Here is a 57671-nt window from a genome sequence, read left to right on the forward strand (position 1 = left end):
TACGGGGGCTTTTTCCTTTGTCTGGATTTTCCCTTTGATTATAAAGCTTTAACTTCAAATCAAATATTGGGCTTATTTCATTATTGTATTGAAATAAGCTACTATGGTAGTCATAAACCTATATAAAACCCATTAAAGGATTAATTTATGACCACATCAACTGTTGAATATCAAGGTAACCTGCGCACTCAAGCATTGCACCTACAATCTAATAATCAGATTATTACCGATGCGCCGACAGACAATCATGGTAAGGGTGAGGCCTTCTCACCCACAGATTTATTAGCCACCAGTCTAGCCAGTTGTATGCTGACTATTATTGGTATTAAAGCTGCTGATATGAAAGTGGATGTGGTGGGTACTAAGGCGGAGGTCACTAAGATCATGGCTGCAGATCCACGCCGTGTGAGTGAGATTCAAGTCCGTATTGAATTTAAAAGAGACTTGGATGAGCGTACTAAAAAGATTTTAGAGGCGGCTGCTTTTACTTGCCCAGTAGCCAAAAGTATTCATCCTGATATTAAACAAGATGTGACGTTTATCTATGGTCACGGTGAGTGATATGACCGCCAACACCAAAACCTTGCTTATTGTTGCTCATGCCCCATCACCCAATACTAAGAAGCTGGCCGAAGCGGCTTATAAGGGAGCCGACCACCCTGACTTAGAGGTTAAGGTCATCTTAAAGTCACCACAAGATACTCAGCCAGAAGACGTTCTCGCTGCTGATGCTTTATTATTAGGAACGACTGAAAACTTGGCTTATATGGCAGGATTAACCAAAGACTTTTTTGATCGTTGTTATTATCCAGTTTTAGAAAAAAAACAAGGATTACCTTTTGCGGTTTATATTCGCGCAGGGCATGATGGTACCGGTACTAAGCTTGCTTTGAAGACTATTACTACCGGTTTGCGATGGGAGTGGATTCAAGAAGCCTTGATACTTAGAGGAGATTGGCAACAGGACTTTACTACACAAGTTGAAGAGCTTGCCATGACAATGGCGGCTGGAGTAGAAGCTGGTATTTATTAGATAAACGCAACAATTTTAAATACAAAAAAACCGTCTATTGACGGTTTTTTTATGGCAGGTTATTCAGTAAGTTATCAGGCTATTTACTTAGCTTGATAGTGTTTAAGACCAATGGTACGAAGAGTACCTCTGTTATCTACCTCTTTAATAATAAGTGCCCATTCTTCATCAATTTGCACCATATCGCCAGGAACCGGAGGAGCATTGAGGTTGGCTTTGATATATTCTGCAACCGTTTGCTGCCACATATTGATAGGGGAGCCATCTTTATTGTACCGAGCTTTGGTGTTGGGCGGAGTAGAAGGGGCATTCTCATCAAAGAAAGGAAGATCACCTAATTTCACATTAGGAGATATCATCCAGTCGCCATAGAAGTCCTCAACCTCTCTTCTATCTATTTTAATATCATTGTAAATGCGAGCAATTTTGGCCGCATGATTGCCTCTAAGGCCGTACCAAACTCTATCCCCATATTGTAAAGTGGTTTCTCTATCTACTACGACTATCTTTTCATTTCGGATTAAAGCGAAAACAGCAATTTCATCATTACTTATAGTGGGTGAAATGTCTAAAGGATGACGACCCATAGCGAAAGCACCGGGTTTTACTTCAAATTCGTATAGAGTAATACTGGCTTGGTCAGAAACCCAAATTTCCATCTGTTCATCAGGTTCGGGAGTATGAGGGACGCGTACCTTGAATAGAGTAGACATAAAGGGAATGGTGCTACCTTGAAGTATCAGAGATAAAATAACCACCCCAAAGGCGATATCAAACAACAAGAAGGCATCCTCTAGACCTGCTATCACTGGCAAAATGGCTAGGGTGATCGGTACCGCACCGCGCAGGCCGACCCAAGAAATGAAGCCAATTTCTCTGTCTTTAAAACCGAAGGGTTTGATACTTGAATAAACTGCAATAGGGCGGGCAATCAGTATCATAAAGGCGGTAATCGCTACCGAGTAATACCAAACATTCAATACGTTAGAAGGCGTTACCAGCAGGCCCAAGACAACGAATAGAACCGCTTGTGATAACCAAGCAAAGCTGTCCATTACCCGTAAAACATGCTCTGTAGCACGTACTCTATTATTGCCAATTAAAATACCAGCTAAGTAAACCGCTAAAAATCCACTTCCACCTATTAAGTTGGTGGCTGCAAATACCGCTAGGCCAGCGGACATAATCAAAATAGCGTACATCCCAACTGCTAAATATAGTTTGGGAATTAGTTTGGACAATAGATAGCCTGAGATTAGGCCCATCATCATCCCAAAGCCAAGCTGTTGGGCCAGTAATCCAAAGAACCCTAGGACGCTTTGGCTTTCAGGATCAACATTTAAGGCAATTAATCCCGTGACTAATAAGATAGCAAAGGGATCGTTCGCTCCTGACTCAAGCTCAAGCGTGGCTTGAACGCGGTCGTTTAGCTTAACGCCACCATTACGCAGTAAAGAGAATACCGCAGCCGCATCGGTTGAGCCTACGATAGCTGCCATTAACAGCCCAATGCGCCAGTCAACATCTAGCAGCCAAGTGACGAAGATACCCAGGATAAGAACAGTGGCAAAAACCCCCCATGTGGCCAATACTACTGCGGGCTTTAAGCCGACTCGGAAAGACTTAAAAGAAGTGCGCAGCCCCCCATCTAGTAGAATACAAGCTAAGGCGGCTTGGCCGACAAAGTTTGCAATACCATATTGGGAAAATTCAATGCCTAAAATCCCCTCATCACCGGCCAACATGCCAACGCCCAAAAATAGCAATAATAAGGGTAGGCCCAGTCGGGCTGATAGGGTGCTGGCCATGATGCTAGAAAAAATAAGAATCGCACCTACCAAATATACAATATTTAGGGTTTCCATTTTTATTTGTGCCTAAAGTCAATAATAGTTGGAGAGGGGAAGATAAGTCTTCAAAATAAGAAGGCTGGCTTAAAAAGCCAGCTTTGAGCAAGGTGGTGATTAAAACACTTTAGTTTCAGTTTTATTTATCTTTCGATGCTGTACGCCAATTAATAGTATAAAAGCAATCACCCAATAAATAGCCAAATGGTAGAAGTGTTCGCTAACTTGAGCTATCGACGCACCCATCTGGTTCAGCTGTACCGAACCATGCATGCCTGAGGTGGTAGGGAACAGCCAACCAACATATTGTAAAAGCTCAGGCAATTGGGTAGTGGGCCAAGGAAATCCACTTAAGAAAAATATAGGCATGGAGCTGAAAATTAAAATTTGCATACTTCGTTCACGTTCTTTGAACCACATGCCTAGTAGACAGCCTAAAGTCGCAACGGTAACGGCAAATAGGGCATAAAATAGCAAGGTGCCCGACATATTATGACCTCGAGGGTAATTCTGATTAGAAAATACCCAGCCATAATAAAAACAACCCATCAAAAAAGAGACCACAGACAGTGCCATAATACGTCCCAACCAGCCTGTGGCAGTCGCATTTTGTTTCTTATTTTCGTACCAAGTACCAATAAGCAAAGCGGTACCCATTAATAGCGTCTGTTGCAAAATTAGAATAGACACTGCGGGCACCACATAAGCCCCATAGCCTTCTGAACGATTGTACATGGGGTCTATACGTAGCGGAACAGCCTGGGTACTATTTTTGGCAGTATCCATATAAGCGCCTTTGGCCACGCTCCTTTTTACTTTCACCCCTGCGGAGACAGTACCTATGGCTTTTGTAAAGCCCATTTGTACCTGCTTATTGAGCAAAAAGTAGCCGTTATTGGCCAGTACAGAGACATAAGCTGATTTATTGGAAAAGACATTTCGCTCAAGGTCTCTTGGGATGATGAGATAGCCGGCAATATCGCCTCGATACATGGCTTCTATCGCCGCATCTTCATCTACATATTTGTAAACAATCAAGTTAGGGCTGGCATCACTATAGCGGGTTATAGTACTTGATAACTCACTACGGTCATAATCAACCACGCCGACCGGAACCTCTTGGACAACTTCGGCTTTATAAGGCCAAGGGTAGAAAAAACCATAAATAATAGGGGCGATGACCAACATCAATAATACGCCTTTATCTTTAAAGATAGAGGCTAAAGTTTGCAAAAACCCTTGCAAAAAAGAGGTATGAACATAGCTGCCTCTGCGCTTAGGTTTTGGCTTCTTAATTAAGTTAGCATCAGGTTTGTAATCATTATCAGACATTATCGAGCCCCCCAACGCGCTGGATTTTTAAAAGCTCTTAAACACAGCAGCGCGGTGATAACCAAAGTTACCACTACTGCCGCTATTAATCCTAGGACTGAAGGCATAGCGATAGCAGGGGGTGCTGCCATTTGGAGTTGGGTTAAGTGTACTTTTAAATAATGAGTCAGTGGCAACATATTGGCCCATCTTTGAGCGCCTTCACTCATTGCCATGAGCGGAAAAGTAACGCCTGCAAAAGCAAAAGAGGGAGCAGAGACAAACCCAGTACTCGATAAACCCATACGTAAAGAGTAGCTTGTTAAGCTGAAAATGGCGCCTACCCAAAGTGAGATCATAACTAATGCCACATAAGCGATAAACACAAGCGTGAGACCAATCCAGCTGGCAGGATGTATCGACACAATTAAGGCCAACATCAATATACCCCATATCATATAGGACAATAAAGCCCAAATCAGCTTGCCGTTGAGGCCAACGACCAGTGCCATAATAGATACCTTAGTGGGCATTCTGGGTTTTGCACTTTTATTAAAGTTCAAGCGATAACGAAGGTTAGGATTAGACAAGATAAAATGCGATTCGCTTACCGGCTCATAGGTCCTAGAATTCATCAAACTATAATCAATAGGCTGTTGCCAGCTTTCATGCAAACTCGAATGCAAGTAAGCCAATCTTTGCTCTGGCGGAATATGTTTTAACGTTTTAAAGTCAGGGTAGGGCATGTCTGGGAACACCATATTGTGATACCACAGAGAAAAAGTTTTGTCCCTAATCTCGCGCCCAATAGTGGTAGCGCCAATAATCATGGCTAAAATGTGTAACAAAGAAGGAATAACAGTCGATGCCAGAAACTTTTGATAGTTGGTGCCAATATTATACAAACCGATACGTTCTACCGAGATAGGCGTATGCGATATCATCGCTTGTTCGCCATAAGCCCCTTGTTTAATACTGCGTTTGATTTCTACCCCTGCAGACAGGGTACCCGTTACCGTTTGTACCCCTTTTTGAATAATGCCAGAGTGAGTACCATATTGAGCATTTACTTTTAGGATAACCGGAGAGGGTAGACCTCTATTGATTTGCTCGTCAAAGTCTTCAGGTATATACACCACTGCATAAATGTCTCTGCTTAAAATCGCATTTCGAGCACTGTTTGTGTCGTGGTAGAGGTGTTTGACTTGCAAATCGGGACTGGCATCTAAATAACGGATTAATGTGCGAGAATAGCCGCTACGGCTTTCATCCATCACCCCAATCGGAACATCAACAATATAGGGTTTAGAAAATATCCACCAGACACTTAAAATGGTCAATAGAGGCAACCATAAAAGCATGACATAGTCCCAGCGGTGCTCCTTGAGGAATTTAGCCTCATAGGTTGCACTGCGTACAAAAACAGACCATAACGACGCTTCGCGATTGCCCTTATCACCAAAGACTATCCTCGGCTTTTCATTATTATCAGATTGTGACTGGGACATATTCTAGCCTATCAATTCCATAGAGATTAGTAAGCAATATTGGATTTTTTATTTACTGCTTTGGGATCAATCTCTACCACAACGCTCATTCCTGAACGAATTTTGGGATCCGCTTTGGTGGGACGTGCTTTGACTTCAAAAGTACGAACATCTAAATTGTCTTCAGTATTGGTAGCACGCCAAGTGGCAAAATCAGACATGGCTGCAGTGTTAAATACTTTAAACGTCATTTGATAAGAGTGCTCTGGTGAAGATAAAGCTGGGACTTTACCAACAAATTCTTTACCAATGCTAAATTGGTTTAATAAATTTTCAGTGACATTAATAACTACCCATTGATCGTTCGGATCCACCAAGGTCATGATAGGCACCCCTTGACCAATAACTTCACCAGGATTGACGATAACATCATCAACGATACCGGAGATAGGGCTTTTTAGATTGGCTTCGTCTTGAGCCGCTTGAGCCTCTTCAATTTTGCCATCTACTTGGGCAACTTGAGCCTTGGCTGCGTCTTTATCTTCCTCACGAGCTCCCTCTAATGCCAAGTCATATTGCAAACGGGCGGCGTCTGCTTTGTCTTGGTTTGCGACATATTGAGTATAAGCTTCATCGCGCTTTTGACGGGCCATTAAGCCTTCTTGATAAAGACGATCAACACGCTCAAAAGTACTTTTCGCCAAGTCAGCAGCCGCTTGGTTGGCTTGCCAGGCAGCTTTGGCCTGCCCAATTTCTTGCGGTCTAGCGCCGTTCTCAGCTTTATTTAGTTGGCTTTGAGCCATATCTCGAGCAGCTAGTGCTTGATTCATCTTAGCGGTAATCTCAGGAGAGTCCATTTCAATGAGCTGCTGACCGGCGGTTACCGTATCTCCTTCAGTCACCATTATGTTTGAAATTCTTCCAGGAACTTTTGCGGCGATGGCCGTAGACTGCATCTCCATCTGACCTTGAACGACGATGGGCTTTTCGGTGCTTTGTTTACTTTTATTAAGCCCATAAATAATAAGTGCGATAACGCCAACAGCAAACAGAGTGATAATAATGTTTCTGAGCATTATTGGGCTAGGCTTTTTTACGGCATTCATGCATTTATCCTAGAAGATAAAAAAAAATAATAAAGGGTCAGTGTAGTTTAAAGAGCAGCCATTGATTTTATCAACCCTAAGCTTTTATAGGCTAAAGATAATGGATTACAGGGTCTTAATAAAATACAGGCAATTAATAAACAGTGGGCAGCTTAATATCAGCCACAGCCATATACTCATTAAATGCCTCTGGCGTGCCGATACTTTCCATCAAAGCAGCCAGTGCTTGGACATAATCATTCGCGGCAGCGGCTTGCTCGGTCCGAGCTTGTAAGTATTTGGTCTGAGCAGTGGTGACGTCTAGGGCGGTATTTACCCCTTCTTTCATACCCAGCTGTTTGTAACGCAGTAGCTCTTGGGCAAGTAACACATTGCTGTTTAGAGATTGGAAGCGTACTCGAGCATTTTCGACAGACTGCCAATTTTTTTCTACCAACAATAAGATGTTATCACTCACATCAATCTTAGCCAGCTGTGCTTGACGCATTTTTGCTTGACCAGAGGCATGCTGTGCGCCTTTATCTAGGCCGCCCCAAAGTTTCCAACTCGCTGAAACACCAGCAATCCAGCTAGGGTCTTTGTCTATTTCATGATAACCAAAGACAGAAACTGTCGGCTTAAACTCAGTATCTGACAAATTACTTAGTGACTGCGCTTGTGCGTATTTGGCATCCACTTTTTTTAATCCAGGGTGGTTTTTTAGGGCCAAATCTTGGAAATACTGCAGTGAAGGCAGAGGCTTTGATGACACAAATAGCGGCGTGGTCGGCTTAATAGGCTTAGGTGCACGTAATAATCTTTGTAGAGCAGTCATGGCAAGCTGTGCATCATGGCGCGCTTTGATCGCCTCACTCTCAGCCTCTGCTAGAGCAGTCTTAGCCTCTAGTCTCTCCACTCCTGAAATAAAGCCTTCTTCCAAGTAGCGCTGTGCCATGTGATCGGTTTCTCTGACCGTATTGAGTGCATCGTCCCGCAAGTAAGCCGCTAGCATCGCCAATTGAGCGGTAAAATAACGCTCAACCAATGTGGTTTGTAGCTCATCTTTATCCAGTAAAGCATCGGCCTGACTCTCTACCGTTCTTGCGTCTGCTAAGTCCGTAACGGCTTGAGTACGTCCCGCAGTATATACCGGCCATAGCATGGCCACCCCAGCACTGGTCGATGAACCATCGCGTTTTAAATTATATTCATCAGGCAAGCGACCGGTAATGGCATTAGAAATATCCTCGCCAATTGTCGGAGGAAGCGGGGGGAGGGTATTATTTTGTAAAGCCTGCTGCACACTATCATTAATTCCAGTTTTTAAACCCGTTAGATCTATATCTGCGTCAACATTATATCGAGTGGCACCGGCGCGTAAGAAGACCAAAGGTTGCTTTAGGCCTTTAGTGGCGTCAGAGGTTAGTTGGTTTGAGATAATGCCGGCATTGTTGCTGGCAAGCTTGGGCGATACTTGAAGTAAGACATTTTGAGCCTGTAGTAGGCTTAATTGTTCAGGCACATCAATACGATAAACATCATCGATAGGCACCCCAGTAGTTGGATCAATGATACTTTGTAAGGGGATGGGTTGGTAGCTGCCTTTTTCTAGATTTTGGCTTATTTTATCGATATCAACAGTCTTCTGAGCGGACAAATCCGACTGAGGGATTGCTGTTTCAGAGTAAATGTATTCATCGTTGCCATTGCTATTGGTTTGTATTTGGTCTGCAGCATGAGCTGTTACCATTAATAGGTTGCCGCACAGAGTGAGCGCTAATGAAGCCTGCAAAGCAAATGGGGCTAAAGAAATCTGACTTAGCTTGAAGCGATGACCGCTTAACACTGTAGGATTAGAGCGTAAAATACAGGAAGGCCTTGCCAAATTAACCTGGCTATCGAGGGTCTTAGTTCGATTTAACTTAAGTAATGACATATCGGCAACTGGCTATTAAAGAGATAAATGAATAGAAATCAGTCAAGCAGTGACCAATAGTAATAACGTGTCTCCTACTATAAACTTTTAGCTATAAATTATGCAGTTACTTAGCTTAATTTTATAAATAGAGAAGTAGTGCTATTTGCACATAACTGCAATAGTGTGAACCACTCTTGTAATAGTTATCCTAGAGACATTTTACCGCTTGATAGAGGCATTTATCATACAATGATTGCCTCTATATTTGAAGTTATAATTGCGACTGATTGATAACTTTTTTGACGATATACGGGTATTTCTCTAATTTATAGATAACTAGAGGTTATAAACTTGTCATAAAGCACAGATGTTACAGCATAGCGCCAGACACTACTATCAAACCCAGAGGATTAAAGTCTGGCAGGGCTAATTACCTTAAGCATTTTCAAGTTTAGGTCGTGCTTTTTCCACTGCTTTTAATAAAGCTGCTTTAAACTCACCGGCTTCAAATTGTACTAAATCTGAGTGAGCTGCACAGAAGTTGCGGGTATCTTGCCATTTCTCGGCAATAGATTCTGCCCAATCACAGTAGTCTTGACCTGCAGTAGGATGGTCGGTTAAGGCTTTCTTGGTGGTAGGATGTAGCCCTAACTCTGGTAAAACTGCTTTTAGAATCTTAGCAGGCGGGGTCACAAAGGTGTCATCAACATGTAGGCTGCGGCTGGCAGGATGATACGCAAGTAGTGAGCTGGCATGTATCATTTCGTTGGGTGAGATATAGTGAATACCTTTAGGCAGTGAAAACTCTAACTCAGGATAGCGTTCTGCTACGGCTTTACTCTCTACCAAATCTTCAGCCCAAGTCACTTCTGGAACCTGCTGTTTATGACGTTTACTGCCATAATTAATGGCTTTTGGAAAGTCTTTAGCCATTTGAGCGCAGTGAACGGTATGGAAAGGATGTAAGTTTAAAATAGCTTCTACGTCTTCCCCATTATTGGTCAAGCTCATTACTTGATCGCGTACGTCATCGGTTAAAGTATAGCTGTCTAAAAATATAAATTTCCCAGACACAAGTTTGACCAAAGAGCACTGGGTGCCAATATCTATAAGACCACCAATTTTAAAAGAGCCACGTATATTCCAGAATCCTGAACCTAAATCTATAATTTTATGAGACATTTTTTAGTTCCTAGTTATAAGTATGTGTAAAACTATAAGACGATAAAAAGTGTTTAACACAATTTATGGGGATGAAACAAAATTAGAAAGGTAACAATATTATGCCGACTAAAGGGCTCTGGGTCTGTTATAAAAAGATATGAAATGTTAATAGATAGAGATAAAGGGCAGTGGTGAGCAATAGCACAAATCTACTCAAATAGAGGTAGGCGAGGTCTGTCATCCGCTAAGCGGTCAATAATAAACAGGATTTACAGCGCCAAGGGGTTTCAATGGTTTGCTTTAGCTCAAGGGGAGAGTTGACTCTTCTTAGCTGTCGACAGACTTGACACTGATAGCGGTTATCATAGACATAACAGTAATCTAGTATGGCAAACACTTCGGATGGGTCTGGTAGCTCAAAACACTCTTGTAAATAGTTTATTTGCTTTACGATATCGTCAAATTGTTCAATTTTGCATTTTTTCCAAAACATGCGACACAGTAGGCGCTGTCTAGAAGTAAGCATGGGTTCAAAATATAATTCAAGCGATGCCATATGAGCCTTTTTAGTAAAATCAATATTGTTGAACTAAGCTATTAACACTCAGGGTCCAAAGTAACGCTTAGTGTCTAAAGTTTTATTGTTTAAAATAACTATTATACGTTACTCAATTTCTAACGTCAGCTGTTGTTATTTTTAATCAATCAGTGACCTTTACTGTTAAGTCGCTATCAAGACGCTTGCTTTAAATAAGCAAGGCACCCTAAGTTGAACCTAGGGTGCCTTGTAGAGTTAGCTTCTAAAATTAATAGAAATCTATTTATCCTAAAGCTGTATTGTTGACAGTCTTACAGTAAGCTGTCTAAATGACGCGCAGGATCTGTTTCGCGAGCGGCTAGTGCGTCCTCGACAGTTAAGCCAATGGCTTTGGCTACGCCTTCACCGTAGGCTGGGTCACACCAGTAGCAGTTACGAATATGACGATACTTGATAAAGTCTGGAGTTGGCTCAATATCACGGGCGGTATTATCAAATAAGGTCTGCTTTTGCTCATCACTCATTAAGTTAAATAAAGCGCGAGGCTGGCTGAAGTAGTCATCATCGTCTTTACGGAAATCCCAATGAGCTGCGTCACCGTTGATTTTTAGAGGCGGCTCTGCGTACTCAGGCTGCTCTTGCCACTGATGAAAGCTGTTTGGCTCATAATGTGGACGACCTCCATAGTTGCCATCAGCACGTCCTAAACCATCACGTTGGTTACTTGAGTACGGACAACGTGGCTGATTAACTGGGATTTGATGACTGTTAACGCCTACACGGTAGCGCTGTGCATCAGCATAGTTAATTAGGCGGTTTTGCAGCATTCTATCTGGAGATACACCAATACCTGGGACAAGGTTACTTGGTGCAAAAGCTGCTTGTTCTACATCCAAGAAGTAGTTGTCTGAGTTTTTATTAAGCTCGAACTCACCCACTTCAATTAACGGATAATCGCCTTTTGGCCAAACTTTGGTTAAATCAAACGGATGATAAGGGACTTTTTCAGCTTCTTCTTCAGGCATAATTTGAACGTACATCTTCCATTTTGGGAAGTCGCCTTTTTCGATGGACTCGAATAAGTCTCTTTGATTGCTTTCTCGGTCCATACCAACTATTTCAGCGGCTTCAGCATCTGTTAGGTTTTTGATACCTTGTTGCGTGCGCATGTGGAATTTTACCCAGAAGCGCTCACCTTCTTCGTTCCAGAAACTATAAGTGTGTGAGCCAAAGCCATGCATATGACGGTATGAGGCGGGGATACCACGATCACTCATGACAATGGTTACTTGGTGAAATGCCTCAGGTAAAAGTGTCCAGAAATCCCAGTTATTAGTGGCTGAGCGCATGTTAGTGCGAGGATCACGCTTTACAGCTTTGTTTAAGTCAGGGAATTTGCGAGGATCACGTAAGAAGAAAACGGGCGTGTTGTTACCCACTAAGTCCCAGTTACCTTCCTCGGTATAAAACTTTAAGGCAAAGCCGCGGATATCACGCTCAGCATCTGCTGCACCGCGCTCACCAGCTACAGTACTGAAACGGGCGAACATTTCAGTCTTTTTACCCACTTCGCTAAAAATCTTAGCACGGGTATATTTGGTAATATCATTGGTGACCGTAAAGGTACCGAAAGCACCAGAACCTTTGGCGTGCATGCGGCGCTCTGGAATAACTTCACGTACAAAGTTACCCAGTTTTTCATTCAACCAAAGATCTTGAGCCAGTAAGGGGCCACGAGGGCCAGCTGTTAAGCTGTTTTGATTATCAGCGACGGGTGCGCCATTATTCATAGTCAGCTTTGTAGGGGCGTATGGACATTTTTTATCACTCATTGCGGTCTCCTTGAAATGAGGTGTGGGATAATTATTATTAAGCCGTTAGAGCTTAATATATTAGCTATTTTATAACTTTCGCTTTCCTGCTTAGTTCTATTAAAGTCTATAATTAATGTTTGGTAAAATAGATTAATTTTAACTTGCTGATTTATTAAATATATTGAAGTTAATTCTATTTATTTTTAATCAATCGTATTACTATCTGTTTTTAACATACAAGGATTCTTCCCACTAGGGTGTGTCTTTTTTTATTAGGTCAGAATGTCTATGTCCCCAACCGTTATTGCTTATAGCTTTTTAGCAGGCGCCATCCTTTTTGAAGTTATAGGCACAACTTTTTTAGTTAAGTCCGAAGAGTTTACTAAGGTAGGTCCAACGCTAGCGACGGTAGTGCTGTATGCCTTTTCTTTTTATTTTTTGACCAAGTCGTTAAGAGGCATTCCGCTTGGTATTGCTTATGCGATGTGGGGCGGTGTAGGAATTGTACTAACGGCTTTGATTGGCCTACTGGTATTTAAGCAGAGTATTGATATGCCGGCAGTGATAGGCATCGGCCTGATTGTGACCGGCGTTGTGGTGCTTAACTTATTTTCAAGTTCTGTGGGGTGAGAGGTAAGGAGGTTTAAGCGAATGTGCTAAACCCGGCTATCAATAATAACCGGATAGCCCTTATGCTCAATCACAGTGGCTTTCACTCCATACAAATCTTGGATGGTCTCTTGGGTAAGCACTTCAATAGGATGGCCAGTTTGGATAACTTGACCGGCTTTCATCATCACCACTGTATCAGCAAATTGTGCTGCTTGGTTGATGTCGTGCAGCACAATAACCACGGTCTTTTTTTGTTCATGCGCTAAGCTGCGTAGGGCACGCATCAGCTGACCTGAGTGGTACATATCTAAGTTATTAAGCGGCTCATCAAGTAATAAGTACGGGGTGTCCTGGCAGACAATCATAGCAATAAGTACCCGCTGCTGTTGCCCGCCGGATAAGGTAGATAAATAACGATCCGCCATATCCTGTAATTCGAACTTTTGGATCACCTCAGCCACTTTCTGGTGATCCGCTGGGGTGGGCCGGCCTTGATGATAGGGGTAACGGCCGAACATCAATAGCTCTTCCACGCGCAGACGACCTTGTAACTGATTGCTTTGTGCCAATATGGCCACTGTCTTGGCCATAACCTTGCTGTCGGTATGTGCAATGTCATACTCACCAAACTGAACCGAACCACTTTGCAAGGGTTGCAGTCGCGACATGACACTGAATAAAGTGGATTTACCCGCTCCATTGGGCCCAATTAATGCAATCACTTGGGCATCTTCTAAGCTTAAACTGATATTGTTTAAGATAGGGGAGTGATCGATGTGATGGCTTACATTATTAATGGTAATCATAAAGGTAGTCAGCTACTAGAGATAAAATAGGGTGAAAATTAGGGGGTTATAATAGTAAGTTTTAAATAAGCAGCTTAACTGCCTTATTTGTTACCTAAACCAGTTGCTTACGATATTGTTTTAATATCAGGCCGATAAATACCATACCGCCGAGAAGTTCAATCACCACTGAAAGCACACCCGCCATACCCAGCACCCTCTCAAACAAAGTCTGGCCCAACACCAAAGTAATCATGGATACTAAGCTGATTAATACGATGCGCTCGCTGTGATACATACTGTGGCTGATGCGGTTGGTCAAAGCGCATACCAATAATCCCAAAAATACAATGGGACCGACAAAAGCGGTTGCGGTAGCGACCAATACTGAGATGACTACTAATAAACGCAGGGTTAGGCCTTGGTAATCAATGCCAAGACCAATGGCGTCAGCACGGCCCAGCATCAGCACATCGATTTGAAAGCGCCAATGCCAAACAAGCCAAGCACTGACAATACAGATGGCTAGGCTCAGCCACATCATATGGAGGTTGGTGATATTAAATTGAGCAAAGCTGGCTGCTTGTATCACTACGAAGTCTTCGGGGTTAATTAGGCGTGCCACTAAATTTGATAAGCTTCTAAACAATACCCCAAAGATAATGCCTACTAAAATTAGCCGAGATAAAGAGGGCTCAGTACGATTAAATAATAGCCGAAACAGTAATAAAGAGGCGGCTACCATCAGCGCCACTTCAATGCCAAACTTTAGTAACGGATGACTGGTAAACATATTAACCGCACCCAAAAAGAACACCAGGAGGCTTTGGATAAGAATGTATAACGAGTCAAAGCCTAGTAAGGCGGGGGTTAAAATAGGGTTGTGGGTGAGGCTTTGAAACAGCAGCGTAGAAACTCCGATACAGTAACCCACAATCATAAGTGCTGCCAGCTTTTGCCCCCGAAACGGCAACACAAAGTCCCAGTTGCCATTGGCTTGTAAGGTCATAAACAGCACACAGCTGACCAGTAAAGTCAGTAAAGCGATCCACACCGGTTTACTAAATACCAAGCCTGGATTAATACGCGACTGTGCAGAGCAAGTGGTCAGTGGGTTTTCGGAAGTTTGCTTTTTTGAAGGCGCTAACGGCGAGCCTGCATAGTCCTTAATAGTGCTCGAGGACTTGGATATTGATGTGACTGATGCTTGCTTGGATGTATTCATAATAAGCTTGGCTGGCAAAAAAGGTAAATAAGAGTTAAGAGTTAAGACTTAACGGCTACTATAGTGAGCTTAAGCTGGGGCAGACGGGTTAACTTCAAGTTTACGAGGTTTGGGTCTGTGAGGTTTACGTAATAACAGCCATAAAAATATCGCTGCTCCAATAACCCCAAATACGGTCGCTACCGGCACTTCAAAAGGATAGCGGATGCTGCGACCAATAACGTCGCACAGTAACACCAAGCTTGAGCCAAATAATGCCACTGCAGGCAAGCATCGGCGTAGACTGTCGCCCATTAAGCGGCTGATAATATTCGGCACTACCAGTCCAACAAAGGGAATGGCGCCTACGGTGACCACCACCACGGCGCTAATCATGGCCACGGTCAATATTACAAACCAGGTCATCAAACGCTGGTTCACTCCTAAGTTAATAGCAATGGCATCGCCTAATCCCACAATGGTTAGTTTGTCAGCCAAAAAGTAAGCCACCAGTGCCAAAGCACCGGTCGCATACAACAGCTCATAACGACCTGCCAAAATGGTGGAAAAATCCCCAAAACGCCATACCGACAGCATCTGTAAAGACTCTGTCTCATAGGCAATAAAGGTGGTGACCGCTTCAATAATACCGCCAAACACAATGCCTACTAAAGGCACCATTAAGATATCCGCGGCAGGCAGGTGCTTAATCAGACGCATAAACAGTACCATGCCAGCGATAGCGCACAAGGTGGCAATTAACATCTTGCTAAATAGGCTACTTGTGGGCAAATACAAGCTCACCAAAAGTAAGCCCAGGCCTGCACTTTGAGTGGCACCCACCATAGAGGGATCGACGAAGCGGTTTTTTAACACTACTTGTAAAATCATCCCCGCCACTGCTAGAGAAGCGCCGGTCAAGATAATGGCCAAGGTGCGCGGTAGGCGACTCACCAGCAATAGCTGCAGGTCATTACTGACTGATTGCTGGGTCAAAGCTTGCCACAAACCTTGCCATGAAAAATCTGCCACACCTAGCGATAAGCTTAGCAAGATTAAAGCCAGCAATAGCAGCACACTTAAAGTGTTGAGCAGCATAGGCGATAGCAAAATAGATCGAGCTTTAGGGCGGGCAGAAGAATCAAACATAACCGTCTTTATTTTTACTGTAAGAAGTGGGGGATAAGCGTTCGTTTATTGAGCGCTCTCAACTTTTTCGGCTTTATTAAAAGCGTCAGTGATAATTTCGGCATCTTTTAACCATTGATAATAACCACCGAAAGCTAGATATGAGTCTGGACTTAGGTAGACAATGTGTTTGTTTTTCCAAGCTTTGGTTTGATGCATTAATGGGTTATCTAATACCGCATCTGCGCCCACGCCTTCCTCGCCGATGGCTGAGCTTCTATCTAATACAAATAACCAGTCGGGATCGACTTTTTGTAAGTATTCAAAAGATACGGGCTGGCCATGTCGACCCTCTTCAATCTGAGTATCAGCCGCAGGAATGCCGAAGACAGTGTGCAAAAAGCCAAAGCGAGATTTTTCGCCATAGGCTGAGATTTTATTGCCGTTGACTAACACAACCAGACCATTACCTTTACCAGCACTGGCTGCTTTGGCTTGCTCGATGGCTTGATCAATATCTTGTTGTAGCTGGGCCGCTTTATCGGCTTTATTAAATAGCTTGCCTAAATCGGCTAAGCGCTGTTTGCTAGACTCGTAAATATTTTCGGTATCCAAGGTAAGGTCTAAAGTTGGCGCCATTTTGCTAAGCGCATCATATTTTTCTGCCATACGTGAGCCGACTAAAATGGCTTTCGGCTGCATTTGATTAAGGGCTTCCATATCAGGCTCAAATAAAGTACCGATATTTTTACTCTCTGGAGCGCCCGCTGCTTTTAAATTGTCTAGCCGTAAACTACCGGGTAAGCCGGCAACGGGTACTTCTAAAGCAGCTAAATCTTGCATCAAAGTCATGTCATATACCGCTAAGGGAGCTGGGTTAACCGGCAAGCTTACTTCGCCGCGAGCAGTGTTGATGGCTACTTGTTGAGAGCTGTTATCTTGAGTCTGATCATTGTTCTCAGTAAAGCTGGAGTTTGCCTGAGTGTCGGCTGAATTACTGTGAGAGTCAGACTCTTGAAGTGAACAGCCTAGAAGGGCACCACTGAACATAAAAGTAAGTAGGACTAAACGGGCCTTCGAGGACAAAGGGTTTGCTAAACGGGTAGTAGAAAAAGAGTTAATCATAAAAATACTCGCGTTCCATCATTAAAAAATAAATATTTATTGAGTAGTTAACCTAGTTTTTATAAACCAAAAAACGAGGCAAGCCTCGAGTGTGTCAATCAATTGTTGGCTATGATACGCGCATATACTAAAAAAGTAAATGATAATCATTACTATTAACAACTTAGAGGCTAATGGCTTATTTCCTATCACCCAAAGGTAGTAGGGAATTAACCTCGTATACTGCTTTTGCTCAATACTTACACACATTGATGCTTGGTATATTGAAGGCAATTATAGGTAGGTGTGACTTAGGGACTATTCACTTTAAGCTTCGCCTACTTTTTTTATTGCACAGGAGATTTATCATGCATGCCAAGGAGCTGCTTGAAATTGAGCGCCGTGATATTAGAGCGCTGCATTATACCTGGATTGCTTTTTTTCTAACCTTCTACGTTTGGTTTAACATGGCGCCACTGGCAACCTCTATGCTTGAGGCTGAAAGTTATTTGACGCCAGACCATATTAAGCTGTTTTTAATTGCCAACGTGGCATTGACCATCCCTGGCCGAGTTGTGGTTGGTATGGCGTTAGATAGATTTGGGCCACGTCGCGTATTTTCAGTGTTGATGGTAGTGATGGCAATACCCACCTGGTTCTTTGCCTTTGGGACCAGTGCGATGCAATTGTTTGTATCGCGGCTATTCATGTCAATAGTAGGGGCAGGTTTCGTAGTCGGTATTCACATGACTGCACTTTGGTTCAAACCTAAAGATATTGGTTTCGCTGAAGGTTTTTATGCTGGTTGGGGTAACTTTGGATCGGCTGCTGCTGCTATTACTATTCCTACAGTAGCATTACAATTCTTTGGGGGTCCTGATGGATGGCGCTGGGCGATAGCCTTATCGGGCTTGTTAATGGCACTATACGGGGTGGCGTACTGGTTCTTGATTACTGATGGGCCAACAGCGGACACTCACAAGAGATCTAGAAAAGCAGGTGCCTTAGAGGTATCAAGCTGGCGAGATCTGTGGTTATATTGTCTATTTACCATTCCGCTATATGGTGTGCTTGGAGTCCTGGTTTATCGCACCCAAGACATGGGGTTTTTAACCCAGACAGGGGCAACCATCTGTTATGCAGTGATAGCCATAGTGGTGGTTTATCAAATTTATAAAGCTTTGAGTGTCAACATTCCTATGCTCAAAGCAGGTATTCCTGAGGATGACAAATATCCATTTAAGTCGGTAGCAGCGTTAAACGTCTCTTATTTCGCCAACTTTGGAGCGGAGCTTGCGGTGGTATCCATGTTGCCGATGTTCTTTGCTACTACTTGGAAACTAGACCCTACTGCAGCTGGATTGATTGCTTCTACTTTCGCTTTTGTAAACTTGTGGGCGCGCCCTTTAGGGGGCTATATTTCAGATAAAATCGGTAATCGCCGTTTAGTAATGCTGGTCTATATGTTTGGTATTGGTATCGGCTTTGCCTTAATGGGCTTGCTTAACGCCAGTTGGCCCTTATTTATTGCTGTGGTGTTTACTATCGGTTGTTCTGTTTTCGTACAGGGTGCAGAAGGGGCAACCTTCGGTATTATCCCTTCGATTAAGCGTCGTTTGACGGGTCAAATCTCCGGTATGGCTGGGGCCTATGGCAACGTGGGTGCTGTGTTCTACTTATTCATTTATACTCTAGTAGAGCCTAATATGTTCTTCTACATCATTGCTGGTGGTGCCTTCGTAGCTTGGTTGGTTTGTTTCTTGTGGCTAGAAGAACCTGATGATGCCTTCGGTGATGAGTACAAAATGTCTTCTGTTGATATCAAGTTGGCAGAACAAGATCGCTTGGCTGAGCTTGGTAAGTAAGTAAGCGTAATATAATGACGCGTGAATTAAAAAAGACACCTTAATTAAGGTGTCTTTTTTTGGGTGAGAGAAAATGAATAACGCTGTAGCTATAACTCTAAGCTATTGACTGCCCAGACGGCAACATCAACACGAGTACGTAGATTGGTTTTATTTAAAATATGCTTCACATGCACCTTAACGGTGGACTCAGAAATGCCCAGCTCATTGCCAATCATTTTATTACTATGTCCTTTGGCGATCATTTTGACCACTTGAAGCTCACGACTGGTCAAATTGCTGACGATATCATCTAAATTGGGGGTACGTAAAGCTTGAGCCAACACGGCAGCCAGTCTTGAGCTAACCACCAGTTCTCCTCGTAATGCTTTACGAATATCTAAAGCCACTTGTTCCGGCTGCATGTCTTTTAGAAGATACCCATTCACCCCAAGCTTTAAGGCATTATGGATATCATCTCCACTGTCAGAAACGGTAAACATCAAGATTTTTGCTTGATTGCCCTGGTTACGAATTTGCTCTACGGTCTCTAGACCGCTAAGACCAGGCATATTTTGATCTAAGATAACTAAATCAACCTCGTTATCTTTAAGATAAGCCAGAGCTTCCTCGCCACTGCTAATATCAGCAACGACATTGAAGTCTGATTCCAAGCTTAATAGATCCTTCATGCCGCGGCGCAACATAGGATGGTCATCTACCAATAAAATCTTAGCAGGAGAGGCTGAGGTATAAACTTTAGAAGACATAAAAACTCACAGGTAATAAAAGTCAAAGTGTAAAAATATTTCAAAGTAATAGATTGATTGCTAACTGTAGGGGTTGAAAACTAAAGTCCTAAAAATATAAAGATCGACTATTTGGTAAAAAACTCTGGAGTAAACTGAGCTTTGACGAGCGTGCCTTTAGGCTCATTTTGGGCAATTTCTAACTTGCCCCCTAAGCTCTTCGCCCGCTCTTGCATAATCATCAGACCATGATGATGAGTCTGATCAAAGTCGTAAGAAATACCTTGTCCATCATCGCTAATAGTTAACAGCACATCATCACTTTGGTTAACATAAGCAAAATTAATCTGTACATTTTTTGCTTTGGCATGACGACAGATATTGGATAACGCTTCTCGGGCAATCTGAATCACATTTACTTGCTCGGAAGCATTCAAATTTAAAGACATAACTTGATTATTAACGCTAATATTCAGCCCGCCTTTTTCGGCAAATTCATCTGCAGAGTTGTGTAAAGCCTCATCAAAGCTATCATCGTTTAAGCTTAGGCGGAAAGTTACCAATAGATCTCGTAGATGCTGATAGGCAGAGGTCAGTCCTTCTTTAACATTAAAGATAGAGTCTGTAATCATTGGGAGATCAGAGCTTTCGCAATGAGTGCTCTGTAGCCTTTTTTCTAATATGGCCACTTGAATCTTCAAGTAAGACAAAGATTGAGCCAATGAATCATGTAACTCTCGAGCTATGGTTGCTCTCTCTTCAAGCAAAATAATTTGATGTTCCTGTTGACGCTGTTGCAATAAAAACATGGCTGTGCTTATTAAATTAGTCAAAGCGATAATCGCGTCTTTATTACTAGAAATAAGCGCTTTAGTGACGGCAATATCTTGGTCACTGCTTGCAAAGTTGTCTTCTATTATGGGGATACGATTGGGATCAAGCTGACTATTTGAAATCTCAGCTGCTGTAGTCGCTCTTGATGTAGGGTAACTTATACCAAGCGACTTTGGGCGCACCCTCAATTCACCATATTGAGATTTTTGATGACGAATATCAAAAGACTCAGTATAAACATTGGTTTTTATTAAACAGCTTTCACAGTCCAGCGTCGAACATAAATCTTTTAAAGTACTACTGTGAATAGCGATGGCATCTTTGTGATCAAATAGCTCACTTTTAAGGCACAAAGTAAACTCTAGCTCAGGAATAATTTTGCCAAAATCTGCAATTAATCGATTCAGCTCGACAATACTTACCTGAGTAGTCGTTAAGTATTTGGCAAAATCATAGAGTAAAGACAGTACTTGGTTGGCTTTAGTCAAATGGGCTGTTTTAGACTGAATCTCACTTTGTAAATACAGATGGCTTTGCTCAATAGTACTGACCATATCATTAAAAGAGTTCCCTAGGGCCTCAAACTCACTATAACCCGTTATCGAAACTCGGGTATCAAGTTTACCGGCTGTAAACTGCTCTTTAGCTTGCATCAGTTGCTTAATAGGCTTTAGCACCTTCCTGCGAAGCTCTTTTACCGCCCAAAACATAACGGCCATCATGAACGTTAGTAACAAAAGCTGTAGTAGCTGTTGTTGGTTTTGCCGTTGCTCGTTCCGATACTGTAGCTGAGATACTACAGCATCGACTTGCTGAATATAAGGTAGGGAGGCGGTATAAAACCCTTGTGCATCCTTATTTAACAATAAAGGCTGTAACTGTTGCTGCCATTGACTCTCGATTCGATTTAACTGATCGTCTATGCGTTGATTTTTATTGACCCACTGCTGTTGATAAATTTGTAATTGCTCATGGCGATAATTCATATCCTCAATCAGCTCATCTATCTGTTCTGAGTTATGAAAATCTGAAGCCAATAAAAAGCTAAAACGATAGGTGGCCATTCTAATTGAGCCAGCAGTGTTGATAGCTTTAGCATCATTTTGCGCGGCCCATGCCAAAAAACCACTGGTTATTGCGGATCCTAGAAATAAAAGGATAACTAGCACAATCGCCAAAGGGGTGCGCACCATAAATGTGTTGGGAATGAGTTTGGATGGCATAGTTTAGGCTTTGGTAGTTAAGAAGAGGGTGATAAAGACAAGTAGGCAGTATAAGTTAGCATTGACCATTGAAGCTTTGACATACTCCTAAAGTAGTAGTTAATTGGATTTATTGCAAATTACCTACTTAAGCCATGGGATTAAACCCTTATAACCATACTAAATAATAGGTAAGTGCAGTACCTTTACTTATCGGACAACTATACGTGAGTGTTACCATTTAACATCACTTAGCGAGGTAAGTATGAGTAATCGAAAAGAAGAATTAAAAGGGGGCAGAGTCATTACCGACTGGCGCCCAGAGATGGAAGATTTTTGGGAAAATGGTGGTAAACAAGTTGCCAGCCGAAATCTATGGATCTCTATTCCAGCGCTACTGCTTGCTTTTGCGGTATGGATGGTCTGGAGTGCGGTTATTGTCAACCTTCCAGAGATTGGCTTTGACTTTGATGATGGTCAACTTTTCTGGTTGGCAGCACTTCCAGGATTGTCTGGGGCAACTTTACGTATCTTTTACTCCTTTATGGTGCCTATATTTGGGGGCAGACGCTGGACCGCTATCTCTACAGCATCGTTATTAATACCGGCTATCTGGATGGGCTTTGCGGTACAAAATCCAGACACACCCTTTAGTGTGTTTGTAATCATTGCTCTACTTTGTGGTTTTGGTGGGGGTAACTTTGCATCCTCTATGTCAAATATTTCGTTCTTTTATCCCGCAAAAAAACAAGGAACAGCACTGGGTCTAAATGCAGGGTTAGGTAATCTAGGGGTATCAGTAGTACAGTTTGTGGTGCCTTTAGTGATTGGCTTTGGAGTTTTTGGTGCTTTGGGCGGTGCTCCGCAGCTAACGGCTAGTGGCAAGGAATTATACCTTCAAAATGCTGGCTTTATATGGGTACCCTTTATTATCTTGGTCTCATTAGCCGCTTGGTTCTTGATGAATGATATTGCCTCGGCTAAAGCTTCCTTTAAAGATCAATCGGTAATCTTTAAACGCAAACATAACTGGATTATGTGTGTGCTTTATATGGCTACCTTTGGTTCATTTATTGGCTTTTCTGCGGCATTCCCCATGTTAATTAAGCAAGCCTTCCCCGAGGTTAACGCCTTACAATTTGCGTTTTTAGGTCCTTTAGTAGGCGCCTTATTCCGTCCGGCGGGTGGTTGGATTGCTGATAAGCTAGGCGGTGCTCGCGTAACTTTATGGAACTATATCATTATGGTACTGGCGGTAGGGGCCGTGATGTACTTCTTACCCAGTGAGACCCGTGAAGGAAGCTTTATTGGTTATTTGATTTCCTTTATGGTGTTGTTTGTTACCACAGGTATTGGTAATGGCTCAACTTTCCGTATGATTCCAGTTATCTTTAAAAACGTCTTAGAGCGTGAACATCCTGATAGAGTAGGGACCGAACCTTTATTCGTAGAGATCCGCAAAGAATCAGCCGCGGTAGTTGGCTTCACTTCTGCTATTGCTGCTTACGGTGCTTTCTTTATTCCTAAAATGTTTGGCTCAGGGCTGGGCGTCTATGGAACTTTCATAGCTTTGATTGCTTATTACTTAGTTTGTATTGTACTGACTTGGTGGTATTACAGTCGCAGTAACGCTGAGGCTCCTTGCTAAACAGACTAACCAATAGCTCCGCTATAAAGATTTAATACTGTTATTTTTAAAACACCGCTACCAAGCGGTGTTTTTTTATGAAAAAAGCCAGCTAGGTTACAAAAAAGTAATTCTCTGAAATTTTTCAAAATAAGATATTGGCTCTCCTTCGTTGCTGGGTGGCTACTCCCAAAGTAGTAGCTGACTGCCTATCTAAGCTGATACACGAGTTGGTTTTTGCCCTCTAAAATACAAACTATCTAATTATACCTATTGCTCACGCACTAACAGTACCTGCATAGATGCTGCTGTTTTGAGCTTTTTTGTACATCGAAGTCATAACCTAGAGGATAGCAATATGAGCCATTTACTCGACCAGTTCCGTTTTTTTAAACGCAAAAAAGCTGAGTTCGCCGACGGTCATGGTGAAGTGCGGGATGAGTCCCGTGGATGGGAAGACGGTTATCGTAACCGTTGGCAATATGACAAAGTGGTTCGCTCTACTCATGGCGTGAACTGTACTGGGTCATGTTCTTGGAAGATTTATGTGAAAAACGGCTTGGTTACTTGGGAGACCCAACAAACCGACTATCCACGTACCCGTCCAGATCTACCTAACCATGAGCCTCGTGGCTGTCCTCGTGGGGCAAGCTACAGCTGGTACATGTATTCTGCGAACCGTGTGAAATACCCTAAAGTTCGTAAGCCTTTATTAAAGCTATGGCGTGCGGCTAAAGCGCAGCATCCTGATCCAGTAGATGCTTGGGCAAGTATTGTTGAAGATCCCACCGAAACGGTTGAATACAAATCAAAGCGTGGTTTGGGCGGCTTTATTCGTTCTACCTGGGCTGAGGTCAATGAAATCATTGCAGCCAGTAACGTTTATACCGCTAAAACTTATGGTCCGGACCGTATTATTGGTTTCTCACCAATCCCTGCCATGTCAATGGTCAGCTATGCAGCAGGTAGCCGCTATTTATCGCTAATCGGTGGGGCCTGCTTGTCATTCTATGACTGGTATTGTGATTTACCTCCTGCTTCTCCTATGACTTGGGGTGAACAGACTGACGTGCCTGAATCCGCTGACTGGTATAACTCAGATTACATCATCGCCTGGGGTTCAAACGTTCCGCAAACTCGTACGCCTGATGCTCACTTCTTTACTGAAGTACGCTACAAAGGCACTAAAACAGTTTCTATTACCCCAGACTATGCTGAAATCTCAAAGCTAACTGACCTTTGGTTAAATCCAAAGCAAGGTACTGATGCCGCTGTGGCTCAAGCTTTCTGTCATGTCATTATCAAAGAGTTTTATCTAAAGCAGCCTAGCGATTATTTTATTGATTACGCTAAGCGTTATACCGACATGCCAATTTTAGTGATGTTGGAAGAAGATGAGAATGGTAGCCGCCGCCCGGGTCGTTATCTGCGTGCCTCAGACTTAGTGGATGATTTGGGTCAAGAAAACAACCCAGAGTGGAAAACCATTGGTCTTAATAACGACGGTGAGCTGGTATCACCGCTAGGCTCAATCGGTTATCGCTGGGGTGAGAAAGGTAAGTGGAACTTAGAGCAGAAGAATGGCTCAACTGGTAAAGATATTGACTTAACTTTAAGCCTAAAATCTGAGGCTGCTGAGCAAGAAGTCTGTGATGTGACTTTTGATTACTTCGGTCATACCGAACATCCTTATTTCACAGCTGTACCAGGGGAGGCGCTACAAGTTAAACGCATTCCTTGTAAAACCATTACTTTAGCAGATGGTAGTACGGCCAAAGTAGCTACTGTCTTTGATCTAACCGTAGCCAACTTAGGGGTTGACAATGGTCTAGGCGGTGAGCACGTTACTGATGATTATAACGATGCGACTGTACCAGGCACGCCAGCTTGGCAAGAAGTGATCACTGGTTTATCCCGTGAAAAAGTCATTCAAGTGGGCCGTGAATTTGCTGAAAACGCGCATAAAACTCACGGTAAATCGATGATTATCATCGGTGCGGGTATGAACCACTGGTATCACCTAGACATGAACTACCGCGGCGTGATTAACATGCTAATGCTGTGTGGTTGTATCGGTAAATCAGGGGGCGGCTGGGCACACTATGTGGGTCAGGAAAAGCTACGCCCACAGACCGGCTGGTTACCCTTAGCGTTTGCTCTTGACTGGCACCGTCCACCGCGTCATATGAATGGTACCAGCTTCTTCTATAACCATAGCTCACAGTGGCGTCATGAGACGGTATCTGCGCACGAAATATTATCACCTCGTGTTAATAAGAACTTCTTCCCAGAACACATGCTTGATTACAACATTCAAGCTGAGCGTGCCGGCTGGTTGCCCTCAGCACCACAGCTGAACCGCAACCCATTATCGATTGCAGCAGCAGCCAAAGCTCAAGGTAAAGAGATTGAAGAGTATGTGGTGGATTCACTACATGAAGGCAGCTTACGTTTTGCTTGTGAGTCCCCTGATAACCCACAAAACTTCCCTCGTAACATGTTTATCTGGCGCTCAAACTTACTGGGCTCATCAGGTAAAGGTCATGAGTACATGCTTGAGTACTTCTTAGGCACCAAAAACGGCTTAATGAGTGAAGAGAACTTGCCAGATGGTCTGCGTCCGAAAGAAGTGGACTATGTAGAAGAGGGTCCTAAAGGCAAACTTGATCTGGTAGTGACTCTAGACTTCCGCATGTCATCAACCTGTTTGTATTCTGACATCGTACTGCCAACTGCGACTTGGTATGAAAAAGATGATATGAACACTTCGGATATGCACCCGTTCATTCACCCCTTAACAGCTGCAACAGATCCAGCTTGGGAATCAAAAACGGACTGGGAAATCTATAAAGGCATCGCTAAGAGCTTCTCTGAAGTTTCTGTGGGTCATCTAGGTGTTGAGACTGACGTAGTCACATTGCCTATGCAACATGACAGCCCAGGCGAGTTGGCACAGCCATTTGGTGGAACTGACTGGAAAACAGCTGGCGAGCGCCCAGTACCGGGTAAAAACTGTCCAATGATTAAAGTTGTTGAGCGTGATTACCCCAATACTTATGCCAAGTTTACCTCACTAGGTCCAGCGCTTGAGAAACTGGGTAATGGCTCTAAAGGCTTGAACTGGGATATGACCAAAGCGGTCAAAGACTTAGGGGACCTAAACCACCGTGTGACTACGCCTGGTGTCTCTGAAGGCCGCCCACAGATTTTCACAGCGATTGATGCCTCAGAGACTATCTTAATGTTAGCCCCTGAAACCAATGGTGAAGTAGCGGTTAAAGGTTGGAAGGCATTAGAAGAGTTCACCGGCCGTGAACATGCTCATTTAGCAGCTTCTAGTGAGCACGAAAAAATTCGCTTTAGAGATATTGTGGCCCAACCACGTAAGATTATCTCAAGCCCAACCTGGTCAGGTCTTGAGTCTGAATCGGTGAGCTATAACGCTGGCTATACCAACGTGCATGAGCTGATTCCTTGGCGCACCATTACCGGTCGTCAGCAGTTTTATCAAGACCATCCTTGGATGCAAGCTTTTGGTGAGCAGATGCAACAGTATCGCCCACCTATTGATACCAAAACTACGGACATCATGAAAGATGCTAAGCCAAACGGTAATAAAGAGATTGTACTGAACTTTTTAACCCCGCACCAAAAATGGGGTATTCACAGTACTTACTCTGAAAACTTACTGATGTTAACCCTTAACCGTGGTGGTCCAGTGGTTTGGATCTCTGAAAATGATGCTAAGTCGGCGGGTATTGAAGATAACGACTGGATTGAAGTGTTCAACGTCAACGGTGCCATCACTGCCCGTGCAGTTGTGAGTCAACGCGTCAAAGACGGCATGACCATGATGTATCACGCTCAAGAAAAGCTGGTCAATATCCCAGGCTCTGAGCAAACCGGAACCCGTGGTGGTATCCATAACTCAGTGACCCGTACCATCTTAAAGCCAACCCATATGATTGGTAGCTATGCGCAGCAGTCTTATGGCTTTAACTACTATGGCACAGTGGGCTGTAACCGTGATGAATTCGTTGTGGTTCGTAAGATGTCTAAGATCGATTGGTTAGAGGATAAGCCAGATGATTCATTGCCACAGCCATTACCCACTACTTTGGAAGGTTAAGACAACCTTAAACACTTTAATTTGGAGCACACAACCATGAAAATCAGATCACAAGTAGGCATGGTGCTTAACCTCGATAAATGTATCGGTTGTCACACCTGCTCAGTTACCTGTAAGAACGTTTGGACCAGCCGTGAAGGCATGGAGTACGCGTGGTTTAACAACGTAGAATCCAAGCCTGGCATTGGTTATCCCAAAGAGTGGGAAAACCAGGATAAATGGAAAGGCGGTTGGATTCGTAATGCCAATGGCACAATTAACCCTCGTATCGGTGGTAAATTCAGAGTGTTAGCGAATATTTTCGCTAACCCTGACTTGCCAGAGATTGATGATTACTACGAGCCATTTGACTTTGATTATCAGCATCTACATACCGCACCAATTAGTAACCACCAACCGATTGCGCGTCCTCGCTCAGCGATTACTGGCAAACGTATGCAAAAAATCGAATGGGGTCCTAACTGGGAAGAAATCCTAGGGTCAGAGTTTGAAAAGCGTCGCCGTGATAAAAACTTTGACAACGTACAAGCTGATATCTATGGCGAGTACGAAAACACCTTCATGATGTATTTGCCACGTCTGTGCGAACACTGCTTGAACCCAACTTGTGTGGCTTCTTGCCCAAGTGGGGCTATTTATAAGCGTGAAGAAGACGGTATTGTTCTAATTGACCAAGACAAATGCCGCGGCTGGCGTATGTGTATCTCAGGCTGCCCTTATAAGAAGATTTACTATAACTGGAAATCGGGTAAATCTGAAAAATGTATCTTCTGTTATCCGCGTATTGAAGCTGGCATGCCAACGGTTTGTTCTGAGACTTGTGTGGGCCGTATTCGCTACCTTGGTGTGCTTTTATATGATGCCGACAAGATTGCTGAGGCAGCTTCTACGCCAAACGAGCAAGACTTATACCAAGCGCAATTGGATGTCTTCTTAGACCCAAATGACCCAGAAGTGATTGCGCAAGCCTTAAAAGATGGCGTACCTCAGTCTGTCATCGACGCGGCACAAAAATCTCCAGTTTATAAGCTGGCGATGGATTGGAAACTAGCACTGCCGCTACATCCAGAATACCGCACCTTACCAATGGTTTGGTATGTACCGCCTTTATCGCCCATCCAAAACGCAGCAGAAGCGGGCAAGGTAGGTATGGACGGTCTAATTCCAGATGTGGACAGCTTACGTATTCCTCTACGTTATTTGGCCAACATGCTAACTGCTGGTGATGAAGAGCCAGTACGTATGGCGTTAAAACGTCTACTGGCTATGCGTAGCTACAAGCGTATGCAATTGGTTGAGAAGCAAGAAGTACAAAGTATCTTAGACGATGTGGGCCTAACCAAACTACAAGTCGAAGAAATGTACCGCTACTTAGCCATCGCTAACTATGAGGACCGCTTTGTGATTCCAACCGCACACCGCGAGGAAGCAATGAGTGATGCGTTTGCTGAACGTAATGGTTGTGGATTCACCTTCGGTGAAGGCTGCTCAGGTAGTAATGACGTCAGCATGTTTGGTCAGAAAAAAGCCACTCGTCGTGACTTCATTGACACTGTTCAAAAGTGGGAGGTGTAGGGTGACAACGCTAACTCAACAAGTAAAGCCGCAAGCAGCAGATATGCCAGTTATTGGCAACTCAGATATGAAGATTTTAAAAGTATTGAGCTTGCTGATTGACTATCCTACCAACGAGCTATTTGAAGGCGAAACTTTAACAGTCTGCAAACAGATAGTTAGTAGCTCCCCTCTAATGAGTCCTGAGGTACGTCAACAAATTATCGATTTAATCGATGACATGGTTGAGATTGGTAGCTTAGAAGCTCAAGCTCGTTATGATGGTCTGTTTGAGCGTGGCCGTTCTTTATCACTGTGGCTTTTTGAGCATGTCCATGGCGAGTCTCGTGACCGAGGTCAGGCCATGGTGGATTTGATGGGCCAATATGAAGAAGCGGGTTTTGAAATTGGGCTAAAAGAGCTGCCTGACTATCTGCCTATGTATTTAGAATTTTTAGCGTATCAAGCCGCAGAGACTGGCGATGAAATTCAAGTTCGTATGGACATCGCTGATGTTAGTCACATTATCGCGTTACTTGCTGCAAGACTTAAAGATAGAGACAGTCTTTATGAAGGCTGCTTCAATGCCTTGCTGCAGATAGCGGGTAAGCCACTGGCTGTAGTTGAAGAACTGCAACAGCAGGTAAAAAAAGAGCAGCGTGATGATACCAAAGAGGCTTTAGACGAAGAGTGGGAAGAGGAGGTCGTAGACTTCTTAGGGGCACAGCAAGAAGAGCGTTGCCCTTCAAGCACTCAGCAGCTTGCCAAAGAAATTGCTATCGATAGATCAGTGATACCCCCGAAACAAGTCGATGCCCCTGTGCATTGGGTAGATTTCGATAAGTCGAAATCGGTTAAACAGTCTTAAGGAGAGAGGATATGAATATTGCAGATCCTAGTGTACAGTCTTTAGCCAATCTAAGTTGGATACAAATATTTCTATTTGGTATATACCCGTATATCGCTTTAGTGGTAGCCATTGTTGGCACCTGGGCACGTTTCGACCTATCACAATATTCTTGGAAGGCTCATTCTTCACAGATGCTACGTAAGAAAAATATGCGCCTGGCAAGCAACCTATTTCACGTCGGTATTATCGTCGTACTATTAGGTCACTTCTTTGGGATGTTAACCCCGCATTTTATTTATGAGCCATTCATTAGTGCCGGCAATAAACAGATACTAGCGGTTGTGGTAGGGGGTATTGCTGGGGTGGTATGTTGGGTAGGTATGGTGATGCTAATGTGGCGCCGCTTTACCGATGACCGCATATCAAACACCTCATCTTTTAGTGATAAGTTAGTATTGGTGTTGCTATTTATTCAGCTTAATTTAGGTCTTATTTCCATTTTTACTTCTATGAAGCATCTGGATGGTTTAACCATGATGAACCTTGCCGGCTGGGCACAGGACATTACGGTGTTAAGACCTTGGCAGGCAGCAGCCCGTATTGAACAAGCTGATTTAATTTATCAGTTGCATATGGCACTGGGCATTACTTTGATTATGATCTTCCCGTTCACACGTTTGATTCATATTATCAGTGCCCCAGTGTGGTATTTGGGACGTCGCTATCAGATTGTTAGACAAAAACAATCGCAATAGAAAGTCTCACAAAAGTGATACAAGCAAGATTGGTGGGGTAGGTTTATAAGATTCATTTTATATGAATGTTATGATAAAATAGCTTCCCTTGTAGCTATGGCTGCAATTTTCTATCCCATCAATCATGATTGCTGCAATTCATTATTGATAAGCAATCACTAAGGAAGTAAAAAATGGCATCCCCACAAACATTAGCTGTTGTTAAACAAACGGTTCCCGTCCTTGAAACATACGGTACTCAAATTACAACGGTGTTTTATCAAAACATGTTTGCTGAACACCCTGAGTTGTTGAATATTTTTAACGAAACCAACCAAAAACTAGGGCGACAGCAAAGTGCTTTAGCAACCACTGTTTTAGCTGCTGCAAAGCACTTATAGCAATTAGAAGTGTTGCTACCGCAAGTAATGCAAATTGGCCATAAGCACCGTGCCTTACAAATTAAACCTGAGCATTATCCTATTGTTGGTAAACATTTATTGGGCGCTATCAAAGAGGTTCTTGGAGAGGGGGCAACAGATGAAGTGATTAATGCATGGGCTGAAGCCTATGATGAGATTGCTTCAGTGTTTATCAAAGTTGAAGAAAATATGTACAAAGAGGCCATGTGGTCAGGCTTTATACCCTTTAAAGTGGTAAAAAAAGAGATCACAGGTTCTGATATTGCAGCTTTTACGGTACAACCTGAAGACAATAGTTTTGATGTCAGTCGCTTGGCATTAACAGCAGGTCAATACATTACCGTTAAGACAGATCCTGAGGATAGCGATCATATCGCTTTAAGACACTACTCTCTATGTTCGGTCGATACCAATGAAGGCATTCAATTTGCGGTACGCCGTGATAACAAAAATGCCCATCGTGGCCTGGTATCTAACCATTTACACGACAATGTAGAGGTGGGAGATAGCCTGTTACTATCAGCGCCTGCTGGTGATTTTGAGCTAAATAAATCATTAATTGAACAAAATGATATCCCCTTAGTGCTAATCAGTGCGGGTGTCGGGGTAACCCCAGTATTGTCTATGCTTGAGGCACAAGTGAGAGCCAACCCACAGCGTCCTATTATCTGGGCGTATGCTTGTCAAAACCAAGACTACCATGCCTTTAGTGGACGTGTGGACAAACTGTTGCAGCAAGCAGAAAAAGTTCAGAGCCATATTTTCTACTTTGAAGAGGGCCAGTTATTAAACGAAGAGTGGTTAAAAACTCTACCTAATCCAGCGGATGTCTATGTCTGTGGCTCTATGGCCTTTATGGACAGCATGATTGATGGATTAATGGCCTTGGAGCACAGTGGTGATAATATCCATTATGAGCCCTTTGGTCCAAAAATGAGCCTAAGTGTGGGCTAAACTAATTAAATAAAACCAAGCTGTTCATCTGTAGCAGCACCTCTATAAAGCCAGGTTGGCTTTATAGGGGATCACGACTTAACGGAGTATCACATGACGGCAATGACCTATGATCCTAGACAAGCAGCCGAAGATAATATTCGTATTATGCCGACCTCAGATGATCTAAAAAAACCTCATTCTGACCAAGAGTTTATTGAAAAAGCTTTGCGCGAGGAGCGTAGCAACCACAAAAATTTGATAGCCTCGAGCCGTGAAGAATTGCCTAGTATTTATATTAATGGGGTAATGATTGATAAAACAGCCATTGCTCAAGAACTACAGTATCATCCAGCGCCGACTAAAGAGGATGCTTTGTTTTCAGCTGCCCAAGCTCTTGTAGTTCGTGAATTACTAAAGCTTGCGGTACTTGAAGATGAAGACTTGGGTCAAGCTGCTTGGGAGGCTAATGAAGAACAAGCCATCTCTGATTTGATTGAAAAGAATGTGGTTGCGACAACGCCAGATAGTGATACGTGTGAGCGCTATTATGAGCAAAACAAAGCCGATTATAAAACAGCACCTATCATGTCAGTGCGTCATATTTTATTGGCCAGTTTGCCTGAAGATGGTGAAGAGCGTTTGCTACTAAAAAAACAAGCTTACGAGCTCATTGATCAAATTAAAAATAGCCAAAATGCTGATGCAGAATTTATTGAACTTGCCCGTAAATACTCTGCTTGTCCCTCAAAAGAGCAGGGGGGAGAGCTGGGCATACTAACTCAAGGTCAAACGGTTCCTGAGTTTGAGTCTGTGGTGTTTGCTATGGACCAGGGATTAGCTCCAAGTCCAGTGGAGACCCGTTATGGTTTTCATATCGTAGACGTGTTGGATAAGCAGCCAGGTGTTCAGTTGGACTACTTGCAAGCTAAGCCCGCCATAGCTAATAAATTAGCACAACAAGCCTTTCATCATGGTCTATGTGATTATTTATATACTTTGGCAGACAATGCTGAAATTGAAGGTATTGAAATGGAGCTTGCTCAAGAAAATATCTTTAGAGGTTAGCCACCAAAGAGCTGCTAATGGCCTTTAATTGCCAAAAGCACCTTTGGATTCATTCTCACGTTATCACTAGATGAATAAGGATGTATTATGAAACGTGCCGATCGACTTCAGCCCTTATCCCGGGAGCATCACCAAGGATTGGTTATCTCTCGCCATGCCAAAGAATGCGCCAATGATGTTGAAGAAATAGCCAAACATTGGACAGCTTTGACGGACTATATTAATAATAATATGACCAACCACTTCAAAGTGGAAGATGACTTAATGCTGACTAAGCTAGAGTCTCATCGAGACAGCCATCCTAAAGTGGCCGAAGTTATCGAAAAAATAGCTGAACAGCATAATAAGTTGTACCAACTTATCAATTCGCAAAGCCTTAGTGCTGCCCAAGTACAAGAGCTGGGCAGTACTCTGTATGATCATATTCGATTTGAAGAACGTGAGCTGTTTCCACTGGTACAACAGCTATTATCTGAGCAAGAACTAAAGGCTATTTATGAAGCCAGCTCTAAAAACGTTAAGCGTGAAGAAGAAGGCCGATAGGCCACATATACGACAGGAAGTTGCTAACTCAATTTTTAATTATAATACTAAGGAAATAATATGAGCCCTATTGTCATTCCCAGTCACTGGAGAGTAAAACGTTCTACGCCGTTTTTTACTAAAGATAACGTGCCGCCTGCGTTATTGACCCATCACAATACCGCCGAAGGTATTTATGGGCAAGTTTGTGTGATGCAGGGGACAGTTGTTTTTTATGGTTTTGCTGATGAAGCTGCCACTGAGCCTGAAAAAAAGATTGTGATCAATGCTGGCGAGTTTGCGGTCAGCCCACCTCAGTATTGGCACCGTGTCGAATTGAGTGATGACGCTCAGTTCAATATTAACTTTTGGTCTGAAAAAGATCATGAAGGCAGTAAGCTCATGCAGCAGTCTAAAGTCCACAATCAACCTATTGATTTGTTAGATGACTCTGATCAATAAGACTCTGATTAATAAGACTCTAATCAACAAACCTCTGATTAAGGAAGGGCTTATCAATAAGGCAAGCAAAATGTTAAAGCAAGCATTTGCTTAAGTAAGTCACATTTTATATGCTTGGTTCACTAAACTACTTTGTTTGATGCTATTTTTTATAGCACTCATTTTAGATAAACCAATAGGACTTACCGATGACAACAAAGATTTTTCATAACCCAAAATGTAGCACGTCACGCAATGCATTGGCACTGATACAAGCGTCAGGTGAAACGCCAGAAGTGGTAGAGTATTTAAAAACGCCACTGAGTCGTGAATATTTGGTTGAGTTGTTAGATAAGATGCAAATGTCGCCACGTGAGCTGATGCGTAGTAAAGAAGCAGTATTTACGGAATTGGGATTAGATAACCCTGAAGTCAGCGATGATCAGCTTATTGATGCCATGGTAGCCAATCCGATTCTAATCAATCGTCCGATTGTGGTGACGGACAAAGGGGCGGTCTTGTGTCGACCTTTAGAGCGGATATTTGAAGTGTTGGCCAATCCAGTAGATGAGTTTACTAAGGAAAATGGCGAGGTTATTATTAACCCTAACGCTTAATCCAAAGCACTGTTGGACCCAGTCCATATAACCCTAAAAATAAATGCAAAGCCTTTAGTAAAATTGCTAAGGGCTTTTTTTATACGTCGATACAAATAATTGAATAAAAGTAAAATAAACCGCTTGTTAGCCAAAATAATTAGGTCTATAATATATGTAAATGGTAAGCATTCTCATTTAAAGCTAACCTCTAATAATAGCAAAGTCTCTTACAGGTAAAAGAATGAATCAAGCCGTATTAGTCTCTCATGAGGCAAACTCTGAAATACCAGACCAGGCCTTAAAACAACAGGCCATCTCTTTACTTGAGCTCTCAAAAAATCAGCCTGCCGTGATCGAGACCATCATAGAAAACCCTCGCTTTGCTAATCTTGATAACACAGTGACCCAGCGTCTTAAAGATTTAGGGTTCTTGCCAAATACCGTGGTCCGGGTGGTGGCTAAAGGGTTGTTTGGTAAACCGCCCTATGCGGTGCAATTAGCGTCCGGAGTACAGTTCAGTCTTAGAGCAGATGAGCTGAAGAAGATTAGCTGTCGAGCGTTGTAGTCCTTTCTAATTACTGTCTGATTTCTTATTCTAAACTCTAAATAAGGGGTTTCTCTTCAATGCCCAATTCTACCCCTGCTGCTACTAAGCCTGCTCTTGATTCTTCTGCTAGCCTAACTTTAGCTTTGGTAGGCGCTCCTAACTGTGGTAAGACGGCTTTATTTAATTTATTAACAGGGTCAAAAGCCAAAGTTGCTAACTACTCAGGGGTTACCGTAGATAAGCGCTCAGCTAGCTTTATCGGTAATGATACAGTTAGAATTTTGGACTTACCCGGCACTTATGGTTTGGCAACTACCAGTCCCGATGAAGAGGTAACTCGAAAAGTCTTAATGGGCGAGATGCCTAATGAGCCAATACCTGATGGAATAATTGTCGTTGCCGATGCCACCAACTTACGTATGTCATTAAGGATGGTCCTAGAGTTAAAAAGTCTGGGACTACCAATGATGGTTGCTTTAAATTTAAGCGATGTGGCTCTCAGCCGTGGTATGGAAGTGGATGAGCAAGCTTTATCACAAGAGCTGGGAGTTCCTGTGGTAAAAACCATCGCTATTAAACGCGGGGCGAATCAGCAGTTGTTAGACTTAGTTGCTGAGTTTGCTGTGACGCATGATGGTCAGTCGCGTTCAGTGCGTTTTGCTCAAGCGGCAACTGATTCTCAGCATTTATATCAACAAGCCGATGAGATGATCAGTCGTACTGTCTCTATTCCACACAGCTTACCTAGATGGCATGAGCGTCTGGATTATTGGGCTCTGCATCCTATTGTTGGGGTGATTTTATTATTTTTAATCCTATTTGTGATCTTCCAAGCGGTTTACGCTTGGGCCACGCCAATGATGGAGGTTATAGAAGCTTTAGTGGGCAGTATAGGGGCAGTAGCCGCCAATTTACTTCCTGAAGGCATATTAAGAAGCTTAATTGTAGACGGTATCATTGCTGGGGTAGGCAGCGTGGTGGTTTTTGTGCCCCAGATTGCATTACTATTTCTATTCTTATTAATACTTGAAGATTCAGGCTATCTGCCTCGGGCTGCTTTTTTATTAGATAACCTACTGTCCAAAGTAGGACTCTCGGGTCGCTCTTTTATCCCATTATTATCAGGCTTTGCTTGCGCTGTTCCTGCAATCATGTCGACCCGAACCATTCCCAATCCTAGAGAGCGAATGGTGGCGATATCGGTATTACCAATGCTGACTTGCTCGGCACGACTACCTATTTATGCGTTAATCATTGCGGCGGTGGTGCCCCAAAGATCAGTAATGGGGGTGTTCAATTTACAAGGAATGACTTTGTTCTTCCTCTACACCGCTGGGATTGCATCAGCCGCCTTAATTTCTTGGATAATGACTCGCTTTCGGCAGGGTAGTTTGCAACAGGTTAGCTTTCCATTATTGATGGAGCTACCGACTTATCGTATGCCTAATATCAAGCACATTGTCACAGAGCTTTGGAGTAAAGTGCGGGCGTTCTTGGTTCAAGCAGGGACAGTAATCTTTGCCTTAACTGTGGTGCTGTGGTTTTTAGTCAGCTTTCCAGCGCCACCAGTAAATGCAGTAGGTCCGGCGATTGATTACAGTTTTGCGGGTATGCTAGGCTCGGTTATCGAACCTATATTTCGACCGATAGGGTTTACCTGGCAAATGTGCATTGCCTTGATACCAGGCTTGGCCGCACGTGAGGTGGTGGTTGCTGCTTTAGGGACAGTTTATGCGGTGGGCGGTGCGAGTGAGGAGATGGCCAATCAGACACTTATTCCTATTATTCATGCCCAATGGGGATTGGCGACAGCTTTGTCTTTTTTAGTATTTTATATTTATGCCCCTATGTGTTTGGCTACTTTGGCGGTCATTCGTCGGGAAACGAAGTCAATGAAGCAGACAGTTTTAATCACCACTTATCTGTTTTTATTGGCGTATGTCATGGCTTGGATTACCTATCGGGTGAGTGGCTCTATTTTTGGTTTTAATGCATAGATTATTTAAGGAGTAAGTTATGAGTCATTTTGTCGAATATAGCGTCGTGTTTTTTATCATTGCCTTAGCGGTATATTATACGTGGACTAGGGTGCTGTTTAAAAAATCAAAAAGCTGCTCATCTGGCTGCGGAAAGTGCGGGTCATAGTACGTTGCTTTTAGATTTATATCTGCTAAGGTTCTGGTCAAATTAGGGTCTAATTGTTAGACTCTCCTTCCGTTTATTTCTAGTCTCAAAGTCTATGTTAAAGCTCATCTAAGCTAAATGATACTGCGAATAATTGAAAAAATAATAATAGTAAAAATAAGGAAATCCTATGGTAACTCAAACGCTGGGCCACTTAAAATTACAAGCGCTTAAAAACGATCCCCTCATTGCTCAGCTGAGCCAAGCGCAGCCTGTATTTTGGCAAAGTGATAAATTGGCGCCTTTTGCTGAAGCGATTGAGGATGTGGGGCTTACTTTGGCTGACGTTGAGCAAGCTGAGGCTCGACTACAACGTTTTGCTCCGTATTTGGCCCAAGTATTTCCTGAGACGGCAGCCACAGATGGTATTATTGAAAGCCAGTTTTATCGTACTGAAAAGCTACAACAGGCTATGGGTCTAACAAAAGGCGAGCTGTATATCAAAGCGGATAATGAGTTGCCTATTTCCGGTTCAATCAAGGCACGGGGCGGCATTTATGAAGTGTTGCAGTATGCTGAGAAGTTGGCCCTTGAGCATGGTCTAATTCAAAAGGATGAAGATTATAGCCAGTTTCATTCTGATAAATTTAGAACCTTCTTTTCCAGATACAAGGTTGCGGTGGGCTCAACCGGTAATTTAGGTTTATCTATCGGGATTATGTCAGCCAAGCTGGGCTTTAAGGCGCAAGTGCACATGTCTGCTGATGCCAAGCAGTGGAAAAAAGATAAGTTACGTGCCAGTGGGGTCGAGGTCTTCGAATATGAAGGCGATTATGGCGAGGCGGTAGAAAAAGGCCGCAAGCTTAGTGAAGCGGATCCTTATGGCTACTTCGTCGATGATGAGAACTCAAAGCATTTATTTGTCGGCTATGCTGTCGCTGGCCTACGTTTAAAGCAACAATTTGAGCAGGCAGGTATTCGCATTAGTGCCGAGCGTCCGTTATATGTGTATCTGCCTTGCGGGGTTGGCGGTGGTCCTGGCGGCGTGGCGTTTGGTCTAAAACTGGCCTTTGGTGATAACGTGCATTGTGTCTTTGCTGAGCCTGTACAATCACCTTGTATGCTACTTGGCATCTACAGTGGATTACAGGATGAGATTAGCGTACAAGATATTGGCCTTAGTAATCACACCATTGCTGATGGCCTTGCAGTAGGGCGGGCTTCTGGCTTCGTTGGTAAAGCTATGCAGCGCTCTTTAATGGCTTTTTATACTGTAGAAGATGAGCAACTGTATCAGTTATTGCGCCAGGTGCATGAGTTAGAGGGATTAAAGTTAGAGCCTTCGGCTTGTGCGGGTATTGCTGGCGTGCCTTATTTTGCAGAAGTAGAGAATGCGCTACATCTGGGATGGGCTACTGGCGGTAACATGATGCCTGATGAAGTATTTGCAGAGTTGTTGGCGCAGTAGTGGCACGAGGGCTCTTTAATTTTAAACAGTCATTTTTAACTTTAAGATAGAGGTATTATGAGCGATAAGTTTGTAACCTTGTACTCTTTTCGCCGCTGCCCTTATGCGATGAGGGCACGGCTTGGCCTGTTGTTTGCTGGCGTGAAAGTTGAGCTACGTGAGGTGGTATTAAAAAACAAGCCTCCACAAATGCTGGCAATAAGTCCTAAAGGTACAGTGCCTGTGTTGCAGCTAACGGACGGGACTGCCATTGATGAAAGCCGTGACATTATGCTGTGGGCACTTGAGCAAAAGGACCTTCAAAACTTGCTTGATAAGACAGTACGGGCGGAAGCTGATGCCTTAATTGACCAAAATGACAATGAGTTTAAATACTGGCTTGATCGCTATAAATATGCCGATCGTCATTTAGAGATGGCCCAAGAAGAATACCGTCAGCGAGGAGAGGTATTTTTACAACAGTTAGAGAAGCAGCTTGAAAAGCAAGCTTATTTACTGGGTGATAAAGTGACTGTGGCTGATATTGGCATTATGCCTTTTGTGCGCCAGTTTGCGCATGTCGATCGTAAGGTTTTCTATAATCTACCTTACCCTAATTTACAGCGCTGGTTGCAAGATTGGCTTCAGCATCCACTGTTTTTGCAAGCAATGACTAAATTTAAGCCTTGGGAAGAGGGGGATGAATTGGTAGTCTTTGGGGATTAAAAAAGAAGAAGCTTCCCTTTTTATCTAATTTGGTATTAAAGGCCGCAATATTTTTATCGCGGCCTTTTTGTAATAAAGTGGGCTGTCTAATTTCCTAACTAGTAGACTTGTATCTAGTAAATCTGTTACATAATAAAATGGGCCGGGAAGCGAGTTGTTGTTTCAGCTGGCTGCGTATAGAGCTTATCGCCAAGATCAGCCAGAAATTGTTTCGAAGTCTCTGATAAGTTTGATAAAGGATTTCCTCTAACATCCAGAAGCTTTAAGGCCTTTAAGTTAGTAATACTGTTAGGCAGATCATTTAGATTATTTGCATAAAGACCAAGAAGTTTTAATTGAGTTAAGTTACCAATACTTTCCGGTAAAATTGTGAGAACAGAAGCTCGAATTTCTAAAAACTTAAGATTGGTTAGCTTTCCGATACTATCAGGCAAGGCTTTTAATTTCTTATTAGCAGCAAGCTGAAAAACTTCTAAATTCGTTAGATTGCCAATAGATTGTGGCAAATACTCAATTTGGGAGCCTCTCATATCAAAAGTAGTTAGGGAAGATAAATTACCGAATTCACCAGGAAGCGTCTCTAAGTTTTTGCATAAAATATTCAGTGATTTAAGGCTTTTCAGTCTACATAATGCTTTTGGGAACTGTTTAAAAGAGCATCTTAAGCAAACCAAAGTTTCTAAATTATCTAATTCAGCTATCTCTTCTGGTAACTCATTAAAGCCAATAATTCGTAAAGATTTTAAGTTTTTTAAATTACCGATAGCGGCTGGTAAGGGTTTAGTAGACTCTCGTATGATTTCACCGACTACTTCATTATTTTCTATGATGCCTTTAATTGATTTGCCATAGGACAAGTCGAGGCTTTCAAGTTCAAGTAATTGTTTCGGATCATAGGGGATAGGGTTATTGGAAATATCATGGTTATCCACCCAATCCCAAATCTCCAACATCCACTCTTCAAACAAAGGGTGATTGCAATATTCAGCGTACTTAGTATTTATAGGCATAAAAAATCTCCTATTGCTCTGTCTGTGCCAAAAAGAAACGACACAGTCACCTTACAGAGCAAAAGGAGTTGTGCGTTTTACCAGTCTTTATTTTTCATCGCGCTGGAAGTAGCCATAAACCCACGATGTTTTTTTATCATAGCAACTTGTTTATAATTTGTCAAAAATAAAATAAGATGAATTTCATTCATTGTTATAAAGGTGAAACTAAAAAAGCCCCAATACGAACATTGGGGCTTTTGGTGATAGCTATAAATACTTTAGAGCTATCAAAGTTTCTATTAATCTAAAAATAAAGGGCTAAAAGTTACAGCATCTCTTTACGTAACTGAGCTGGAGATTTCGGTGATAACAAACCTGGCGCCACATCAAACACTGTTTTAGCCCCAGTTTCACCGGCTTGATTCATTTTATAAACCGCACGAGCATAGGCCACGAGAACGCTAGAGGTGAACTCAGGGTTACTGCCCAGCTTTAACGAAAATTCTATGCTTTGATTATTCTTCTGGTCATCACTACCACTCACGCCACTGCGAATGACAAAACCGCCATGAGGCATTTTTTGATGCTCACGATCAAAGGTTTGTTGGTCAATAAAGTTGACTGTGGTGTCATAGTCAGCGAAATAATCAGGCATGGTCACAATGGCATTACGTACCGTCTCTTCATCGGCCCCTTCTTCTAAGACCACATAACATTCGCGGGTATGCTTCTCACGGGTGCTGAGCGTAGGCTGCTCACCACTGCGAACTCGTGCCATGGCAGACTCTGAAGGCAGCGTATATTGAACACCTGACTTAACCCCATCAACACGGCGTACCGCATCTGAATGACCTTGACTTAAGCCTTTACCCCAGAAGGTATACGTTTCACCAACGGGTAAAATGGCTTCACCATATAAGCGGTTGATAGAGAATAAACCGGGATCCCAGCCCACAGAAAGTAGGGCCACTTTGCCGGCTTGCTTAGCAGGAGCATCTAACGATTCAAAATACTCAGGGATTTTGGCATGAGTATCAAAGCTATCGACAATGTTAAATAAAGCCGCCAGCTTTGGGCCTTGCTCAGGCAAATCAGACTTGGAGCCGCCACACAAGATCAGCACATCTATCTCATCTTTGTATTGCTCAATATCATCCATGGCGTACACAGGCACGCTATTGTCAATCAGAGTAACCGAGGCAGGATCACGGCGACTGAATACACCGACTAACTGCATGTCTGGGCATTGATTGATAGCGGCTTCAGCACCGCGACCTAGGTTACCATAACCGGCGATGGCAACTTTGATTACTGGTTGTGTCATTATAATTCGCCTTTTAAGTAATACATTTTATTTAATAAGTGGTGCGGTAAATTGCACTAAAATTCATTAGTAATTTAAACCTGTTCGATTATATCAGAGGCGGAGTTAATCGAACCAGTTGTAAAATACTTAGGTACAACTGCTAAAGTTAATAGATACAAAGAATAAAGAGCCATACATACACAACTTATATTTTTGTCTCATAAAAGAAAATTTCAGAAGTTAAAACCATAGTTAAGCTTGTTTAATAATTAACCCTACAGGTACAATGGGATTATTCATTAACAGCGGAGGTAAGGTATGGATACAATGTTAAAAAGCCCAATCACTGATAAATGTGCGTGGAAAGGTCAAGATATCGCCGATAAAGAGGATTGGATTATAAAGTTAGACCCGCATTTAATATCTGTTTTAGATAACGCCCTTAAAACCCTTCAAGCTAAAAATCTACAAGCCCCCAATTTTGAAAAAAGTGATGTCCCTATTGAGGATGCTGCCTTTTTGACACTGGTAAACGAAGTGTCGGAGGAATTAGAAAACGGCTATGGCTTTATTGTGATTAGAGGACTTGATGTCTCTATTTACAACGAACAAGATTTAATCGATATTTTTTATATCCTAGGTCTGTATTTAGGTGTCCCTGTTATTCAAGACAAAGGAGGCCAATTATTAGGTTTGGTAGAGAATGTTGGTGATGTCAATGATAAACAGACTCGAGTTTATCAAACCAATGAGAACCTACCTTTTCATGCCGACTTATCAGATGTTGTGGGACTGCTTTGTGTTCGTAAAGCGATGACCGGTGGTGAGAGTAGTCTGGTTAGTTTCTCTGCAGTATATAACACTATTTTGGAAGAATATCCTGAATACCTAGGCTACTATTATCATCCCGCCTATTTAAATCATTTAGGTAAAGAGGGGCCTGGGTTAACACCAATGTTTAGCTACTGGGATGGGAAGCTGGCTTGTCGCTATCTAAGAAAATACATTGAAACTGGGCATGAGTTAATGAATGTTCCTATGTCTCGTGTCCAGATAGAGGCTTTAGATGTCTTTGATGAAATAAGTCATCGTCCGGAGTATAGACTAGATATGATGCTTGAACCTGGGGATATTCAGCTATGTAATAATTACGTGGTTATGCATTCCAGACAATCTTTTGAGGACTATCCTGAGGCCGATAAGCGCCGGAAGCTAGTAAGATTGTGGCTAAAAATGGCAAATGCTAGGGAGCTTGCCCCTGATTTTCCAGGTAAGAATGGATACACCTTATAGTTATTTATAGAAATACTAGCTAACTAAAAGTATAAATTTTCGAAATCAAGGATGTTTTTATGAAACCCGTCTATCTAGCTTTAACTCTATCTATTGCCGCTTTAATGGGGTGTAGTAATGCAAGTAATACAACTTCAGCTAGCTCTAATAGCAGCGATAAGTCAGATCAGGCGGGTGCTATTGAAGCAAAAAAATATGAACCGTGCGTGATACCAGAAGTAGAAGGTTATCAGCAAGTGGGCTGTTTACGAGATGGGCTAGCCGGTGTTGTGAGCCGCAATGACGCAGATCCTTATACAATGACCAATAGAGTGGGCTATGTCGACCAACAGGGTAAGTTAGTTATTCCCTTTGAATATGATGGGATTATGGAAGGTGAAGGCGGTGAAGGAATTACCTTTAATAACTTCTCTGAAGGGTTGGCTGCTGTAGTCAAAAATGAAAAATATGGCTTTATTGATACTGAGGGCAAAGTGGTCATACCTTTAGATTATGACTGGGTTAGCGACTTTTCAGAAGGTCTGGCTGTGGTGCGTATTAATGAGCGTTATGGTGCGATTGATAAGACCGGTAAAGTAGTTATTCCTGTTAAATATGGCTCATTAGGTGATTTTAATGAGGGTTTTGCTTTTGCTGCATATCCCTCACAAGACATGGATTATAAATACGGTCTTATTGATAAAAACAATAAGGAAGTGATCCCATTTATGTATCAGCAGATGGGTAACTTCAGTGAGGGCTTAGTAGCGGTCCAAAAAGAGGGTAAGTGGGGCTATGTTAATGAAGAGAACAAGCCGATTATTGCAATAGACCTGGATTATGAACAAGTTAATGACTTTGCAGATGGGTTAGCTGCTGTCTTTGACTTTGAGCAAAATAGCGATAATATGAAGTATGGCTATATTGATAAAACTGGCAAGCTCGTCATTCCTATGAGTTTTACCCGAGTATATTGGGACGATAGTGAAGGAAAAATCGACTTTAAAAATGGCTATGCACTGGTAAATGACAGTGAAGGTAATGAGTTTTGTATTGATACCAAAGGCAAAAAAGCTGAGTGTCCAGCCGGTATCGATAGTTCTCATAAGTACTTTAATGATGATTCGGTTGAAGATGAAATCAACCAAAAATTACAAAATCAAAGTCAGAGCAGCTCTGCAGGTAGCGCTAGGTTTGCTGCAATTACAGACTATTTAGTATTAAAGCCGGGTCAAAAGTGGACTTGGGAACAATTGACTGCTTTGCCAAATGTACAGGGATGGCAAAACAAAACTCCTGAAAAAAATAAATATATGCCTAGTGATCCCAATTATTCCATTAATGCAGATTTATCTGAAACCGGCTATATGATCGCTTATGGGACCAAGCAGCAGCCAAAGCTTGTTACTCTCGGTTCAGGTCAAGGAATTATGGAAGATGAAGAGCTTAGGGGTGTCCATGATATTACCGACTTTTTTAATTCTAAGAACTTGATACGTATTCCATCTAATTGTGATGTGGATGATGTTCTTGAGCAGAAGTTCTATAAATGGCAGAAAGAGGGCGCTAAGCCACTTTATGTATATAAAGCTGTTATGGCAGGCAACTCCGGAACTACTGCACAATATGGTATTGCAGAAAGTTTAGATGAGTTTTTTAAACCTCAGTATGAATATACAGAATTAGAGCTTCATAGTGTTGATAATGATTATAATCATGTGGTTTGTACTTTTGATGAGTAGTTATGGAAACGAGAAAGGTGCCTGACCTCTTAAGTTTTCAGCACACCTATTTGCTGCGAATTATGCTGAGGAAGGTAGAAAGATAATATGTGCTGATAATTACATCATATTCGCCTGCTTAATGAGTGATGTTTAATAAAAGAAGGTGTGCTATCAAATAGGAAAGTACGCATAGAGTAGGTGATATGAATAAAAGCTAAAGATTAGACGTTACTAACATCTTAAGCTTATTAGAATCATGCTCTTCAGCCTCTGAGATTCTGTAATAGTGCTGGATTAATGGTGCGTAATCGATTGCTTTTGTCAGGTGACCATACTAAATCATTATGCTCTATAGCGACTTGGTAAGCCCATCGGACTATAGTTTCAGAGCGTAGAATATTACTTATAAAGCCTAAAGATTTTCCTTCATTATTCATTAATTTACCGTAATCTTGGTTTCTAATTAACCAAGAGTCATAAAAGCGCTCTTCAGCAAGATAGTCGCGTTTACTGTTATTGCAACTATGGTCTGCTAATACAAAGTTATGTAGGGTATCAATTTGGTATTTTGACCAAGGAATAAAATGGTCAACTTCCGGGGTGCCCTTGATCTGGTTATGGCAGTAGAAACAATATCCGTGCTGTATATCACTTAGTAATGGAACTAGCATATTTAAGCTCTGCCTTGATTGGTTAAACAAGAAGTAATATAGATCCAGATCCTCATTAAAATATTCTTGATTATGACGATTTTTACGTACGAATTCAGACCAGTACTGTTGGCATAGCTTGTTAATAATTTTACTGAATTTGGCTAAGCAGTAGGCAATACCAGGATTCAATTTAATCTCTTTCGATTTACTATCGTAGTGATACAAGAACTCTCTATGACTTTTATTCTCAGCACTTTGCAAATGCTTGGCTGGGTACGTCTTAATTGTACGAGCTATTTCCTTAAGAGTAGATTCCCATTTATACGTATTAAGGATACGGGCAGTATTAAGTTTTATCGTTTTAGCCTCTTTTTGTAGATCTAAAATGCAATTAATAACTTTAATCTGCCCTATAGTATTGCTTTGTCTTAAAATTGAATCAGGGTCTTGTTTTGAAAAGGGTAGAGCGTGTGTCCAATATAGATGTATAAACTGCTCAGCTATCTGTAGGTAGGACACAGAGTAGGTGCTATTGTCATCAATACCAGACTCAATTGCGAGGTTTGACAATGATATTAGTAGAGCAAACTTATAAGTTGATGTGTAAGAGCTAGATTCTAGAAGCCATTGAATATTATTTAAGAATCCAATCTGAAAGTCTGCTGTGGGTCTATATAAATTATTACGCATACAATTCTTGTCCACTCAAAACAAGGGTTATACGATCAAAAAGATATTTTTAACTTGTCGGAATTCAGATAGCATGAATATAGGTTATGTGAGCTAGTAGTTTAGTTCTTAATATCAGATGATATCTAATTAAGGTACTTAGGTCATATCTAATCAGCTTAAATAAGTTGGCTCATTTACCTCGTTTTATTAACAAAACATTAAACCATTCAACTTCCCGCCCACCTTGTTGATCAGCACTAATCCAAGTCTTATAGTCTAAATAGGAATTAAAATTAATCAACTGCAGAGCCTCAACAAAACGTTCTTTATTCATATCGCAAAAGAAGCGGTCTCCCTCCCATCTTCCACTATCACCATGCTTAAATGAAGCGTACATAGTACCACCTGATACCAGTGTGTCCATTAAGTCTTCTAAAGTATTTGGTAATTCATTAAATGGCAGATGCAATAAAGAAGCGCAGGCCCAAATCCCGATGAACTGATTCTGCCAACCCTGATGTTTAATATCTTTAAACTTTAGATGTCGCCAATTGATATTGCTTGCTGCATAGTACGCCTGATTTCTTTTAATAAGCTCTGAGCTGCCATCAATAGCAGTCACATTCGCTCCAAGGCTATTGGAAAACCAAAAGCTATCTCGACCAGAACCGCACCCGACATCCAAGATATGCTGTGGTATCTTTATATCGGTAGGTAATTGACTAACAAAGGCATCGTATAAGGCATGCAGATCTATCTGTCTGGTTTGCTTTATATAAGCGTCGGCATGTTGATTATAAAAGCTTAATGTCGGGTTGTCTGTCATGTATATTCATCTTTCAAAATGTACTCTCATCTTACTTGGTTAGTTGTCATGTTTGAATAGGTTCTTGTTTAAATAAACCATACAGCACGTAATGTTTGGAGTAATTTTGGCGTAAATATTTGTCTGAACTACGGCATTTTTGAACGAAATAAGTATATTAAGCACATCTTACAAGGTCATACAAAAAGCTCAGGCATTAAAAAACCCCCGTAAACACTGAGTTTCGGGGGCTGAATCTTGGTAGGCGTAACTAGATTCGAACTAGCGACCTCTACCATGTCAAGGTAGCGCTCTAACCAACTGAGCTATACGCCTATTGAGGTGATGTATTTTAGCAAGTTTATTTTGTTTTGCAAGCTTTTATTTACATAAAATATTAACCCACCGGGCTAAAGAACCAAACTTAATTGTGCGTATTTAAATATTCAATAAGTGGCTTAATACCGCTGTCTGCGACTCCGATTTCTTGAGCCACCAGACGACCTTGCTTATCCAATATAGAAATCAAGTTTGAGTGATTGATATCACCATTATCCGCAAACTGATACTTGATGTTTAAAGTATTGGCCAGCATGCGGGTAGTAGCTTCATCGCTACGAATTAAGCGCCAGTTGTCACCTAAATCATTGTGTTCGGCATAGTTATTCATCACCGTGACCGTATCACGTTCAGTGTCCAAAGTGGCTAAGACAAACTCAGTGTCGGCTCTTGCCTCATCGGTCATCTCTTTCTCGATTTGTTTCATACCACGCACTAGGATAGGGCAGGTGTGCTGACAGCTGGTATAGGCCATGACCACCACTTGATTTTTACCTGTCAGATCTTCCAGCTCAAATTTATTGCCTCTGTGATCTGTCCATTCTCCGCCTACCTGATAGATTGAATAGTCTTGCCCCAAGGCTTCAGCAGGCTCATGTGAGTTCATGTCTTCATGGTTCATGTTGCTATGGTCACCCTCTTGATGAGACATAGCTTCATGCTGGCCTTCAGCCTGGTGCGTAGACTGTGGCTGATCGGAATCTGATTGACTACAAGCAATAGCAGTTAGGGACAAGCTGGCTACCAAAGCTGTTTTCAATACAGCTGACAGAGAGAGTGATAGTAAGCTGCGAGACGAAGAGGGCGAAGAAAGATGTGTTTTCATAATAAATTCCTAATTAGCATATAAGCCATTACTTCGCTTAACTTAATAGCGAGCACAGCGGAAGCCAAGACTACTAACTGTATATTTCGCTTCTAGGCTAGAGCGAAAACCATATCGCATAAATGCTGCGTAATCACTTGGGTCAACGGCGCCAGCGGCTCCAGAACCACAAAACATTTGTTGATTTAAATTGCTATCTGAGCGTGATTCGCCCGTTACTAAGCTGTTATTAAAATTCTCTGTCCACTCCCAAATTAGTCCATGCATGTCCTTAACGCCCCAATAATTGGCTGGGCTTTGACCTACTTTAGCCAACTTTTGGTTGCTGCCAGCAGACTTGCTATACCAGTCGAGAATACGCTGATTATAGCCAGGTTCTAAGCTACCATTTTTGTTGGTTTCTGAGGCTTGAGCCACATATTCCCATTGCTCTACAGTAGGTAATCGTTTGTTCTGAGCTCTGCAGTATTGATTGGCAGCATACCAAGATACATTGACCACGGGTTTATCAAAGTCAACAATTCTAGGGGTGTAACCTTTTGAAGCTTTTAACCAGTGCTTTAGATAGCCTTTATCAGCAAATATGGGGGCAATAGCTTGCTTTTGATACTTGGGGTTTTGTTTCAAAAACTTGTAATACTGAATGTTGGTAACCGGTAATTCATCTATTTTGAATTTGTCTACTTTGACATAAGGAGAGTTTTTACTCAGATATAAAGGCCGGTAGACCCCAGCCTCAATAGTGAGCTCTTTGGCCTGTGCTGTAGATATTATTAAACCCATATCCGCGCCGAAGCTAAAGGCTGACGCTATTAATAGCCATAGTAATGGTCTAGAGACGTTGTGCTTTAAAGTAGTTGTTTTTAAAGAACCTGTCTTTAAAGTACATGGCTTTTTTGCAGTAACCTTAAATATCATGATTAATCTCACTTATTTATGAGGCAATAAAGAAGGCGATGAACGATTTGGTTAACTTAAGAACGGTATCAGGCTTATGAAGCCTAATACCGTATTGAGCTTAGTGGCTTATAGTAAGGTTATATTTTTTATAGTTTTTATTAATTACCACTAAGCTTCAATCTGCTAACTAAAGAGTGTGGATTACTTGCGAGCAGCCACATCTTCTGGGGTGATTTCACCCCCTTTATTACCCCAACTGTTCAAGATATAAGTCACAACGTTGGCAGTTTTTTCATCATCTAAATTAACAGCTGGCATGACGCTATCATATACCTCACCATTAACTGTGATCTTACCGCTTAAGCCATTGTGGATAGCATCAATAGCACGATTAGGATCTGCATTTAGATAGTCTGATTTGGCCAATGGTGGGAAGGCTTTAGGCACCCCACTACCATCAGGTTGGTGACAAGCGGCACAGTTACTGGCATAAACAGACTCACCCATTTTGATACGCTCTTGTAGGTTCTTAGCTGTAACTTTAGGTTTTGGCGTATTATTATTGCCAATACTTTGTGTTGCCGATCCCTCTGGTAGATAGACACGCTCTCTGACTTTTCCAGAATAAATTTTCTTATCCTCTGAGCCCTCTACTTCAAGAATACCTAGAGCCCCTTTGTTGAATGCTCGGAAGATAGAGTGGTCTACTAAGACGTATTCACCAGGGACATCAAGTTTAAACTCAGTGATTGCAGCACCACCAGCTGGGATAAGGGTAGTTTGTACATTCTGGTTTTCAGCTGAGCCACCTTCCATATTTACTTTGTCAAATATCTCGCCAATGACATGGAACGAGGATATTAGGTTAGGGCCACCGTTGCCGACGAACAACCGCACAGTTTCACCCACTTTAGCTTTTAATGAGTTCTCACCGGTTAAGGCACCTACAGAACCGTTAAAGACTACGTAATCAGCGTCTTCTTTAACTGCTTTTTCCATATCGAAGGGTTGTAATCCTTTATCTCCATAGTTACCTTTGGTGTAGAAGTCACCTTGCATCACGTAGAACTCTTTATCGACTTTAGGCAGACCTTCTTCAGGTTCGACCAATATCAAGCCATACATACCATTGGCAATGTGCATCCCTACTGGGGCTACTGCACAGTGATAAACGTATAGACCCGGTTTTAAGGCTTTGAAGTTAAACTCTGAAGTATGACCTGGAGAAGTGAACGAGGAAGCGGCACCACCCCCTGGTCCAGTGACAGCATGTAAGTCGATGTTATGAGGCATTTTTGAGTCAGGGTGGTTAGACAGATGGAACTCAATTTCATCCCCTTCACGAACCCTAATAAAGCTACCAGGTACAGTACCGTCAAAAGTCCAAAAGTTGTACTCGACGCCATCAGCTAAGCGCATGACCTTTTCGACAGTTTCCATTTTTACCACAACTTTAGCAGGATAATCTCTGTCGATTGGGGGAGGAACCTCGGGAGCTGAAGTTAAGATAGCGTCTATAACTGGCAATTCACCTTGTTGCTTGGATTGATCTTGAGCAGACTCGTTAGTCGCTGTAGCAGAGGCTTGGTTGTTATTATCGTTTGCAGCTTTATCATTACAGCCAACTATACCAACTGTACCCATAGCAAGTAAGCAAGCCAATGCCAGTTTCGAGTATAGATGCGGCTTTTTGGAAGATAGATGTAAATTTGAGATTTGCATAATGCTCTCCGAAGAATTCAAATAACTACGTTATAACACTAAATCTCAAACATTCATTTTAAATGAATGTTTGAGATTGTGCGACTCTCTTCTCACGGATTTTTTAACTTTTAATAAACTACTAAGTCTAAATTTACCTCAAAACTGGCATGAAAAATGTATCTAAGCTTATTGCTTTTTATAAACAATAATTATTATCAATCAAGCAAATAATTGACGTTTTTTTTAATCTTCAATGGCAATACTAGGACTAGTAAATGAAAAAGCCTTATTGCTAAAAGTACCGATCATAATGGTTTCAATCAAAGGCGAGACATTTTTTGCTTCGCTTTCAACCGCCACCACGAAGTTCGCGCCATCTCCTCCAGTGTCATCCATTTTTTCAACAATGTAGTTAAGTGTGCCCATGGGAGGCAGCTCGATAGACTTTGTCAAATAAGGTCGGACATACTCGCCATGAGTATTGTAATAATCGATTTTAGTGACGTAGAGACTGTTATTTAAGCTAGTATTTCGAATACTTAAAGTGGCTGACAGCATAATCTTTGGGCTGTCTTCATCCCCATAAATATTGGAATAGACCGGTACATAAAATAGCTGATAATAGGGCATATTTCCCGAAGGAACTTGGTCCACCTCCAGCTCTTTTATAGGATCTTTGTGCTCAGTACTATATAAAATATTGGGGTCTTTTTCGGGAGGGTTGCAAGCGGTAAGACCCACAGTAGCCAGTAACGAGATGCCCAACAGTAGCGATGTTTTCATAAGTCTCCTTTTAAACACAGGGTAGAGTACGGGCAGGTTGATTAACCCACCAATACATTGGTTTCAGGATAATGAACTCTTGAGCTTTTTGGCATGGCAATTAAATAAGCCAAGGTCAAAGGTCCCACCCGTCCGGCAAACATCATAAACATAATAACAATCTCACCCGTTTGGCTAAGTTTAGAGGTTAAGCCCCGAGTTAGGCCCACAGTGCTCAAGGCAGAAACCACTTCAAACAGCACGTCATCTAAAGGGTGATCGGCCTCTACAATAGACAGTACAAAGACGCTTAAAAAAATGAGCATCATGGTAATGCTAATTAAAGCCAGTGATTTTCTGACCAAGCGATCTGGAATACGACGTTTAAAGATAATCACATGGTCGCGCTGACGCAAGAAGGCCCAAGTGGTCAAAATCAAAATCACAAAAGTACCGATTTTAATGCCACTGGCCGTAGATAGAGAGCCACCCCCAATAAACATTAAAAACATAGTCAGTAGGGTGCTGGCATCGGTTAGCTGTTCAATAGGAATGGTGTTAAACCCAGCCGTTCTTGGGGTAATGGCTTGAAACCAAGCTGCCGTCAGCTGATTGCTAAAGCTTAAGTGGCCCAAGGTATTGGGATTGGTGCGCTCTAATAGCCAAAACAGCACAAAGGCCACAAGATTCAATACCAAAGTCGTGCCAACCACAACCTTAGTATTGACGCTTACTTTGCGCCAACTGCGATGATCGATAATATCTTTTATGACGATAAAGCCTAAGCCACCCACGATAATTAGGCTTGTGATAATGAAGTTAATGGATTTATTATCAATATAGGGGGTTAAATTGTCACTGGTCAAAGCAAAGCCTGCATTATTAAAGGCTGAGACAGTATAAAAGAAGCCGGCATATAAAGCTTCTGATGGGGGCATGTCTTGCAAAAAAGCAATGCTTAAGGCAATAAATCCTATTAATTCTACCGATAAAGCAATGGTAATAACCGATTTGGCCGTGGTAGTAATATTGCCAAAGCTGGTCTCGGCAAAAGCTTCTCGAGCAATCTTCTGACCGACGATATTTAACCGCCGCTGTAAGCTAATAAAGGCAAAAACAGCAAAGGTCATAAAACCAAGCCCGCCTAACTGAATCAGCATGGCAATAACGACTTGACCCAGCCGCGTGAAGTTAGCGGTATCCACAACGGACAATCCAGTGACCGTAACTGCAGAGGTGGCGGTAAAAGCGGCCTGCAGCCAAGAGACGGAGTCAATGGTGGCTACAGGCAACTTAAGTAAACAGGTGCCTAGAGTGATAAGAAATAAAAAGCCTGCCGCTAAGATGGCTGGGGGTGACGACAAGAATTTGGCTGACTTTGATGGCATAGGGCTGTTGAGACCTTAGTTATTTTATAGGGTCATATTTTGGTTCTGCATAAGTCCGAGCTAACTTAGCCTTTAACTTATTAGGGGACTTTTAGCTTTGAATAAATGACTTCGCAAGGTACTTAAGATCCTTGACCAGACCGGTATATAACACTCGGTCAGGGTATTGAATTATAGTGTCACTATTAAAGTCACGTAATATTTCATTGTTGCGGATAATCAGCAGTAAAGAGGTGTCTGGATGCCGGCTTTTAATTTTGCCGACACTAATAGGACGCACGTTTTGGGGCACATCAATGCGTACCACAAACTCTTCATTACCGAGCGCCAAATACTGCTTCATCATAGGGTAGGCCATGGCCTGTGCAATACGAATACCCATGTCCTGTTCAGGGTGAATAATATTCTCTACCCCTAAACTGTGCAAAATATCATGGTGAGCATCTGTTTTGGCTTTTACCCATAAGTTCTTTGCGGGCAATTTAATGAGGTTTAAAGTACATAACAAGCTGGCTTCCAAGTCTTCACCAATGCTGACGATCACTCCGTCAAACTGGCTTAAATTCAACTCTTTTAAAGTTTCAATATCGGTAGCATCTGCAATAACCGAGTGACTTAAGATATCACTCACCTTATTAACTTCTTGCTCATCCATATCGATGCCAAGAACTTCATTGCCTTGGCTTTGCAATTCAAAAGCACAAGCTCTACCAAACACACCGAGTCCAATCACTGCAAATTGCATGTATAACCTCTACGTAAATAATCCTATTAACCCAGATAGCAACCCGCGTTATCACTGCTCAAAGGTTAAGATAATCAATATGGGTTAAGATAATTTTAAATCTTAATTGATATTGTTAAACTAAAAGCCAATTATACTCCTTAAAAATAGAAATAAGAAAAGCTCGATAACCAAAAAGTATTAAAAGATACAAAAAAAGAGACCCTCAAATTTGAGAGTCTCTTTTTATAAGTCAGGGCTTTAATCAGTTTGTTTTAATAGCTTTAACTGGTAGCTGATTAGATTACTGACTAACTTTTGCCAATACTTTTTCACGACTAAGCAGTTGTTTTTCACCATCACGGCGATCAACATACTCATACTTATCTTCCGCTAAGTTGCGGTCAGAAACCACAATACGGTGTGGAATACCAATCAGTTCAAGGTCCGCAAACTTGACACCAGGACGCTCGTTACGATCATCTAAAATTACGTTTAAGCCCTTAGCTTTAAGCTCTTCATATAAAGCTTCAGCGGTTTGCATAACCGTATCTTCTTTTGATTTCATCGGCACAATGGCAATGTCAAACGGTGCGATTGAGTCTTTGATATCTGGGGTTCTGGCCCAAATGATACCGTTGTCATCATGATTTTGCTCGATAGCAGCAGCGATGATGCGGCTCACTCCGATACCGTAACAGCCCATCATTAGCGTTACCGGCTTGCCGTCTTCACCCATAACGGTACAGTTTAGCGCTTTAGAGTATTTATCGCCCAACTGGAAGATATGACCCACTTCGATACCACGTTTGATGCTTAGCTTACCTTTGCCATCAGGAGAGGCATCACCTTCTACCACGTTACGGATATCAACCACCTCGGTGATTTGAGCATCACGCTCCCAGTTCATACCCGTGGTGTGCATGTCGTATTCATTGGCGCCTGATACAAAGTCGCTCATGGCAGCTGCTGCGCGGTCAACATAGACGGGGATGTCTAAATCCACACCGATGAAGCCTTTTTTCAGACCAGCCGCTTTCATCTCTTCTTCAGTTGCGAAGGTCAGCGGTGTCGCCACTTCAGCGATTTTTTCCGCTTTAATTTCATTTAAGGTATGGTCGCCACGAACCACTAATGCTACCAATTGCTCTTCGCCCTCAGAGCCATCTTCATTGATGCGATGACCTTTAACCACCAAGGTTTTGACAGTAGTTTCTAAAGGAATATCTAGGAACTTAGCCAAATCTTCGTTGGTTTGAATTTTTGGAGTAGAAACGTCTTGTCTATCTTGGGTTGGGGCAGCGCGATCATCGGTACATATCGCTTCAGCCAGCTCAACGTTGGCTGCGTAGTCTGAACCATCAGAGAAAGCGATGGCATCTTCACCACTGCCGGCCAGCACATGGAACTCATGAGAAGCTGAGCCACCGATTGAACCGGTATCGGCCAATACTGCACGGAAATTTAAGCCCAGACGTTGAAAAATGCGGGTGTAGGCATCATACATCTGTTGATAAGTTACTTCTAATGAGGGTTGGTCTACGTGGAAAGAATAGGCATCTTTCATGGTAAATTCGCGGGCACGCATGATGCCAAAACGAGGACGAATCTCATCGCGGAACTTACCTTGAATTTGGAAGAAAGTGACAGGCAGTTGTTTGTAACTACGTAATTCACCACGTGCCAAATCAGTGATGACCTCTTCGTGAGTGGGCCCTAGTACGAAATCACGATTATGACGGTCGGTGAAGCGTAAAAGTTCAGGACCATAATCTTCAAAGCGTCCTGACTCTTGCCATAACTCAGCAGGCTGAGTCATAGGCATGAGGACTTCTTGTGCGCCGATATTTTCCATCTCTTCACGCACAATTTTTTCAACTTTTTGCAAAACCTTAAGGCCCATAGGCAACCAAACATATAGCCCTGAAGCTAGCTTGCGAATAAGACCGGCTCGCACCATAAGTTGGCTAGATACGATATCAGCATCGCTTGGGGTTTCTTTTAAGGTAGCAAATAAAAACTGGCTGGCTCTCATAACTGACTCGACTTTACTCAATGTAGTTAAAGGGGGTTAACGATAAAATTAACTTTAAAAAAACTCACTGGAACAATAAAAGCACCGTCAATAAATCTCGTCTCAAAATCGCTGTTAATCAGTATTTAGACGGTTATTACGGTGTTAAATGATATTAGTAAGGAAATATAATAGTGATAACCTGACTATGTTAGGTAAAGTCGGGCTTTGACGCAATCCTTTTTTAACTTCTTAGGGAATTTAGGCTCAATTTAAGGCTAATTTAAAGCTTAAGACAATAAGAATCTAGAAAAACTGCTTTATTACCGTTTTAACTCAACAAACAATGCCTAATTTATTGGCTATATTTAATCGAATTTTTACTCTATTTTATAAATAAATTACACCAGATTTTATACCAACTATTCAAACTCAAACCATTAAACTTAAAATAAAAATCACACGAGGCGAACCATGAACAAGACAACACAACCTGGGTCAAATCCCAATCCTACCCCTAAGCCTACTGCCAAAAGTAGTGGCGTGCTGTTAAAGCTAGTATTTTTACTGGTTTTGATTCTGCTTAGCGTTTTGCTATGGCAGCATTTTAATAAAGACAATTCACCACAAATCCAGACCGTTAGCCGAGAAGGGGTGGTCAGTAAAATTCAGCAGCTAAACCGTTTAGAAACTGTGGCTTATAATGTTGATACGGTAATCACCAGTGAGCAGCAAGGCAGTTGGCAACGCTTGTGGCAAGATGAGCAAAAAGGCTTATTTATCGCCCGTGGTCGCGTGGTTGCCGGGGTAGATTTAAGTGAGTTAAGCCCAGAGATGGTGCAAGTGACAGATCCGACTGAGGAGCAAATCGCGGCGGCGAAAGCCAATGCTGAAGCACAAGGCAATGCTGATCTGCCCATCACCTTAATGCCTAATATCATGATTACTCTGCCACCCGCAGAAATTTTTACCGTCTATTTAGACGATGTTGAGGTCTATGATTGGCAGTCGGGCGGCTTTTTTGGCATGCTCAAAGCTGAGCCAGAAATTTTGGCCCAAGCTCAAGCCAGTGCCAAACAAGAGGTACTTAAGCGTGCTTGTGCTGATGGGGTGATGCAACAAGCCGAAGACAATGCCAAAAAAGAGATGCAACAGTTGTTTGCCATGACTGGGGCAGAGGTTAGTGTGAATACTCAAGGGGCAGGGGCGTGTCAGCCAGCTGACTAGAGTGTTTAGATTAGGGGGGTTAAATTAGGCTGTATAGATTGTCCTTACCAATACTGCTTTAGCCCTTAAACTGCTCAATGGCATAAAGGCGGGCTTGCTTATGGTCTACCATAGGTTGCGGGTAGTCAATCTGAGCAAAGCCGCCTTTCTTGCTTAAAGCCTGTCTGAGCTTCGCCTCATCATGTAAAAAACTGGCTGGGATATCTTTTAATTCAGGCAGCCAGGTTTTGATAAAAATAGCGTCTTTATCATGGGTCTTAGCTTGGCTAAACGGATTCATGATCCGAAAGTAGGGCGCAGCATCGGTGCCGGTGGAAGCGCTCCACTGCCAGCCTCCGTTATTGGACGCAAAATCTCCGTCAATCAGCTTTTGCATAAAGTAGCGCTCACCCAAACGCCAATCAATAAATAAATCTTTGGTCAAAAACATGGCCGTTACCATGCGCAGCCGATTGTGCATAAATCCAGTTTGGTTCAGACAGCGCATGGCTGCATCTACCAAAGGCACACCGGTTAGTCCTTTACACCATTTCTCAAAACCTGATAAGTCATAAGACCAGTTTACCTTTTGGTCGGCGACCTTATTAAAAGCAGCCCCTTTTACAATGTCTGGATTCTCTACTATAACGTGACGATAAAAATCCCGCCATGCCAGCTCACTGATCCAGCGCTGTATGTCTTGTTCAGCACCAAAATCTTCATTCGAATCATTTAAGTTACGGGCCTTGGCTTGATAAGTAGATTGAGCCGCTTGTTTGGCTTTGAGGTAGCATAAACGTGGACTAATGGCCCCTAGGGTTAGATAGGCAGACAGTTGACTGGTAGCCTCTAGTGCCGGTTGATCGCGGGCGATATCATATTGTTGCACCTCTTCTGCTAAAAACTGCTGCAAGCGCTTATAAGCCTGATCTTCGCCGGCAGGATAGGTTTGACGTGTGGTTTGTAGCAGCGACTGAGCAGTTGTTTCTTGATCAAATTGCC

Annotated in this window: 49 protein-coding genes and 1 tRNA gene (1 of these 50 running past the window's edge); 23 read left to right on the forward strand and 27 right to left on the reverse strand. The window is 42.4% G+C overall.

Annotated elements, in window-relative coordinates:
• The first annotated feature begins 147 nt into the window (after positions 1–147).
• Positions 148–561 carry an OsmC family protein gene (locus B3S92_RS02125; protein WP_296202238.1) on the forward strand — a complete coding sequence of 138 codons (414 nt, stop codon included), beginning with the start codon at positions 148–150 and terminating at the stop codon, positions 559–561.
• A gap of 1 nt (position 562) precedes the next feature.
• The gene (locus B3S92_RS02130; protein WP_296202239.1) at positions 563–1033 is read left to right on the forward strand and encodes a flavodoxin family protein; all 471 of its coding nucleotides are present in this window, start codon (positions 563–565) and stop codon (positions 1031–1033) included.
• Between the two features lie 83 nt (positions 1034–1116).
• On the opposite strand, the gene B3S92_RS02135 is transcribed toward B3S92_RS02130, so the two are convergent.
• From B3S92_RS02135 to B3S92_RS02170, 8 genes are all read right to left on the reverse strand, one after another.
• Positions 1117–2898, reverse strand: a complete 1782-nt coding sequence (locus B3S92_RS02135) for a potassium/proton antiporter (protein ID WP_296202240.1) — start codon at positions 2896–2898, stop codon at positions 1117–1119.
• A 99-nt stretch (positions 2899–2997) separates the two neighbouring features.
• Positions 2998–4212: an ABC transporter permease gene (locus B3S92_RS02140; RefSeq protein WP_296202241.1), complete on the reverse strand. Its 1215-nt coding sequence runs from the start codon at positions 4210–4212 to the stop codon at positions 2998–3000.
• Positions 4212–5699, reverse strand: a complete 1488-nt coding sequence (locus B3S92_RS02145; protein WP_296202243.1) for an ABC transporter permease — start codon at positions 5697–5699, stop codon at positions 4212–4214. Before B3S92_RS02145 ends, B3S92_RS02140 begins: the two co-directional genes overlap by 1 nt.
• 26 nt (positions 5700–5725) lie before the next feature.
• Entirely contained in the window at positions 5726–6784 is a 1059-nt protein-coding gene (locus B3S92_RS02150) for an HlyD family secretion protein (RefSeq protein WP_296202244.1), read from the reverse strand.
• Between the two features lie 133 nt (positions 6785–6917).
• A complete protein-coding gene (locus B3S92_RS02155) occupies positions 6918–8699 on the reverse strand; it encodes a TolC family protein (protein ID WP_296202245.1) in 1782 nt (593 codons plus the stop codon).
• 417 nt (positions 8700–9116) lie between these two features.
• Positions 9117–9863 carry a hypothetical protein gene (locus B3S92_RS02160; RefSeq protein WP_296202247.1) on the reverse strand — a complete coding sequence of 249 codons (747 nt, stop codon included), beginning with the start codon at positions 9861–9863 and terminating at the stop codon, positions 9117–9119.
• Positions 9864–10089: 226 nt separating this feature from the next.
• Positions 10090–10401: a hypothetical protein gene (locus B3S92_RS02165; RefSeq protein ID WP_296202248.1), complete on the reverse strand. Its 312-nt coding sequence runs from the start codon at positions 10399–10401 to the stop codon at positions 10090–10092.
• Positions 10402–10694: 293 nt separating this feature from the next.
• Entirely contained in the window at positions 10695–12215 is a 1521-nt protein-coding gene (locus B3S92_RS02170; protein ID WP_296202249.1) for a catalase, read from the reverse strand.
• 270 nt (positions 12216–12485) lie between these two features.
• Between B3S92_RS02170 and B3S92_RS02175 the strand changes: the two genes are divergently transcribed.
• Positions 12486–12827, forward strand: a complete 342-nt coding sequence (locus B3S92_RS02175; RefSeq protein ID WP_296202623.1) for a DMT family transporter — start codon at positions 12486–12488, stop codon at positions 12825–12827.
• 26 nt (positions 12828–12853) lie between these two features.
• Here B3S92_RS02175 and B3S92_RS02180 read toward each other — a convergent pair whose 3' ends face one another.
• From B3S92_RS02180 to B3S92_RS02195, 4 genes are all read right to left on the reverse strand, one after another.
• Positions 12854–13615 (reverse strand): ABC transporter ATP-binding protein, encoded by a 762-nt coding sequence (locus B3S92_RS02180; RefSeq protein WP_296202251.1) that lies wholly within the window; start codon positions 13613–13615, stop codon positions 12854–12856.
• A gap of 94 nt (positions 13616–13709) precedes the next feature.
• Positions 13710–14819, reverse strand: coding sequence for an iron chelate uptake ABC transporter family permease subunit (locus tag B3S92_RS02185; RefSeq protein WP_296202252.1), 1110 nt, complete (start codon positions 14817–14819; stop codon positions 13710–13712).
• A gap of 69 nt (positions 14820–14888) precedes the next feature.
• Complete coding sequence (locus B3S92_RS02190; protein WP_296202254.1) at positions 14889–15947, reverse strand: ABC transporter permease; 1059 nt, start codon at positions 15945–15947, stop codon at positions 14889–14891.
• 45 nt (positions 15948–15992) lie between these two features.
• Positions 15993–17051 carry a siderophore ABC transporter substrate-binding protein gene (locus B3S92_RS02195; protein ID WP_296202257.1) on the reverse strand — a complete coding sequence of 353 codons (1059 nt, stop codon included), beginning with the start codon at positions 17049–17051 and terminating at the stop codon, positions 15993–15995.
• A 347-nt stretch (positions 17052–17398) separates the two neighbouring features.
• On the opposite strand from B3S92_RS02195, the gene B3S92_RS02200 reads away from it, so the two are divergent.
• Entirely contained in the window at positions 17399–18895 is a 1497-nt protein-coding gene (locus tag B3S92_RS02200; protein WP_296202259.1) for an MFS transporter, read from the forward strand.
• A gap of 89 nt (positions 18896–18984) precedes the next feature.
• On the opposite strand, the gene narL is transcribed toward B3S92_RS02200, so the two are convergent.
• Complete coding sequence (gene narL / locus B3S92_RS02205; RefSeq protein WP_077450704.1) at positions 18985–19644, reverse strand: two-component system response regulator NarL; 660 nt, start codon at positions 19642–19644, stop codon at positions 18985–18987.
• Between the two features lie 107 nt (positions 19645–19751).
• Positions 19752–21680, reverse strand: a complete 1929-nt coding sequence (locus tag B3S92_RS02210) for a type IV pili methyl-accepting chemotaxis transducer N-terminal domain-containing protein (protein WP_296202263.1) — start codon at positions 21678–21680, stop codon at positions 19752–19754.
• Positions 21681–21924: 244 nt separating this feature from the next.
• Here B3S92_RS02210 and B3S92_RS02215 point away from each other — a divergent pair, with 244 nt between their 5' ends.
• The 16 genes from B3S92_RS02215 (at position 21925) to B3S92_RS02285 (ending at position 39382) form a co-directional block, all read left to right on the forward strand.
• The gene (locus B3S92_RS02215) at positions 21925–23307 is read left to right on the forward strand and encodes a NarK family nitrate/nitrite MFS transporter (RefSeq protein ID WP_296202265.1); all 1383 of its coding nucleotides are present in this window, start codon (positions 21925–21927) and stop codon (positions 23305–23307) included.
• A 337-nt stretch (positions 23308–23644) separates the two neighbouring features.
• Entirely contained in the window at positions 23645–27415 is a 3771-nt protein-coding gene (locus tag B3S92_RS02220) for a nitrate reductase subunit alpha (RefSeq protein ID WP_296202268.1), read from the forward strand.
• A 36-nt stretch (positions 27416–27451) separates the two neighbouring features.
• The gene (narH, locus tag B3S92_RS02225) at positions 27452–28990 is read left to right on the forward strand and encodes a nitrate reductase subunit beta (RefSeq protein WP_296202270.1); all 1539 of its coding nucleotides are present in this window, start codon (positions 27452–27454) and stop codon (positions 28988–28990) included.
• Between the two features lie 43 nt (positions 28991–29033).
• Positions 29034–29837, forward strand: a complete 804-nt coding sequence (narJ, locus tag B3S92_RS02230) for a nitrate reductase molybdenum cofactor assembly chaperone (RefSeq protein WP_296202626.1) — start codon at positions 29034–29036, stop codon at positions 29835–29837.
• A gap of 11 nt (positions 29838–29848) precedes the next feature.
• Entirely contained in the window at positions 29849–30574 is a 726-nt protein-coding gene (gene narI, locus B3S92_RS02235) for a respiratory nitrate reductase subunit gamma (RefSeq protein ID WP_296202272.1), read from the forward strand.
• A gap of 173 nt (positions 30575–30747) precedes the next feature.
• Positions 30748–30954: a globin domain-containing protein gene (locus tag B3S92_RS02240; protein WP_296202273.1), complete on the forward strand. Its 207-nt coding sequence runs from the start codon at positions 30748–30750 to the stop codon at positions 30952–30954.
• 9 nt (positions 30955–30963) lie between these two features.
• Positions 30964–31929 (forward strand): FAD-binding oxidoreductase, encoded by a 966-nt coding sequence (locus tag B3S92_RS02245; RefSeq protein ID WP_296202275.1) that lies wholly within the window; start codon positions 30964–30966, stop codon positions 31927–31929.
• A 93-nt stretch (positions 31930–32022) separates the two neighbouring features.
• Entirely contained in the window at positions 32023–32976 is a 954-nt protein-coding gene (locus B3S92_RS02250) for a peptidylprolyl isomerase (RefSeq protein ID WP_296202278.1), read from the forward strand.
• 87 nt (positions 32977–33063) lie between these two features.
• Complete coding sequence (locus B3S92_RS02255) at positions 33064–33519, forward strand: hemerythrin domain-containing protein (RefSeq protein ID WP_296202282.1); 456 nt, start codon at positions 33064–33066, stop codon at positions 33517–33519.
• Positions 33520–33579: 60 nt separating this feature from the next.
• Positions 33580–33960 (forward strand): DUF1971 domain-containing protein, encoded by a 381-nt coding sequence (locus B3S92_RS02260; RefSeq protein WP_296202284.1) that lies wholly within the window; start codon positions 33580–33582, stop codon positions 33958–33960.
• Between the two features lie 188 nt (positions 33961–34148).
• Positions 34149–34556 carry an arsenate reductase (glutaredoxin) gene (arsC, locus tag B3S92_RS02265; protein WP_296202285.1) on the forward strand — a complete coding sequence of 136 codons (408 nt, stop codon included), beginning with the start codon at positions 34149–34151 and terminating at the stop codon, positions 34554–34556.
• 223 nt (positions 34557–34779) lie between these two features.
• Positions 34780–35103, forward strand: a complete 324-nt coding sequence (locus B3S92_RS02270; protein WP_296202289.1) for a FeoA family protein — start codon at positions 34780–34782, stop codon at positions 35101–35103.
• A 59-nt stretch (positions 35104–35162) separates the two neighbouring features.
• Complete coding sequence (gene feoB, locus B3S92_RS02275) at positions 35163–37082, forward strand: ferrous iron transporter B (protein ID WP_296202292.1); 1920 nt, start codon at positions 35163–35165, stop codon at positions 37080–37082.
• A 19-nt stretch (positions 37083–37101) separates the two neighbouring features.
• Positions 37102–37230: a FeoB-associated Cys-rich membrane protein gene (locus B3S92_RS12135; protein ID WP_414706978.1), complete on the forward strand. Its 129-nt coding sequence runs from the start codon at positions 37102–37104 to the stop codon at positions 37228–37230.
• A gap of 169 nt (positions 37231–37399) precedes the next feature.
• Entirely contained in the window at positions 37400–38677 is a 1278-nt protein-coding gene (locus B3S92_RS02280; protein WP_296202294.1) for a D-serine ammonia-lyase, read from the forward strand.
• A gap of 57 nt (positions 38678–38734) precedes the next feature.
• Positions 38735–39382: a glutathione S-transferase gene (locus B3S92_RS02285; protein ID WP_296202297.1), complete on the forward strand. Its 648-nt coding sequence runs from the start codon at positions 38735–38737 to the stop codon at positions 39380–39382.
• Positions 39383–39507: 125 nt separating this feature from the next.
• Here B3S92_RS02285 and B3S92_RS02290 read toward each other — a convergent pair whose 3' ends face one another.
• On the reverse strand, positions 39508–40392 hold the full coding sequence (locus B3S92_RS02290; RefSeq protein ID WP_296202300.1) for a leucine-rich repeat domain-containing protein: 885 nt from the start codon (positions 40390–40392) through the stop codon (positions 39508–39510).
• A 307-nt stretch (positions 40393–40699) separates the two neighbouring features.
• Positions 40700–41698 carry a diaminopimelate dehydrogenase gene (locus tag B3S92_RS02295; RefSeq protein WP_296202302.1) on the reverse strand — a complete coding sequence of 333 codons (999 nt, stop codon included), beginning with the start codon at positions 41696–41698 and terminating at the stop codon, positions 40700–40702.
• A 300-nt stretch (positions 41699–41998) separates the two neighbouring features.
• On the opposite strand from B3S92_RS02295, the gene B3S92_RS02300 reads away from it, so the two are divergent.
• Both B3S92_RS02300 and B3S92_RS02305 read left to right on the forward strand, forming a co-directional pair.
• Entirely contained in the window at positions 41999–42973 is a 975-nt protein-coding gene (locus B3S92_RS02300) for a TauD/TfdA family dioxygenase (RefSeq protein WP_296202305.1), read from the forward strand.
• Positions 42974–43032: 59 nt separating this feature from the next.
• Positions 43033–44694: a WG repeat-containing protein gene (locus B3S92_RS02305; protein ID WP_296202308.1), complete on the forward strand. Its 1662-nt coding sequence runs from the start codon at positions 43033–43035 to the stop codon at positions 44692–44694.
• Between the two features lie 245 nt (positions 44695–44939).
• On the opposite strand, the gene B3S92_RS02310 is transcribed toward B3S92_RS02305, so the two are convergent.
• The 10 genes from B3S92_RS02310 to B3S92_RS02355 form a co-directional block, all read right to left on the reverse strand.
• The gene (locus B3S92_RS02310) at positions 44940–46019 is read right to left on the reverse strand and encodes an HNH endonuclease (RefSeq protein WP_296202311.1); all 1080 of its coding nucleotides are present in this window, start codon (positions 46017–46019) and stop codon (positions 44940–44942) included.
• A 172-nt stretch (positions 46020–46191) separates the two neighbouring features.
• Positions 46192–46827, reverse strand: a complete 636-nt coding sequence (locus tag B3S92_RS02315; RefSeq protein ID WP_296202314.1) for a class I SAM-dependent methyltransferase — start codon at positions 46825–46827, stop codon at positions 46192–46194.
• 238 nt (positions 46828–47065) lie between these two features.
• Positions 47066–47142: transfer RNA gene (locus B3S92_RS02320), tRNA-Val, on the reverse strand.
• An 88-nt stretch (positions 47143–47230) separates the two neighbouring features.
• Positions 47231–47971: an SCO family protein gene (locus B3S92_RS02325; protein WP_296202317.1), complete on the reverse strand. Its 741-nt coding sequence runs from the start codon at positions 47969–47971 to the stop codon at positions 47231–47233.
• A gap of 42 nt (positions 47972–48013) precedes the next feature.
• Positions 48014–48889 (reverse strand): formylglycine-generating enzyme family protein, encoded by an 876-nt coding sequence (locus tag B3S92_RS02330; protein WP_296202319.1) that lies wholly within the window; start codon positions 48887–48889, stop codon positions 48014–48016.
• A 183-nt stretch (positions 48890–49072) separates the two neighbouring features.
• Positions 49073–50593: a copper-containing nitrite reductase gene (gene nirK / locus B3S92_RS02335; protein ID WP_296202323.1), complete on the reverse strand. Its 1521-nt coding sequence runs from the start codon at positions 50591–50593 to the stop codon at positions 49073–49075.
• Positions 50594–50818: 225 nt separating this feature from the next.
• A complete protein-coding gene (locus B3S92_RS02340; RefSeq protein ID WP_296202325.1) occupies positions 50819–51358 on the reverse strand; it encodes a DUF3124 domain-containing protein in 540 nt (179 codons plus the stop codon).
• 41 nt (positions 51359–51399) lie between these two features.
• Positions 51400–52725 (reverse strand): TrkH family potassium uptake protein, encoded by a 1326-nt coding sequence (locus B3S92_RS02345; RefSeq protein WP_296202327.1) that lies wholly within the window; start codon positions 52723–52725, stop codon positions 51400–51402.
• Between the two features lie 91 nt (positions 52726–52816).
• Positions 52817–53470, reverse strand: a complete 654-nt coding sequence (locus B3S92_RS02350; RefSeq protein WP_296202330.1) for a potassium channel family protein — start codon at positions 53468–53470, stop codon at positions 52817–52819.
• A 283-nt stretch (positions 53471–53753) separates the two neighbouring features.
• Entirely contained in the window at positions 53754–55484 is a 1731-nt protein-coding gene (locus B3S92_RS02355; RefSeq protein WP_296202332.1) for a proline--tRNA ligase, read from the reverse strand.
• Positions 55485–55937: 453 nt separating this feature from the next.
• Here B3S92_RS02355 and B3S92_RS02360 point away from each other — a divergent pair, with 453 nt between their 5' ends.
• The gene (locus B3S92_RS02360; protein ID WP_296202335.1) at positions 55938–56690 is read left to right on the forward strand and encodes a DUF4230 domain-containing protein; all 753 of its coding nucleotides are present in this window, start codon (positions 55938–55940) and stop codon (positions 56688–56690) included.
• A 58-nt stretch (positions 56691–56748) separates the two neighbouring features.
• Here the strand turns inward: B3S92_RS02360 and B3S92_RS02365 are convergent, their stop codons facing one another.
• Positions 56749–57671, reverse strand: the 3' portion of a protein-coding gene (locus tag B3S92_RS02365; protein WP_296202336.1) for a cryptochrome/photolyase family protein. Its footprint extends 664 nt past the window's final position; the window shows 923 of its 1587 coding nt (coding positions 665–1587); its start codon lies off the right edge, out of view — the gene reads right to left on this strand; its stop codon occupies positions 56749–56751.

The sequence above is a fragment of the Psychrobacter sp. UBA3962 genome (assembly GCF_002385225.1).
In the GTDB taxonomy this organism is placed as follows: domain Bacteria; phylum Pseudomonadota; class Gammaproteobacteria; order Pseudomonadales; family Moraxellaceae; genus Psychrobacter.

Excerpts from the sequence above, each read along its gene's own strand:
- B3S92_RS02125 (WP_296202238.1), top strand. The coding sequence starts at position 148 with ATGACCACATCAACTGTTGAATATCAAGGTAACCTGCGCACTCAAGCA.
- B3S92_RS02130 (WP_296202239.1), top strand. The coding sequence starts at position 563 with ATGACCGCCAACACCAAAACCTTGCTTATTGTTGCTCATGCCCCATCA.
- B3S92_RS02135 (WP_296202240.1), bottom strand. The coding sequence starts at position 2,898 with ATGGAAACCCTAAATATTGTATATTTGGTAGGTGCGATTCTTATTTTT.
- B3S92_RS02140 (WP_296202241.1), bottom strand. The coding sequence starts at position 4,212 with ATGTCTGATAATGATTACAAACCTGATGCTAACTTAATTAAGAAGCCA.
- B3S92_RS02145 (WP_296202243.1), bottom strand. The coding sequence starts at position 5,699 with ATGTCCCAGTCACAATCTGATAATAATGAAAAGCCGAGGATAGTCTTT.
- B3S92_RS02150 (WP_296202244.1), bottom strand. The coding sequence starts at position 6,784 with ATGAATGCCGTAAAAAAGCCTAGCCCAATAATGCTCAGAAACATTATT.
- B3S92_RS02155 (WP_296202245.1), bottom strand. The coding sequence starts at position 8,699 with ATGTCATTACTTAAGTTAAATCGAACTAAGACCCTCGATAGCCAGGTT.
- B3S92_RS02160 (WP_296202247.1), bottom strand. The coding sequence starts at position 9,863 with ATGTCTCATAAAATTATAGATTTAGGTTCAGGATTCTGGAATATACGT.
- B3S92_RS02165 (WP_296202248.1), bottom strand. The coding sequence starts at position 10,401 with ATGGCATCGCTTGAATTATATTTTGAACCCATGCTTACTTCTAGACAG.
- B3S92_RS02170 (WP_296202249.1), bottom strand. The coding sequence starts at position 12,215 with ATGAGTGATAAAAAATGTCCATACGCCCCTACAAAGCTGACTATGAAT.
- B3S92_RS02175 (WP_296202623.1), top strand. The coding sequence starts at position 12,486 with ATGTCCCCAACCGTTATTGCTTATAGCTTTTTAGCAGGCGCCATCCTT.
- B3S92_RS02180 (WP_296202251.1), bottom strand. The coding sequence starts at position 13,615 with ATGATTACCATTAATAATGTAAGCCATCACATCGATCACTCCCCTATC.
- B3S92_RS02185 (WP_296202252.1), bottom strand. The coding sequence starts at position 14,819 with ATGAATACATCCAAGCAAGCATCAGTCACATCAATATCCAAGTCCTCG.
- B3S92_RS02190 (WP_296202254.1), bottom strand. The coding sequence starts at position 15,947 with ATGTTTGATTCTTCTGCCCGCCCTAAAGCTCGATCTATTTTGCTATCG.
- B3S92_RS02195 (WP_296202257.1), bottom strand. The coding sequence starts at position 17,051 with ATGATTAACTCTTTTTCTACTACCCGTTTAGCAAACCCTTTGTCCTCG.
- B3S92_RS02200 (WP_296202259.1), top strand. The coding sequence starts at position 17,399 with ATGCATGCCAAGGAGCTGCTTGAAATTGAGCGCCGTGATATTAGAGCG.
- narL (WP_077450704.1), bottom strand. The coding sequence starts at position 19,644 with ATGTCTTCTAAAGTTTATACCTCAGCCTCTCCTGCTAAGATTTTATTG.
- B3S92_RS02210 (WP_296202263.1), bottom strand. The coding sequence starts at position 21,680 with ATGCCATCCAAACTCATTCCCAACACATTTATGGTGCGCACCCCTTTG.
- B3S92_RS02215 (WP_296202265.1), top strand. The coding sequence starts at position 21,925 with ATGAGTAATCGAAAAGAAGAATTAAAAGGGGGCAGAGTCATTACCGAC.
- B3S92_RS02220 (WP_296202268.1), top strand. The coding sequence starts at position 23,645 with ATGAGCCATTTACTCGACCAGTTCCGTTTTTTTAAACGCAAAAAAGCT.
- narH (WP_296202270.1), top strand. The coding sequence starts at position 27,452 with ATGAAAATCAGATCACAAGTAGGCATGGTGCTTAACCTCGATAAATGT.
- narJ (WP_296202626.1), top strand. The coding sequence starts at position 29,034 with ATGCCAGTTATTGGCAACTCAGATATGAAGATTTTAAAAGTATTGAGC.
- narI (WP_296202272.1), top strand. The coding sequence starts at position 29,849 with ATGAATATTGCAGATCCTAGTGTACAGTCTTTAGCCAATCTAAGTTGG.
- B3S92_RS02240 (WP_296202273.1), top strand. The coding sequence starts at position 30,748 with ATGGCATCCCCACAAACATTAGCTGTTGTTAAACAAACGGTTCCCGTC.
- B3S92_RS02250 (WP_296202278.1), top strand. The coding sequence starts at position 32,023 with ATGACGGCAATGACCTATGATCCTAGACAAGCAGCCGAAGATAATATT.
- B3S92_RS02255 (WP_296202282.1), top strand. The coding sequence starts at position 33,064 with ATGAAACGTGCCGATCGACTTCAGCCCTTATCCCGGGAGCATCACCAA.
- B3S92_RS02260 (WP_296202284.1), top strand. The coding sequence starts at position 33,580 with ATGAGCCCTATTGTCATTCCCAGTCACTGGAGAGTAAAACGTTCTACG.
- arsC (WP_296202285.1), top strand. The coding sequence starts at position 34,149 with ATGACAACAAAGATTTTTCATAACCCAAAATGTAGCACGTCACGCAAT.
- B3S92_RS02270 (WP_296202289.1), top strand. The coding sequence starts at position 34,780 with ATGAATCAAGCCGTATTAGTCTCTCATGAGGCAAACTCTGAAATACCA.
- feoB (WP_296202292.1), top strand. The coding sequence starts at position 35,163 with ATGCCCAATTCTACCCCTGCTGCTACTAAGCCTGCTCTTGATTCTTCT.
- B3S92_RS12135 (WP_414706978.1), top strand. The coding sequence starts at position 37,102 with ATGAGTCATTTTGTCGAATATAGCGTCGTGTTTTTTATCATTGCCTTA.
- B3S92_RS02280 (WP_296202294.1), top strand. The coding sequence starts at position 37,400 with ATGGTAACTCAAACGCTGGGCCACTTAAAATTACAAGCGCTTAAAAAC.
- B3S92_RS02285 (WP_296202297.1), top strand. The coding sequence starts at position 38,735 with ATGAGCGATAAGTTTGTAACCTTGTACTCTTTTCGCCGCTGCCCTTAT.
- B3S92_RS02290 (WP_296202300.1), bottom strand. The coding sequence starts at position 40,392 with ATGCCTATAAATACTAAGTACGCTGAATATTGCAATCACCCTTTGTTT.
- B3S92_RS02295 (WP_296202302.1), bottom strand. The coding sequence starts at position 41,698 with ATGACACAACCAGTAATCAAAGTTGCCATCGCCGGTTATGGTAACCTA.
- B3S92_RS02300 (WP_296202305.1), top strand. The coding sequence starts at position 41,999 with ATGGATACAATGTTAAAAAGCCCAATCACTGATAAATGTGCGTGGAAA.
- B3S92_RS02305 (WP_296202308.1), top strand. The coding sequence starts at position 43,033 with ATGAAACCCGTCTATCTAGCTTTAACTCTATCTATTGCCGCTTTAATG.
- B3S92_RS02310 (WP_296202311.1), bottom strand. The coding sequence starts at position 46,019 with ATGCGTAATAATTTATATAGACCCACAGCAGACTTTCAGATTGGATTC.
- B3S92_RS02315 (WP_296202314.1), bottom strand. The coding sequence starts at position 46,827 with ATGACAGACAACCCGACATTAAGCTTTTATAATCAACATGCCGACGCT.
- B3S92_RS02325 (WP_296202317.1), bottom strand. The coding sequence starts at position 47,971 with ATGAAAACACATCTTTCTTCGCCCTCTTCGTCTCGCAGCTTACTATCA.
- B3S92_RS02330 (WP_296202319.1), bottom strand. The coding sequence starts at position 48,889 with ATGATATTTAAGGTTACTGCAAAAAAGCCATGTACTTTAAAGACAGGT.
- nirK (WP_296202323.1), bottom strand. The coding sequence starts at position 50,593 with ATGCAAATCTCAAATTTACATCTATCTTCCAAAAAGCCGCATCTATAC.
- B3S92_RS02340 (WP_296202325.1), bottom strand. The coding sequence starts at position 51,358 with ATGAAAACATCGCTACTGTTGGGCATCTCGTTACTGGCTACTGTGGGT.
- B3S92_RS02345 (WP_296202327.1), bottom strand. The coding sequence starts at position 52,725 with ATGCCATCAAAGTCAGCCAAATTCTTGTCGTCACCCCCAGCCATCTTA.
- B3S92_RS02350 (WP_296202330.1), bottom strand. The coding sequence starts at position 53,470 with ATGCAATTTGCAGTGATTGGACTCGGTGTGTTTGGTAGAGCTTGTGCT.
- B3S92_RS02355 (WP_296202332.1), bottom strand. The coding sequence starts at position 55,484 with ATGAGAGCCAGCCAGTTTTTATTTGCTACCTTAAAAGAAACCCCAAGC.
- B3S92_RS02360 (WP_296202335.1), top strand. The coding sequence starts at position 55,938 with ATGAACAAGACAACACAACCTGGGTCAAATCCCAATCCTACCCCTAAG.